General features: G+C 62.3%; 53 protein-coding genes, 1 tRNA gene and 1 pseudogene (2 of these 55 running past the window's edge). 26 read left to right on the forward strand and 29 right to left on the reverse strand.

Annotated features, from left to right (window positions below; all coding sequences use genetic code 11):
• The 5 genes from R6254_RS09605 to R6254_RS09625 form a co-directional block, all read left to right on the forward strand.
• Positions 1-702 carry the 3' portion of a universal stress protein gene (locus R6254_RS09605; protein WP_318406354.1) on the forward strand. It extends 144 nt beyond the left edge of the window, so only the last 702 of its 846 coding nucleotides appear in the window; the start codon falls outside the window, past its left edge; the stop codon is at positions 700-702.
• A gap of 271 nt (positions 703-973) precedes the next feature.
• A complete protein-coding gene (locus tag R6254_RS09610; RefSeq protein ID WP_318406355.1) occupies positions 974-1,342 on the forward strand; it encodes a response regulator in 369 nt (122 codons plus the stop codon).
• 27 nt (positions 1,343-1,369) lie between these two features.
• Entirely contained in the window at positions 1,370-2,158 is a 789-nt protein-coding gene (locus R6254_RS09615) for a helix-turn-helix domain-containing protein (protein WP_318406356.1), read from the forward strand.
• A gap of 92 nt (positions 2,159-2,250) precedes the next feature.
• On the forward strand, positions 2,251-3,633 hold the full coding sequence (hemN, locus tag R6254_RS09620; protein ID WP_318406358.1) for an oxygen-independent coproporphyrinogen III oxidase: 1,383 nt from the start codon (positions 2,251-2,253) through the stop codon (positions 3,631-3,633).
• 17 nt (positions 3,634-3,650) lie between these two features.
• Positions 3,651-4,340 (forward strand): sulfite exporter TauE/SafE family protein, encoded by a 690-nt coding sequence (locus R6254_RS09625; protein WP_318406359.1) that lies wholly within the window; start codon positions 3,651-3,653, stop codon positions 4,338-4,340.
• Between the two features lie 12 nt (positions 4,341-4,352).
• Here R6254_RS09625 and R6254_RS09630 read toward each other — a convergent pair whose 3' ends face one another.
• The 6 genes from R6254_RS09630 to R6254_RS09655 form a co-directional block, all read right to left on the reverse strand.
• Entirely contained in the window at positions 4,353-5,714 is a 1,362-nt protein-coding gene (locus R6254_RS09630) for an MBL fold metallo-hydrolase (protein WP_318406360.1), read from the reverse strand.
• Positions 5,715-5,896: 182 nt separating this feature from the next.
• Positions 5,897-6,937 (reverse strand): acyl-CoA dehydrogenase family protein, encoded by a 1,041-nt coding sequence (locus R6254_RS09635; protein WP_318406362.1) that lies wholly within the window; start codon positions 6,935-6,937, stop codon positions 5,897-5,899.
• A gap of 12 nt (positions 6,938-6,949) precedes the next feature.
• Positions 6,950-8,137, reverse strand: coding sequence for an acyl-CoA dehydrogenase family protein (locus tag R6254_RS09640; RefSeq protein WP_318406364.1), 1,188 nt, complete (start codon positions 8,135-8,137; stop codon positions 6,950-6,952).
• Between the two features lie 38 nt (positions 8,138-8,175).
• On the reverse strand, positions 8,176-9,141 hold the full coding sequence (locus tag R6254_RS09645; protein WP_318406366.1) for a tripartite tricarboxylate transporter substrate binding protein: 966 nt from the start codon (positions 9,139-9,141) through the stop codon (positions 8,176-8,178).
• 25 nt (positions 9,142-9,166) lie between these two features.
• The gene (locus tag R6254_RS09650) at positions 9,167-11,257 is read right to left on the reverse strand and encodes an acetate--CoA ligase family protein (RefSeq protein WP_318406368.1); all 2,091 of its coding nucleotides are present in this window, start codon (positions 11,255-11,257) and stop codon (positions 9,167-9,169) included.
• Positions 11,258-11,265: 8 nt separating this feature from the next.
• Complete coding sequence (locus R6254_RS09655) at positions 11,266-12,054, reverse strand: enoyl-CoA hydratase (protein ID WP_318406370.1); 789 nt, start codon at positions 12,052-12,054, stop codon at positions 11,266-11,268.
• Between the two features lie 90 nt (positions 12,055-12,144).
• Between R6254_RS09655 and R6254_RS09660 the strand changes: the two genes are divergently transcribed.
• Positions 12,145-12,891: an IclR family transcriptional regulator gene (locus R6254_RS09660; protein ID WP_318406372.1), complete on the forward strand. Its 747-nt coding sequence runs from the start codon at positions 12,145-12,147 to the stop codon at positions 12,889-12,891.
• 48 nt (positions 12,892-12,939) lie between these two features.
• On the opposite strand, the gene R6254_RS09665 is transcribed toward R6254_RS09660, so the two are convergent.
• Positions 12,940-13,860, reverse strand: coding sequence for a delta(1)-pyrroline-2-carboxylate reductase family protein (locus R6254_RS09665; protein ID WP_318406374.1), 921 nt, complete (start codon positions 13,858-13,860; stop codon positions 12,940-12,942).
• 142 nt (positions 13,861-14,002) lie between these two features.
• Here R6254_RS09665 and R6254_RS09670 point away from each other — a divergent pair, with 142 nt between their 5' ends.
• Entirely contained in the window at positions 14,003-14,365 is a 363-nt protein-coding gene (locus R6254_RS09670; RefSeq protein ID WP_318406376.1) for a hypothetical protein, read from the forward strand.
• A 67-nt stretch (positions 14,366-14,432) separates the two neighbouring features.
• Here the strand turns inward: R6254_RS09670 and R6254_RS09675 are convergent, their stop codons facing one another.
• Positions 14,433-15,110 (reverse strand): DUF4136 domain-containing protein, encoded by a 678-nt coding sequence (locus tag R6254_RS09675; protein ID WP_318406378.1) that lies wholly within the window; start codon positions 15,108-15,110, stop codon positions 14,433-14,435.
• Positions 15,111-15,241: 131 nt separating this feature from the next.
• Here R6254_RS09675 and ypfJ point away from each other — a divergent pair, with 131 nt between their 5' ends.
• From ypfJ to R6254_RS09690, 3 genes are all read left to right on the forward strand, one after another.
• Entirely contained in the window at positions 15,242-16,135 is an 894-nt protein-coding gene (gene ypfJ, locus R6254_RS09680) for a KPN_02809 family neutral zinc metallopeptidase (RefSeq protein WP_318406379.1), read from the forward strand.
• Positions 16,136-16,297: 162 nt separating this feature from the next.
• Entirely contained in the window at positions 16,298-17,770 is a 1,473-nt protein-coding gene (locus tag R6254_RS09685) for a DEAD/DEAH box helicase (RefSeq protein ID WP_318406381.1), read from the forward strand.
• Positions 17,771-17,858: 88 nt separating this feature from the next.
• Entirely contained in the window at positions 17,859-18,770 is a 912-nt protein-coding gene (locus tag R6254_RS09690) for a YihY/virulence factor BrkB family protein (RefSeq protein WP_318406383.1), read from the forward strand.
• A 93-nt stretch (positions 18,771-18,863) separates the two neighbouring features.
• Here R6254_RS09690 and R6254_RS09695 read toward each other — a convergent pair whose 3' ends face one another.
• The gene (locus R6254_RS09695; protein ID WP_318406385.1) at positions 18,864-19,724 is read right to left on the reverse strand and encodes a symmetrical bis(5'-nucleosyl)-tetraphosphatase; all 861 of its coding nucleotides are present in this window, start codon (positions 19,722-19,724) and stop codon (positions 18,864-18,866) included.
• 23 nt (positions 19,725-19,747) lie between these two features.
• On the opposite strand from R6254_RS09695, the gene R6254_RS09700 reads away from it, so the two are divergent.
• Complete coding sequence (locus tag R6254_RS09700; RefSeq protein WP_318406386.1) at positions 19,748-21,091, forward strand: hemolysin family protein; 1,344 nt, start codon at positions 19,748-19,750, stop codon at positions 21,089-21,091.
• A 12-nt stretch (positions 21,092-21,103) separates the two neighbouring features.
• On the opposite strand, the gene R6254_RS09705 is transcribed toward R6254_RS09700, so the two are convergent.
• The 10 genes and pseudogenes from R6254_RS09705 to R6254_RS09750 form a co-directional block, all read right to left on the reverse strand.
• Complete coding sequence (locus R6254_RS09705) at positions 21,104-21,544, reverse strand: hypothetical protein (RefSeq protein WP_318406387.1); 441 nt, start codon at positions 21,542-21,544, stop codon at positions 21,104-21,106.
• A gap of 262 nt (positions 21,545-21,806) precedes the next feature.
• Positions 21,807-22,547: pseudogene (locus tag R6254_RS09710) on the reverse strand (DNA/RNA non-specific endonuclease).
• Between the two features lie 327 nt (positions 22,548-22,874).
• Positions 22,875-23,618 (reverse strand): N-acyl amino acid synthase FeeM domain-containing protein, encoded by a 744-nt coding sequence (locus R6254_RS09715; RefSeq protein ID WP_318406389.1) that lies wholly within the window; start codon positions 23,616-23,618, stop codon positions 22,875-22,877.
• A gap of 267 nt (positions 23,619-23,885) precedes the next feature.
• Entirely contained in the window at positions 23,886-24,092 is a 207-nt protein-coding gene (locus tag R6254_RS09720) for a hypothetical protein (RefSeq protein WP_318406390.1), read from the reverse strand.
• 16 nt (positions 24,093-24,108) lie between these two features.
• Positions 24,109-24,184: transfer RNA gene (locus R6254_RS09725), tRNA-Thr, on the reverse strand.
• Positions 24,185-24,207: 23 nt separating this feature from the next.
• Complete coding sequence (locus R6254_RS09730) at positions 24,208-25,236, reverse strand: class 1 fructose-bisphosphatase (RefSeq protein ID WP_318406391.1); 1,029 nt, start codon at positions 25,234-25,236, stop codon at positions 24,208-24,210.
• A 95-nt stretch (positions 25,237-25,331) separates the two neighbouring features.
• On the reverse strand, positions 25,332-28,016 hold the full coding sequence (gene pepN / locus R6254_RS09735; RefSeq protein ID WP_318406392.1) for an aminopeptidase N: 2,685 nt from the start codon (positions 28,014-28,016) through the stop codon (positions 25,332-25,334).
• A gap of 42 nt (positions 28,017-28,058) precedes the next feature.
• Positions 28,059-29,163, reverse strand: a protein-coding gene (prfB, locus tag R6254_RS09740; RefSeq protein ID WP_318406395.1) for a peptide chain release factor 2 whose coding sequence is annotated in 2 segments (ribosomal slippage) — positions 28,059-29,081 and positions 29,083-29,163 — 1,104 coding nt in all. Because the reading frame shifts where the segments join, the coding sequence is not laid out codon by codon here.
• 58 nt (positions 29,164-29,221) lie between these two features.
• Positions 29,222-30,199 carry a glycerophosphodiester phosphodiesterase gene (locus R6254_RS09745; protein WP_318406396.1) on the reverse strand — a complete coding sequence of 326 codons (978 nt, stop codon included), beginning with the start codon at positions 30,197-30,199 and terminating at the stop codon, positions 29,222-29,224.
• Positions 30,200-30,301: 102 nt separating this feature from the next.
• The gene (locus tag R6254_RS09750; RefSeq protein WP_318406397.1) at positions 30,302-31,300 is read right to left on the reverse strand and encodes an alpha/beta fold hydrolase; all 999 of its coding nucleotides are present in this window, start codon (positions 31,298-31,300) and stop codon (positions 30,302-30,304) included.
• Between the two features lie 25 nt (positions 31,301-31,325).
• Here R6254_RS09750 and R6254_RS09755 point away from each other — a divergent pair, with 25 nt between their 5' ends.
• Complete coding sequence (locus R6254_RS09755) at positions 31,326-33,197, forward strand: acetate--CoA ligase (RefSeq protein WP_412103143.1); 1,872 nt, start codon at positions 31,326-31,328, stop codon at positions 33,195-33,197.
• Positions 33,198-33,514: 317 nt separating this feature from the next.
• On the opposite strand, the gene R6254_RS09760 is transcribed toward R6254_RS09755, so the two are convergent.
• Positions 33,515-34,174 carry a YiaD family glycine zipper/OmpA-like lipoprotein gene (locus R6254_RS09760; RefSeq protein ID WP_318406399.1) on the reverse strand — a complete coding sequence of 220 codons (660 nt, stop codon included), beginning with the start codon at positions 34,172-34,174 and terminating at the stop codon, positions 33,515-33,517.
• A 214-nt stretch (positions 34,175-34,388) separates the two neighbouring features.
• Here R6254_RS09760 and R6254_RS09765 point away from each other — a divergent pair, with 214 nt between their 5' ends.
• The 3 genes from R6254_RS09765 to plsY are packed head-to-tail and all read left to right on the forward strand — an operon-like array spanning position 34,389 to position 36,622.
• Positions 34,389-35,450: an aldo/keto reductase gene (locus R6254_RS09765; RefSeq protein WP_318406401.1), complete on the forward strand. Its 1,062-nt coding sequence runs from the start codon at positions 34,389-34,391 to the stop codon at positions 35,448-35,450.
• A gap of 25 nt (positions 35,451-35,475) precedes the next feature.
• Positions 35,476-35,967 carry an aminoacyl-tRNA deacylase gene (locus R6254_RS09770; RefSeq protein ID WP_318406403.1) on the forward strand — a complete coding sequence of 164 codons (492 nt, stop codon included), beginning with the start codon at positions 35,476-35,478 and terminating at the stop codon, positions 35,965-35,967.
• Positions 35,968-35,989: 22 nt separating this feature from the next.
• Complete coding sequence (plsY, locus tag R6254_RS09775; RefSeq protein ID WP_318406405.1) at positions 35,990-36,622, forward strand: glycerol-3-phosphate 1-O-acyltransferase PlsY; 633 nt, start codon at positions 35,990-35,992, stop codon at positions 36,620-36,622.
• Positions 36,623-36,633: 11 nt separating this feature from the next.
• Here the strand turns inward: plsY and R6254_RS09780 are convergent, their stop codons facing one another.
• Positions 36,634-37,311: a retropepsin-like aspartic protease family protein gene (locus R6254_RS09780; protein ID WP_412103144.1), complete on the reverse strand. Its 678-nt coding sequence runs from the start codon at positions 37,309-37,311 to the stop codon at positions 36,634-36,636.
• Positions 37,312-37,315: 4 nt separating this feature from the next.
• Positions 37,316-37,801: a YajQ family cyclic di-GMP-binding protein gene (locus R6254_RS09785; RefSeq protein WP_318406406.1), complete on the reverse strand. Its 486-nt coding sequence runs from the start codon at positions 37,799-37,801 to the stop codon at positions 37,316-37,318.
• Positions 37,802-37,845: 44 nt separating this feature from the next.
• Between R6254_RS09785 and murB the strand changes: the two genes are divergently transcribed.
• Positions 37,846-38,898 (forward strand): UDP-N-acetylmuramate dehydrogenase, encoded by a 1,053-nt coding sequence (murB, locus tag R6254_RS09790; protein WP_318406407.1) that lies wholly within the window; start codon positions 37,846-37,848, stop codon positions 38,896-38,898.
• Positions 38,899-39,113: 215 nt separating this feature from the next.
• On the opposite strand, the gene R6254_RS09795 is transcribed toward murB, so the two are convergent.
• The 3 genes from R6254_RS09795 to ppnP are packed head-to-tail and all read right to left on the reverse strand — an operon-like array spanning position 39,114 to position 41,797.
• Entirely contained in the window at positions 39,114-40,121 is a 1,008-nt protein-coding gene (locus R6254_RS09795) for a Bug family tripartite tricarboxylate transporter substrate binding protein (RefSeq protein WP_318406408.1), read from the reverse strand.
• A gap of 4 nt (positions 40,122-40,125) precedes the next feature.
• Positions 40,126-41,463 carry an argininosuccinate synthase gene (gene argG / locus R6254_RS09800; RefSeq protein ID WP_318406410.1) on the reverse strand — a complete coding sequence of 446 codons (1,338 nt, stop codon included), beginning with the start codon at positions 41,461-41,463 and terminating at the stop codon, positions 40,126-40,128.
• Between the two features lie 16 nt (positions 41,464-41,479).
• The gene (ppnP, locus tag R6254_RS09805) at positions 41,480-41,797 is read right to left on the reverse strand and encodes a pyrimidine/purine nucleoside phosphorylase (RefSeq protein ID WP_318406412.1); all 318 of its coding nucleotides are present in this window, start codon (positions 41,795-41,797) and stop codon (positions 41,480-41,482) included.
• A gap of 184 nt (positions 41,798-41,981) precedes the next feature.
• Here ppnP and R6254_RS09810 point away from each other — a divergent pair, with 184 nt between their 5' ends.
• Both R6254_RS09810 and R6254_RS09815 read left to right on the forward strand, forming a co-directional pair.
• Complete coding sequence (locus R6254_RS09810; protein ID WP_318406414.1) at positions 41,982-42,557, forward strand: sigma-70 family RNA polymerase sigma factor; 576 nt, start codon at positions 41,982-41,984, stop codon at positions 42,555-42,557.
• A 66-nt stretch (positions 42,558-42,623) separates the two neighbouring features.
• Positions 42,624-43,403: an anti-sigma factor gene (locus R6254_RS09815; protein WP_318406415.1), complete on the forward strand. Its 780-nt coding sequence runs from the start codon at positions 42,624-42,626 to the stop codon at positions 43,401-43,403.
• A 99-nt stretch (positions 43,404-43,502) separates the two neighbouring features.
• Here R6254_RS09815 and R6254_RS09820 read toward each other — a convergent pair whose 3' ends face one another.
• The 4 genes from R6254_RS09820 to R6254_RS09835 all read right to left on the reverse strand — a co-directional run bounded on the left by R6254_RS09820 (position 43,503) and on the right by R6254_RS09835 (position 47,141).
• Positions 43,503-44,201 carry a glycine zipper 2TM domain-containing protein gene (locus R6254_RS09820; RefSeq protein WP_318406417.1) on the reverse strand — a complete coding sequence of 233 codons (699 nt, stop codon included), beginning with the start codon at positions 44,199-44,201 and terminating at the stop codon, positions 43,503-43,505.
• Positions 44,202-44,369: 168 nt separating this feature from the next.
• Entirely contained in the window at positions 44,370-44,714 is a 345-nt protein-coding gene (locus tag R6254_RS09825; protein ID WP_318406419.1) for an ArsC family reductase, read from the reverse strand.
• Positions 44,715-44,769: 55 nt separating this feature from the next.
• Positions 44,770-46,524 carry an ATP-binding response regulator gene (locus R6254_RS09830; protein ID WP_318406421.1) on the reverse strand — a complete coding sequence of 585 codons (1,755 nt, stop codon included), beginning with the start codon at positions 46,522-46,524 and terminating at the stop codon, positions 44,770-44,772.
• Positions 46,525-46,538: 14 nt separating this feature from the next.
• Positions 46,539-47,141, reverse strand: coding sequence for a response regulator transcription factor (locus R6254_RS09835; RefSeq protein WP_318406423.1), 603 nt, complete (start codon positions 47,139-47,141; stop codon positions 46,539-46,541).
• 116 nt (positions 47,142-47,257) lie between these two features.
• Here R6254_RS09835 and R6254_RS09840 point away from each other — a divergent pair, with 116 nt between their 5' ends.
• The 8 genes from R6254_RS09840 to gltX all read left to right on the forward strand — a co-directional run.
• Positions 47,258-47,572, forward strand: coding sequence for a DUF805 domain-containing protein (locus R6254_RS09840; protein WP_318406425.1), 315 nt, complete (start codon positions 47,258-47,260; stop codon positions 47,570-47,572).
• 52 nt (positions 47,573-47,624) lie between these two features.
• Positions 47,625-47,993, forward strand: a complete 369-nt coding sequence (locus R6254_RS09845) for a hypothetical protein (RefSeq protein ID WP_318406427.1) — start codon at positions 47,625-47,627, stop codon at positions 47,991-47,993.
• A 220-nt stretch (positions 47,994-48,213) separates the two neighbouring features.
• Positions 48,214-49,542, forward strand: a complete 1,329-nt coding sequence (folC, locus tag R6254_RS09850) for a bifunctional tetrahydrofolate synthase/dihydrofolate synthase (protein ID WP_318406429.1) — start codon at positions 48,214-48,216, stop codon at positions 49,540-49,542.
• Between the two features lie 17 nt (positions 49,543-49,559).
• Entirely contained in the window at positions 49,560-50,324 is a 765-nt protein-coding gene (locus tag R6254_RS09855; protein ID WP_318406430.1) for an SPOR domain-containing protein, read from the forward strand.
• 12 nt (positions 50,325-50,336) lie between these two features.
• A complete protein-coding gene (locus R6254_RS09860; RefSeq protein WP_318406431.1) occupies positions 50,337-50,822 on the forward strand; it encodes a CvpA family protein in 486 nt (161 codons plus the stop codon).
• Between the two features lie 109 nt (positions 50,823-50,931).
• Positions 50,932-52,449 (forward strand): amidophosphoribosyltransferase, encoded by a 1,518-nt coding sequence (purF, locus tag R6254_RS09865; protein WP_318406433.1) that lies wholly within the window; start codon positions 50,932-50,934, stop codon positions 52,447-52,449.
• Complete coding sequence (locus tag R6254_RS09870; protein ID WP_412103145.1) at positions 52,409-53,665, forward strand: O-succinylhomoserine sulfhydrylase; 1,257 nt, start codon at positions 52,409-52,411, stop codon at positions 53,663-53,665. Before purF ends, R6254_RS09870 begins: the two co-directional genes overlap by 41 nt.
• Positions 53,662-54,852, forward strand: partial view of a glutamate--tRNA ligase gene (gene gltX, locus R6254_RS09875; RefSeq protein WP_318406436.1) — the 5' portion only. It continues 213 nt past the right edge of the window; only the first 1,191 of its 1,404 coding nucleotides appear in the window; it begins with the start codon at positions 53,662-53,664; its stop codon lies beyond the right edge, outside the window. The genes R6254_RS09870 and gltX overlap by 4 nt, the downstream gene beginning before the upstream one ends.

Raw genomic sequence — 54,852 nt, forward strand, 5'->3', positions numbered from 1 at the left:
CTGCCGTTTACACCCGAGCTCGGTCCCGGCGTCGCCGCGACCTTGCGTGACCTGGATGACCAGCGGCGGGTCCGGGCGCGTGCCATGTTTGACAGTTCGCTGGCGTCGACCGGCCTACCGGTCTCGTGGGCCGAGGCTTGTGACTTTCCTGTGATGGGGGCCTTCGCTCAGCAGGCGCTGTATGCGGATCTGCTGGTGCTGGGCCAGTACGATCCCTCGGACGTCGAATGTGTAGACGTGCCCTTCGATTTTGCCGAGACGGTGATGGCGATCAGCGGCAAACCGGCCTTGATACTGCCTTACGCCGGGGTTCCTGCGACGCTGGGCGAAACGGTCGTCATTGCATGGAAGCCGACACGGGAAACGGCTCGCGCCGTTGCCGCGGCCATGCCTCTGCTTCAGGCGGCCAGACGCGTCCATGTGATCAGCTGGACGGAGGAAGACCAGGACGTGCTGATCACCGGCGATGGGCTGAGCCTGTCCGGCTACCTCAAGTTGCAGGGTATCGAGGCAAGCTGGCACCCTCAAGGCAAGAAGTCGGGGGAACTGGGCGAGCTGCTGCTGTCACGTGCGTTTGATCTTGATGCCGACCTGTTGGTCATGGGCTGCTACAGCCACAGCCGCGCACGCGAGTGGTTGCTGGGCGGCACCTCGCGGGTGGTTTTGCAGTCCATGACGCTGCCGGTGTTGATGGCGCATTGAAGGCTGTTCCCCCATCTCGGCCCTGACCTCGGTGAGCCGACCAGCCTGATCGGCGCGTTGGTGCCAACACCGGTCCGCTGCAGGGTGGCGCCACGCCTCATGCCGGCATCAAGCCACGCCATACCCGTCTTCACCTAGGAAAATTCCTAGGCGGCCTCGGCTTGGCGGAAGCCGAGAACCAGATGTTTCCTAGGACTGAATTCAGCCAGCGCCGATGTTGCCGGACTGCCATCGCGATCACAGTACAGGCATGCCTGATCGCCTTCTCCCTATGAGCGTTTTTCTCGCCGACGACTCGGCGCTGATCCGGCAGCGCGTTGCGGCGATGCTTGGCGCCCAGGCCATCAACATCGTTGGTCAGGCGGAGACACCGCAAGGCGCCATCGACGGCATCCTGGCGGCCCAGCCGGATGTGGTCGTGCTGGATGTCCAGCTCGATGGTGGTTCCGGCCTGCAGGTCTTGCGCGCCGTGCGACGGGCGGTGCCGGACATCGCGTTTGTTGTCTTCAGCAACAACTCGGGGCCGGCCTACCGCAAACGTTATCTGGCGGAAGGCGCCGACAGCTTCCTCGACAAAAATTCCGAATTCGCTCAACTCGCGCAGGCTGTGTTGAGCGCCGTGCGGCATCCCGTGTCCTGAAAATTACCAGCTCAACAAGGAAAAAACATGTCCACCGCCACACTCGAAATGCCTGTCCATTTAACCCGGATCGTGCCGGCGCGCCAGACCACCGACGGCACACCGGTGCCGCCGTTGACGACACAGTGTTCCGCTTGCCACCTGCGTGACTTGTGCCTGCCTTGCGGCATGACGGATGCGGATCTCGGTCGTCTGGATAGGCTGCGCTTCGGGCGCAGCAAGGTCAAGGCCGGCCAGGCGTTGTACCACGCGGGGGATCGCTTTGGCTTTATCTACGCGGTGCGCAGCGGCACCTTCAAGTCAAGCCTGACGCTGGCCGACGGCCGTGAGCAGGTCAGCGGTTTCCAGATGGCCGGTGAGTTGATGGGCCTGGATGGTGTCGCGCACGGCGCCCATGCCAGCGGCGCCATCGCCCTGGAAGACAGTGAAATCTGCGCGATTCCCTACGCTCATCTCACCGAGTTGACGGCTGAAAGCAGTGGCTTGCAAAACGTGGTCGGCCGCCTGATGAGCCGGGAGATCGTGCGCGAGCACAGCCTCATGTTGCTCTTGGGCAGCATGAACGCCGAGGAGCGGCTGGCGGCTTTTTTGCTGAACCTGTCGCAGCGCCTGAAGGCCAGGGGTTATTCGCCCAGTGAGTTTCACCTGCGTATGTCACGCGCTGAAATTGGCAGCTACCTGGGCATGAAGCTGGAAACCGTCAGCCGCACGTTTTCGGCCTTCCAGCAGCAAGGCCTGCTGGAGGTGGACAAGCGGCACATCCGCATCATCGATCTGGACGGTTTGACACGCACTTTCGAGATGCGTGTGCATTGAGCAGGGACGTGGTGTTGAGTTGGGGCTGCAAGGGCTGTCCTGGCTGATCCAGATCAAGTTGGCCGGGCCAGGTGCGCGGCACACTCTTTCTCATGACTACTGTTTCGCCCGACCTGCTGCGCAAATTCGATATCCCCGGCCCACGCTACACCTCTTACCCGACGGCCGATCGTTTTGTCGAAGCCTTCTCGGCCGCGGACTACGGGCAGGCGCTGGCCCAGCGGGCCACCGGGCCGGCCTCGCTGGCACAGCCGCTGTCGCTGTATGTGCACATTCCCTTTTGCGAGTCGCTGTGTTACTACTGCGCCTGCAACAAGATCATCACCAAACACCACGAGCGTGCGGCGACCTACCTGCGCTACCTGAGCCGCGAGGTGGAACTGAACATCGCCCAGCTCGGTCCGGGCCGGGTGGTCACCCAATTACATCTGGGCGGCGGGTCGCCGACCTTTTTGTCCGACGCCGAACTCGGCGAGTTGATGGCCATGCTGAGGCGCCACTTTGTGCTGGTGCCGGAGGGTGAATATTCGATCGAAATCGATCCGCGCACGGTGGACGGCGCACGCCTGGCCGTGCTGGCCGAACTGGGGTTTAACCGAATCAGCTTCGGGGTGCAGGACTTTGATGCCGACGTGCAAAAAGCCGTACACCGCGTGCAGCCCTTTGAACAAGTGCGCGAGCTGATGCAACAGGCGCGCAGCATAGGTTTTGACTCGGTCAACGTGGACCTGATTTACGGTCTGCCGAGGCAAACGCCGGCGTCCTTCACGCGTACTTTGACCCAGGTGCAGCAGCTGCGGCCAGACCGTATCGCGCTGTACGCCTACGCCCATCTGCCCGAACGTTTCAAGCCGCAGCGGCGCATCGTGCCGGCCGAACTGCCTGGCGGCGCGGCCAAGGTGGCGATGTTGTCGCAGTCGCTGTCGGCTTTTCTCGGTGCGGGTTATGTCTATGTGGGCATGGACCACTTTGCCTTGCCGGACGACGCGCTGGCTGTGGCCAAACGCCAGGGCCGATTACACCGCAACTTCCAGGGTTACAGCACGCAGCCCGACTGCGACCTGGTGGCCCTGGGGGTCTCGGCGATTGGCCGCATTGGTGCCACCTACAGCCAGAACGCCAAAACCCTGGAGGACTACTGCGATCACCTGGACCAGGGTCGCCTGCCCGTGGTGCGCGGGCTGGCCCTGAGCCGCGATGACCTGGCCCGCAGGGCGGTGATCATGGCGTTGATGTGCCAGGGGCAGGTCTTGTTCGAAACGATAGAGCAGGCCTGGCTGCTGGACTTTCGCCACTACTTCGCGGCCGAGCTGACACAGCTGCAGGAACTGGCGGAGGCCGGCCTGGTGGTGCTGGACGATACCGGACTCCAGGTCACGGCCAGCGGCTGGTTTTTTGTGCGCGCCGTGGCCATGGTGTTTGACCGCTATCTGCAGGCTGACCGCAACCGCGCGAAGTTTTCGCGCATCATTTAAGAAAGGCGCGCCGTCCCATGTCGAGCACACTTGCCGTCACGGCCTTGTTAATGGGCTTGGCCGGCGGCCCGCATTGTGCGGCCATGTGCGGTGCGGCCTGCGCCGGCATTTCCCGGCTGGGACCGCGCCAGGGTCCGGCTTCGTCGTCTTCTCTCTGGCGTTTTCAGGCCGGACGCCTGGTCGGTTATTCGCTGGCCGGTGCTGCGGCGGCGGTGGCCGTGCAGAGCCTGGCCTGGCTCAGCACGGCCACCGCGGCGCTGCGTCCGGTCTGGACACTGTTTCATCTGGCCGTGTTGCTGTGGGGCTTGATGCTGGTGGCACAGGCGCGGCAGCCGGCCTGGGTTAGCGATGCCGGCCGCGCGCTCTGGTCGCGCATACGGCCGCTGGCACAGGCGCGAGGCGGGGTGTTTATCACGGGGGCGTTGTGGGCCTTCATGCCTTGCGGCCTGCTGTACTCAGCGCTGCTGGTGGCCTCGCTCAGTGGCGGGCCGCTGCAGGGGGCGCTGTCGATGGCGCTTTTCGCTGCGGGCAGCAGCGTGTCCTTGATGCTGGTGCCGTGGCTGCTTGGCAAGCTGCAGGATCACGGCCATCCGCGCTGGCAGGACTGGGGCACCCGCGTGGCGGGTGCCTTGTTGATCCTCGCGGCCGCCTGGGCCTTGTGGGCCGACGCCTTTCACCGCTTTGCCGATTGGTGCGGCCTGAGCTGAATCTCGGGTTGTTCAATCGAGATCGAGCGATTCCAGGTAGAAGGGCATGTGGCAGGTCCAGTGCAACTCGCGCTCAATGCGCTGGCGCATGGCGTCGGCCGCGGCCGGTTCGCCGTGGGTGATGAAGGTCTGCTTGGGTGCGGACTTGAAGTTCCGCAGCCAGTCCACGATTTCAGCGGCGTCCGCATGCGCCGACAGGTCGTCGAGCTGGACCACCTCGGCACGCACAGGCACATCCTCGCCGTGAATGCGCACCGTGGCGGCACCACTGACAAGGGTGGCGCCGCGCGTGCCGCCGGCCTGGAAACCGGCGAACACCAGGGTGTTGCGCTTGTCAGGGGCGAAGGCCTTGAGGTGATGCACCACACGTCCGCCCGTGGCCATGCCGCTGGCAGCGATGATGACCATGGGGCCACGCCGGGTGTTGAGCTGGCGCGACTCTTCCGGTGACTGAACGATATGCGCCGTGTCTGCCATGGCCTCGCATTGCGCGGGGCTTAGTCGCAGTTCAGCCCGGTGTTTCAGGTAGGCCTGTGTGGCGCCGGCGGCCATCGGGCTGTTGAGATAGATCGGCAGGCTGTTCTGAATCACGCCGCTGTCCTTGAGGAGCCGGATGCAATGCAGCAGGGTTTGAGCGCGTCCCACGGCGAAAGCCGGGATCACCACCACACCGCCGCGTGCTGCCGTGCGCTTGATCACCTGGCCCAGTTCCAGCAGCGGGTCTGCATCCTGGTGCTGGCGGTCGCCATAGGTCGACTCCACCACCAGGTAGTCGGCACCGTCCATCGGTGAGGGTGCGTGAAGCAGAAGGTCGTTCGGTCGCCCGATGTCCCCGGAAAACAGGATGGAGCGCGAGCCGTTGTCCAACTGCACGAAGGATGCCCCCAGCATATGGCCCGACGGTGTCAGGCGGGCATTCAGGCCTGGCGCCGGTTGCCATGGCTTTCCGCAAGGGACCGGATGGAGCAGTTTGAGGCACCTTTCGGCATCTTCGCGTGTGTACAAGGGCTGCGCTGGCACGTGTTTCGACAAGCTGTGCCGGTTGGCGTATTCGGCGTCCTCTTCCTGCAGATGGCCCGCGTCGGGCAACAGGAGGCGGCACAGGTCGGCTGTGGCCGGGGTACAGAACACCTTGCCCCTGAAACCCTGGCGCATCAGCAGCGGCAGGTAACCGCTGTGGTCGATGTGGGCATGTGTCAGGATCACGGCGTCAATGGCGGCCGGGGCTAAGGGCAACGGTGACCAGTTACGCAAGCGCAGTTGCTTATAGCCCTGGAACAGGCCGCAATCGACCAGCACGGTGGACTCGCCATGCCGAATCAGGGTTTTGGAGCCGGTGACGGTATCCGTTGCGCCTAGGAATTGAAGCTTCATGGCTACAGTCTAGGAAGTGCTACCGCACCGCACTTGCGCTGGATCAAGTCCCGTCACCGCTGCCGACAACTTTCCGCTGGACCGGGTGCGCTGCTTGGCAAGCAGTCGGTGCTTTTATCGCGGGATGACTCTAAAAACTGCTTGAAATCGAGGAAAAAATTCTTCTCTGCGGGGGAAGATTTTTACGCGCAAACTGTTTCTTCGATCAGTCCATAGGCCGCCTCACAGCCGCCCAGGCGTGCCGAGACATGGTGCACCCGCTTCAGGTAGAGATGCGCGTCATGCTCCCAGGTGAAGCCCAGGCCGCCATGCACCTGCAGGCAGTTGCGTGTGATTTGCTGCGCCCCTTCGATGGCGGTGAGTTCGGCGGCGGCGCAAGCGAATGGCCAGTCCGATCGCCTGCCGTCCAGCGCCGCTGCGGCGTAAAGTGCAGCCAGGCGCGCGTTGTCAAGCGCCATCCAGGCGTTGGCCAACTGGTGTTTGATGGCCTGGTAACTGCCGATGGCCTTGCCGAACTGTTCCCGCTGCTTTGCATACTCGCACGACAAATCAAGTGAGGCGGCTGCGGCGCCCAGCAGTTCGGCAACGCGAGCGAGGCGGTAGCCGGCCAGCGCATAAGCCCGGCCCTGCGCCGAAATTTCCAGCACATGCCAGTCCAGACTGGAACTGTCGACGCTCAAGGAGGCGTCGCGCAGGGTGGGGTCGAACGCCGAGCCATTGATGGATGCAGGCGTGGCATCCACCGGCAACCAGGCCAGCCGAACTTCCGCCTCCGGCAGTTCCAGGCCCTGCACCAGCAGTTGGTGCGAACACTGCTGCGCATGGTCCAGATGGCGTGTGCCGTCAAACACGATATTGAAGGCGCTGCGGCCAGTGGCCATCTCCTCGACCCAGGTGGCGAGCTGGCCATTTTGCTGCGTCGATTCCTGCAACAGCAGTGGCAGCAACACCGTACTGGCCGCCAGCGGCAGGTTCAGCAGTTGCCGGCCTGCGGCTTCGGCGACCAGGTAGGCCTCGCACATGCCCAGGCCCAAGCCGCCCTGGTCTTCCGAGGCCAGCAGCCCCAGCCAGCCCATGTCGGCCATGTCCTGCCACAAGGCGCGTTGTGAATCGTCCGTCCACGGCAAGGCCTGCCGGGCTCTAGAGAGGGGGTGGCGCTCGGAGAAAAAGCGGCGCGCCGATTCCTGCAGCATCTGCTGCTCGTCATTCAAGGCAAAGTCCATGGGTCGCTCGGGTCAGTTTTTGGGCAAGCCAAGCACTTGCTCGGCGAGGATGTTTCGCTGCACCTCGGAGGTGCCGGCCAGAATGGTTTCGGCGCGCGACCAGAGGTAGTCGCGCACCCAGGCCGAAGCCTGTGGGTCGCGGCTGTCCGGCTCGGGGCCGACCATTGCGCGTTCTCCCAACACCTCCACGGCAAGGCTGAGCAACTTCTGGTGCGACTCGCTCCAGTGCAGCTTGGTGGACGAGCCTTCGGGGCCGGGCGGGCCACCGCGCAAGGCATGCGTGAGTGCGCGGTAGGATTTGAGCTTGAGCACATGGCTGTCCACCGCCAGGCGGGCCAGGTCGCGCCGCAGATGTGGGCAATCGAGGCGGGGGCGGCCTTGGCGCAATGTCTCGGCCGCGAGTTGTTTCAGCGCCGAAAGCTCTTGTGCGAAACGCACCTGCCGCGGAATGAAGTAGGTGCCGCGCTCGAAACTGGCCGCCGCCATGGCCAGCCGCCAGCCGCCGTTTTCTTCGCCAACCAGCGCGTCCAGCGGGACCTTCACATTCTCAAAAAACACCTCGTTGAAGTCGGCCTCGCCCGTGATCTGGCGGATGGGTTCCACGCGCACGCCGGGGCTTTTCATGTCGACCAGTAAAAAGCTGATGCCCTTGTGGCGCGCGGCCGTGGCATCGGTACGGGCCAAGACAAAACAGTAGTCGGCGATATGCGCGAACGAGGTCCAGATCTTGTGCCCGTTGAGCAGGTAGTGATCGTCCTGGCGGACGGCGCGGGTTTTCAGCGACGCCAGGTCCGAGCCGGCTGCCGGCTCGGAATAACCCTGGCACCAGACCTCGCGGTTGGAAAGAATGCCGGGCAGGTAACGTTTTTTCTGTGCGTCGCTGGCAAAGTGGATCAACGTGGGGGCCAGGATGCCGTGGCCAATGATGTTGACCCCCAGGGGAGCGCCAATACGCGCCTGTTCCTCGTGAAAGATGGCCTGGCGTGTCAACGGCCAGGCCTTGCCGCCGTATTCAAGCGGCCAGCCCAGGCCGGCCCAGCCGGCCTGGCACACATGGTCTTCCCAGGCGCGCCGCCACACCAGGTCATTGGCATCAGGGGCTGTGGGCCACTGGTCCCTGAAGCGCGGGAAATGCGCCTCAAACCAGGCGCGCAGGGTGACGCGAAACGCCTCGTCTTCCACGGAGTAACCAACTTGCATCAACGTTTTCCTCTTATTCGTGCTTCTGGTTCTGTTGTTCAGTCGGCCTTGGCGCCCGAGTCCTTGACGACTTTGGCCCACTTCACGATGTCCTTGCGCAAGAAGGCGCGGAACTCGTCGGGCTTGCTGCCGATGATGTCCAGGCCCAGCGAGCGGAATTTTTCTTGCACTTCAGGCTCTTTGAGCACCTCGTGCAGCTCGGCGTAGAGCTTGTTCACCACGGCGGGCGGCGTCTTGGCCGGGGCGACCAGGCCCAGCCAGGGCATGGCTTCATAGCCTGGCAGGCCGGATTCGGCGACCGTGGGCGTGTCCGGCAGCGACTTGGAGCGCTGCGCCGTGGTCACGGCCAGCAGGCGTGCGCGGCCATCCTTGATGAAGGGGCCCGACGAGGCGTAGGCATCAAACATCACCTGCAACTGGCCACCCACCAGGTCCATGAGCGCGGGAGCGCTGCCCTTGTAGGGGATGTGCTGCATCTTCACGCCCGCCACGCTGTTGAACAACTCGGCTTCGAGGTGGGTCGAGGTGCCCGCGCCCACGGAGCCGTAATTGGCCTTGGTCGGGTTGGCCTTGAGCCAGGTGACGAGCTCGCCGACGTTCTTGACAGGAATCGACGGGTGCACGACCAGCACATGCACCACCGAGGCGACTTGCGAGACCGGGGTGAAGTCCTTGATCGGGTCGTAGTTGACCTTGCTGTAGAGGCTGGGCGCGATGCCCAGCGACGAGGCGGCGAGCAGCAGCGTGTGGCCGTCGGGCGCGGCCTTGGCCACGTATTCCGAGGCGATCATGGTGCCCGCGCCGGGCTTGTTCTCCACGATCACGGGCTGGCCCAGGCGCTTGTTCAGGCGCTCTGCCAGCAGGCGCGACATGATGTCGGTTGCGCCACCGGGCGAGAACGGCACGACGATGGTGACCGGCTTGGTCGGGTAGGTTTGTGCCACGGCCGTACCGCACAGGGTGGCGGCGGCCAGGGCCACGCAGGCCATTGCTTTTTTGATCATGGTTTTGTCTCCTGAGATCGTTGGTTTACGTTGTTGACGAAAGGACCAGTGCGTCCAGCATGCGCACGCCCTGGCCCTGTTCCTTTACGAGCAGCGGGTTGACTTCCACCTCGTCTGCCTGTTCCTGCAGCGCCAGCACGGCGCTTGAAAATCCGGCGATGGCCTGGCAGGTCGCCTGTACATCGCCCAGAGGCTTGCCGCGGTAACCATCGAGCAGCGGGAAGGCCTTGAGCTCGCCCAGCATGGTCCGCGCCATGGCTTCGTCCACCGGCAGCACGCGGTGGCTCACGTCCTTGTACAGCTCGGTCAACACGCCGCCCAGGCCCACGGTCAGCGTCATACCAAACACCGGGTCGCGTGTGGCGCCCAGGATCAGCTCGGCGACACCGGACTCCATTTTCTGCAACAACACGCCGTCGATCTGCGCCGTCGGTGCGTAGCGCCGTGCCGAGGCCATGACCTCGTCAAAGGCCTGGCGCACCTCGTCAGCCGACAGCAGGCGCAGGCGCACGCCGCCGGCTTCGGTTTTGTGCGCGATGTCGGCGCTCAGAATTTTCAGCACCACCGGAAAGCCCAGTTGCTCCGCCACGCTGGCCGCTTCTGCGGCTGTGCTGGCGACGGCCTCGGCCACCGGCTGGACGCCGTAAGCGGCCAGGTATTTTTTCGTCGTGTATTCGTCGGCTCGCTCGGCCAGCATGGCGCGCGGTGGCGTGGGCTGCTGGCGCACGCTGAGCCAGGGGTTGTGTTTGCGTTGCTCCTGCCAGTTCAGGAAGGGCGACAGCGCCGACACGGCCACGCCGATGTCCTCGAACACCGGCACACCGCCGGCGCGCAATTGCTCGCGGCTCTTGGCGGCGCCGGTGTCGATGGCGACGATCAGGCGTGAATGTTTGGCGGCCACCGCGCACAAATCATCGGCCATGCGGTCCAGCAGGTAGCCGGGCGCATACACCACGATGGCGTCGATGGCGTCCGACACGGCCAGCGCTTCCATGGCGGTGCGCACAAAGCCCGGGTCGTTGACCACGTTGCCGGTCACATCCACCGGGTTGGACACCATGCCGTAGTCGGGAATGCCGGCGCGCAGCGTGTCCTGCAAGGCCTGCGGCAGGGTCGGCACCTCCAGGCCCTGGCCTATGAATTTGTCGGCCAGGATGGCGCCCAGGGCTCCCGAGATAGTGATGATGGCCACACGTTTGCCGGCGCTGCGCTGGCGGTAACCCGCCAGATGCGCGAGCTGCGCCATCTGCGCAAAGTCGTGGCTCTGGATGATGTTGAGCTGTCGGAAAGCAGCCTGGTAGATCTGCTGGTCGCCGGCCAGCGCCGAGGTGTGTGAACGCACGGCTTCCGAGCCTTTTTCGGTCTCGCCGGCCTTGTACAGGATCAGCAGCTTGTCCTGCCGCGCAAATTCGGCCGCCGCTTCGACAAAACGTGGGCCATTGCGCAACTCTTCGATGTAGCCAATCGCCACGTCGGTGGCAGCGTCCTGCGCCAGGTATTCCAGGTATTCGGCGAAATCCACACAGGCTTCGTTGCCGGTGTTGATAAAGTGGCTGAAGTCCACGCCCAGGCGCCGCGCAATCGCGTATACCGCTGCGCAGACATTGCCGCTTTGCGTCAGCAGGCTCACGCTGCCCTGGCCGGCCTGCATGGGCGCGGTGTTGAACACCGAAGCGAAGTTGGTGTGCGCCTGCGTGTTGAGGTTGGCAAAACCCATGGCATTGGGACCGGCCACCACCATGTCGGTGGTTGCTACAAAGGCTTCCAGCTCGGCCTGCAGCGCAGCGCCATCGGCACCGGCCTCGGCAAAACCAGCCGCATAAACGATGACGGCGCGCACGCCCAGCGCATGGCAGCGTTTGAGCATGGGTGTGACATCGGCGGCGCCGAGTGCCAGCACCACCAGGTCCAGCGGCGCCGGCACGGACTCAATGTCGGGCCAGCACTTCAGGCCAAAGACTTCTTCGTATTTCGGGTTGATCGGGTAGATGGCGCCCTGGTAGCCAAATTTCGTGAGATGCGCCAGCGGCATGCCGCCGATGCGGGCGGCGTTGTTGCTGGCACCAATGACGGCGATGGATTGTGGGTTGAGCAGCGGTTCGAGACGATGAGTCATGGGAAAAATCAGGTGTTTTTCTGGATGGCAGAGGCCAGGCCGCGGTCGCGCGCCTTGAGGAAACCTTCGCTCAGGTGTGAGAGCTGGTGGGTGTCGAAGTGCGCCGACAGGGCCGTGCGCAGGCCTTGCGCGTCCAGCGTGCGGTTGAGCGAACGTTTGATGAGCTTCAGGCCGAAGGGCGGCGCCTTGGCCACCTGCTGCGCCAGTGCCAGCGTCTGTTCGGAGAGTTCGGCGTCGCTGACGACGCGGTTCACCATGCCGATTTGCAGCGCTTCCTGCGCGCTGATCTTGCCGCCGGTGAACAACATTTCCTTGGCCTTGCGCAGGCCCATCACCCAGGGGTGGATCAGCACCTCGGTGGCCGCCGCGCCCAGCGTGTGGCCGACCGGATCGGAGAAATAAGCCGACTCCGAGGCCACCACCATGTCGCACATATTGGCGATCATGAAACCGCCGGCCACGCAAGCGCCTTGCACTTGGGCAATTGTCGGCTTGGGGAAGTCCCAGATACGCATCGAATAATCGAAGTAACGCAGTTCTTCGTAAGCCCAGCGCTCTTCCACGGTGAAGTTGGAGCGCTCGGATTGCGCCTGCTTGAGGTCATGGCCGGCCGAAAAGTGCGCGCCCTTGCCGCCCAACACCACCACATTGACGCTGTCGTCCTTGGCCGCCTCGGCAAAAGCGGCATCCAGCTCGTCCAGCATTTGCTGGCTTTGCGCATTGCGCTGTGCTTCGCGCGCCAGCAGGATGCGACGTACCGCACCGTGGTTCTCTATTTCCAGCGTCTCATATGCCATGTTGTTTCCTCGTTGATGGACCAGCAAGGAAGGCAGTTTAGACTCGACATTTCCTGCATTACAAACATTAATTAATATTTTTCCCACAATATGGATGAACAAGTTTCTACCGCCGGCGCGCAAAGCCTGCGCCGGGCCCTGCATCTTTTGCGGCTGCTGGCCCAGCATCAGGAGACGGGGCTCAAGCTGACCGAGGTGATCGCGGAGTCCGGCCTGGAGCGATCCACGGCGCACCGGTTGCTGTCCTGTTTGGTGGAAGAGCACTTTGCCGAGCGCGACCTGCAAACCAAGAGTTATCGCCTGGGCGTTGACGCCATGCAGCTGGGCTTCGCGTCCATGCGTCGTGTGCCTTTGGTGGATTCGTGCCGTGCCTTGATGCAAAAGCTCGCGCGTATGTCGGGCGACACGGTGTTTCTTGTGGTGCGCCAGGGCGATTACTGCGTTTGCCTGCACCGCGAGGAAGGGCACTTTCCGGTGAAGGTGTTCACCACGGACGTGGGTGGGCGTCGCCTGCTGGGTATTGGGGCTGGCGGCCTGGCCTTGATGGCCGCGCTGTCGGATGAGGAAATCAGCCGCACCATGGAGCGCCACGCGGCGGAGTATGCGCAGTCTGGCTTCACGCCTGCGCACATGGCACAAGCCGTGAAACACACGCGACAGGCGGGTTATGCGGAAATCACAGACACCATCACACCCGGGGTGTCGGGTGTCGGACGTAAATTTCTGGCATCCCCCACCACGCTGGCGGCCATCAGTTTTGGTGCGATCACCATGCGGCTGCCCGCAACACGCAAGAAAGAAATGGCACAACTGCTGCTTGAGCAGTTGCCGTGCTAGCGGGGATAGTTGGGGTGGGGGTCGCTTGATCGTCGCTGGCCAGGGTGCTTAAGCCGCGTTAGCCAGCGCCGTGCGCGCCGCCGCCAAGTCCCAACCCGCCCAGCCGCAGCTTTTGAACAGCACCGGCCCGGCGGGTTGTTTGATGCCTTGCCTGATCACCTCGGCCAAGGTGGTAAAACGGTTCACATCCAGTCCGGCCTGCAGCAAGTCGCCGGCTTCGTGCAGGGCATCGGCCGTGTCGACAAACACGCGGCCTTGCTCGGCGATATGCCGACACAAGTCGGCGCTCAATTCCACCATCTTGGGCGTGAAAGCGCCCACGGCGCTGATGAAGCCGTCGGGGCGCGGCAGGGCGCTCAAGACCACGCCGCTGGCCGGCGTGCAGGTTACGACCAGCGGACACTCGGCCAGTGCGGTGTTGGCGTCCGGCACCACCTGGGCGCGCAGGCCCATGGCCTGTGCGTGTTGCGCCAATACTTGTGCACTGGCCGGGCTGCGCGAGGTAATCATCACTTCCTGGATGGCCAGGCCGTGGGCGAAAGCCTCCAGGTGCGCCAGACCCTGAACACCGGCACCGACGATCAGCAGCGGCCCCCGGGTGTTGGGCGCCAGCCGTTGCGCCGCCAGCAGGGACACCGCAGCGGTGCGTCTGGCCGTGACGGTGGGGCCGTCCAGCACCAGCCGGCGCTCGCCGTTTTTTACATCAAACACCACCACATCGCCCTGGATTGTGGCCAGCCCTGTGCCCGCATTGGCCGGGGTGAAGGTGATCAGCTTGGTGATGGCGACCTGGCTGTCCATGGCCGGCATCACAAACAGGCTGCCGCCGCCGGCCAGCGGCTGGACCAGCCGTTCCGGCACATGCACCGAATCATCGGCCAGCAGACGGACGATTTCGTCCAGCAGGGCGGGGTAAGGCAGGCGAGCCGCCGTCTGGGCGGCGTTCAGCAAGGTGGATGAATCGTTCATGGAGGGAATGGTAAACGGAGCCGCGCAAGCTGCCAGCGCATGGGGCGAAGCGGTTTTTGCCTACAGCTGCACGGGCGCTGCACTGTGCCCTTGTCTCAGGCCGCCTGGCTAGCATTGCAACAGCCGTAACCAGGAGTCCGCCATGTTTTCCACTCACTTGCCCAAAGTCAACACCGTGCCCCATGAATACATTTATTCGGGGGCCGGATTGTTGCTGGTGGCGGGTTTGTTGGTCGCCATCGCGATGGTGGCTGGCGGTCAGGTCCACAAGGCCCAGAAGCGGGCGTCGCTGCTGGCTGAGCAACGCGCGGCGATGGTCTATTGTGCTGAAACCCAGGGTGGCACGGAGCGCAACAACTGCATGTTGCAGGCCAGGGCAGAGCCCTACGGCGGCGAGACACCGATCACGGTGGTCGACAACAGCGCAGCATTTGTCCGCAGCACGGCGGTGGCTCCGAGCGGCACCCAAAGCTTCATGCCTGTCGGCTTCAGCGTCCACCGCTAAGAACCTTCAGCGGGTTTCAAGCACTGGGCCTTGCGCAAAAGCAGCCCAGCCTCGCCGTTGCAAACCCTTACTTTTGAATCACTGCGCCGGTTTCGCGGTCAAACAGCACTTTGCGCACCTGGCCGTTCTGGCCCGGGAAATTGTCGAACACGGCGCGAGCCAAGTAGGGCGCCACCGTGGGCAACGCGGCATCCCCTTCATAGACGGCGTGCGACTCAAACACCGGCCGCGGCCGACCCGGTGGGCTGTTCTTGGTATCTAGCAGACGCACATTGAGCTGGTTGAATTGCACCACGTAGGGCACAACCCGGTCCCCGACATAACTGGGGCCGAAACGGCTAGGACCCCAGAAGCCCGGAATCCATTGGCCTGCGGCATTGCGGTAGGGCGGGTAAAAAGACGGGCGGTCGTCATACACCGGCTGCAGGTAGGTGCGCTGCTGGGCCTGCGTGATGGTGCTGAGCTCCACCAACAGGCGAGCCTGCTGGCCCGGTGCGGCGCGTTGAAGGCCTTGTTTTTCCAGTTCAATCTGCACGTATTTTTGATAGGTGGCCTGCTCCAACTCATTCGGCGGGCCATAGGGGCTGGCCGGCGGCGTGATGAAGGTGAACAGGCTGCCCCGGGTGTCCTGCGGCCACTGGTTGAAACTACTGACGCTGGTGACGATGTTGTTGGCGCAGGCGCTCAGCAGGACGCTGGCCAGCAAGACCAGGCCCAGACGGATATTCGGAAATAGACGGTTCATGGTTTATAGATGCGGATGGACACGAAATTGTTCCGGCGCAGGCCCACAAGCTCAAGTAAAGTAGCTTCAGGAAAAATGCCGGCTTGGCGTCCCCAGCCCAGCCGGCCCCCACAGTTCAAGGAAAGACAGTTATGAAATGGGAAGGCAATCGCGAGTCTGACAACGTTGAAGACCGCCGCAGCGACGACGGGGGCGGCGGCGGCTTGGGCGGTTTGTTCGGCGGCCGCAGCATCGGGATTGGCACCATTGTCGTGGCCTTGCTGGGCGGCTGGGTCTTGGGCATCAACCCGCTGACCATCTTGAGCCTGCTCAGCGGTGGTGCGCCGCCCGCGCAGGTGCAGCCCCACACGCCCAATGGGCAGCCCCAGCGACCGCCGGCCGACGACCGTATGGCCAGGTTTGTCTCCACCGTGCTGGCCGATACCGAAGACGTCTGGAAAGATGTTTTCACCCAGGCCGGCGGTCGTTACCAGGAGCCGCGGCTGGTGCTGTTTCGCGGCGCCACCGCCACGGCTTGCGGCCAGGGCCAGGCGGCCATGGGGCCGTTTTATTGCCCGGCCGACCAGAAGGTTTACATCGATCTCGGGTTTTACGAAACCCTGCAGAAAAAGCTGGGTGCGCCCGGTGACTTTGCCCAGGCTTATGTGATTGCCCACGAGGTCGGTCACCATGTGCAAAACCTGCTGGGCATCAGCGGCAAGATGGACCAGATGCGTGGTCGTGTGAGCAAGGTGGAATACAACGCCCTGAGCGTGCGGCTGGAGTTGCAGGCCGACTGTTTTGCCGGCGTCTGGGCCAACCGGGCGCAACGTGCGCGCAGCATCCTGGAGCAGGGCGACGTGGAAGAAGCCATGAACGCCGCTGCCAAAATTGGCGACGATGCCTTGCAGCGAGCCGGTGGCGGCGCCGTGGTGCCAGAGAGTTTTACCCACGGCACCAGTGCCCAACGGGCGCGCTGGTTCAACACCGGGCTGCAGCAGGGCAGCGTCAAGGCCTGCGACACCTTCAGCGCCAGAAATTTATAAGAAATGAGGCTGTAGACCAATCAGCGTGGGCGCAGGCAGCTATTGAATTCGTAGCGAATCGACGCTGTGCCCTGACGAAAAACCCGGTTTGGCCGGGGTGCTGACGCTGTTATTGGCCCAAAAAAGGACGATTTCGCCCAAAGTGCGACAATAGAGGGCTAAATGACATCCTCTTTTTCGAACCTTTCGCTGGCGGAACCGCTAGCCCGTGCCGTAGCCGAAATGGGCTACGAAACCATGACTCCCATCCAGGAGCAGGCCATTCCGGTGGTGCTGCAGGGCAGAGACGTCATGGGCGCCGCGCAAACCGGCACCGGCAAAACCGCCGCTTTTGCACTTCCGCTGCTGCAGCGCATGATGAAGCACGAGAACGCCTCGACCTCGCCCGCGCGGCATCCGGTGCGTGCGCTGGTGTTGCTGCCCACGCGTGAACTCGCCGTGCAGGTGGCCGAGCAGGTCAAGTTCTACGCCAAATACACCAACCTGAACAGCGCGGTGGTGTTTGGCGGCATGGACATGAAGCCGCAAACCGCCGAACTCAAAAAAGGCGTTGAAGTGCTGGTCGCCACGCCAGGTCGCTTGCTGGATCACATCGAAGCCAAAAACGCGGTGCTCAACCAGGTCGAATACGTGGTGCTCGACGAGGCCGACCGCATGCTGGACATCGGTTTCCTGCCGGATCTGCAGCGCATCCTGAGCTACCTGCCCAAGCAGCGCATCACCTTGCTGTTTTCGGCCACTTTCTCACCCGAGATCAAGCGCCTGGCGTCCAGCTTCCTGCAGGACCCGGTGACCATCGAAGTGGCGCGCTCCAATGCCACCGCCTCGACGGTCGAGCAACATTTCTACAGCGTCAGCGCCGACGACAAGCGTCGCGCGCTGCACCAGATTCTCAAGGCCCGTGGCATCAAGCAGGCCTTTGTATTTGTCAACAGCAAACTCGGTTGCGCGCGCCTGGCCCGTTCGCTGGAGCGTGAAGGTCTGAAAACCACGGCCCTGCACGGCGACAAAAGCCAGGACGAGCGTTTGAAAGCGCTGGAAGCTTTCAAAAGCGGCGAGGTGGATTTGCTGGTCTGTACCGACGTGGCAGCCCGCGGCCTGGACATCAAGGACGTGCCGGCGGTGTTCAACTTCGACGTGCCTTTTAACGCCGAAGATTATGTGCACCGCATTGGCCGCACCGGTCGCGCCGGTGCCTCCGGCCTGGCCGTGAGTTTTGCCGCCAGCAGCGACCAGCGCCTGGTCGCCGACATCGAAAAACTCATCAAGACCAAGATCGAACTCGAAGCCATGGAGTTCGAGGAAGACCAGCCGCGCAAAGAGCAGGGCCGCATCAACGACGGCCGCCGCATGTACCGCGACGGTGGCGGCGACGAAACACGTGGGGCTGAGGCACCACGCGAACGCCGTGAGCCACCGCAGCGTGAGCGCCGTGATTACGCACCGCGCCAGGCCGCGCCGCGGGATCCGTTTTTTGACAAGCCTTACGAATCCACGCTGGCGGCCGAAGCGCAGCCGGCCTGGGAAGCCGCCGTCAAGGGCGGCGCGACCCGCGTGTCGGCCAACATCAAGCCCAAGAAAAAAATCGCCGCACTGTTCAAGACCGCGGTCAGCAGCCAGACCAGCAGTCAGTAGCCCCCCCCAAAAAAAGCCGGCATCCGCCGGCTTTTTTTATGGCCGTTCTCTGATGGCCGCTGCCCGCAATCTGGCTTAAGCTGTGACCATGGCTGCTCCGCATGCCGGCATTCGCCCGGTCTCCCCACTTTCTTCGCTTCAGGCTCTTTTTCGCCCGATACGGCGCGCCGTGGTCTTGTGGCTGGACGCCGACGGCCTGCGCATGAGTGCGGCCATGTCCTTCTACGGCATTCTCAGCCTGGCGCCCTTGCTGGTGCTGCTGGTGGCGGTGCTGGGCTGGTGGCTGGACCCCCATTTCATCGAGGCCAGCCTGATCCACCAGATCGGCGACGTGATTGGCACGCAGGGTGCGCAACTGGTGCGCCAGGCCCTGGCCAGCGCGCGGCAACCGTCGGACGGGGTGGTCGCCTCGCTGATTGCCTTTGGCCTCTTGCTCTCGGGCGCCACTGGCGTGTTTGCCGAGTTGCAGGATGCGTTTGAGCGCCTCTGGCGGCAGGACACGGACGAGCCGGTGCGGCAGAAGTGGTGGCATGGCGCCTCGCTGCGTTTGCGCGGCGTCGCCTACATCCTGGCCTTTGGATTTTTGCTGCTGGTGTCGCTGGCCATCTCGGCCTTCCTCGGCTTTTTGACCACTTGGGCCGGCAGCTACCTGCCGCTGGAAAAAATCGCGATGCTGGTCAACGAGCTGGTGTCCCTGGCTTTTTGCGTGGCCCTGTTTGTGGCGCTGATGCGTATGAGCGCCGGGCCCAAACCCTCGTTGCGTTACCTGGTCATGGGCGGCGTGGCCGGCGGCATTCTGTTTGGGCTGGGAAAATACCTGATGGCGATTTACCTGTCGACGGCGGCCGTGGTGTCGGCCTACGGTGCAGCCGGCTCCCTGGTGGTGGTGCTGCTGTGGCTTTATTTTTCATCGGCCGTGTTGCTGCTCTCGGCCAGCGTGGCGCGCACCTTGTCGGACGAAGCCGCACGCAAGGCAGAAGCCCAGCGAGAGACTGCTTGAGTGGCGCAGCCTGCCGAAATGGGGTGCTATGCAATAGATAGCTGCTTGCGCCCATTCTGTCTGGGCTGGGGGCCTAAAAAGCTTGTAAAAAGCTCAAACCTTCTTGCCCGGCTGTTGTGAGGGCTCACACTGCACGGTGATCAGTTCAAACTGCTCCGGCCTCGCGCCCAGCCTGGCCGCGGTCAGGCAGCCGCCCCAGACGCATCCGGTGTCCAGCGGCAAGGTGTTGCACAAGAGGCCGGCCTGGGCCGCCACCCTGTCGGCGCCCAAGGTGGACCAGTGGCCAAACGCGACTGGCTGTCCGGCGGTTTGCCGGCCCGGCACCTCGAACCAGGGCAGGTAACCGGGCGGCGCTGTCTGTACGTTGCCGGTGGTGGCAAATTCCATCACACCGTCGGGCGTGCAAAACCGCATACGGGTCAAGGCGTTGACAATCACGCGCAGGCGTTCGGCGCCAGCCAGCGTGTCGTCCCAGCGGTCCGGCGTGTTGCCGTACATGCCGTTCAAAAAACCGGCCAAGTCAGCACCCCGCAACGCTTGTTCCACCTCGCCCGCCAGCGCCATGGTTTGCGCGGTACTCCATTGCGGCAAAACACCGGCATGCACCATCAGCCAGCCGTGTTCAAAAATAGCCATGCGGCGGTGCCTCAGCCAGTCGAGCAAAGCTTCGCCGTCAGGCGCGTCCAGCACCTCTTGCACGGTGTCGCCGCGGTGCGGTTTGCGCAGGCCCTGGCGAATACCGAGCAGGTTGAGGTCGTGGTTGCCCAGCAGGCATTGCGCGGCGTCGCCCAGCGCGTACAGGCTGCGCAACACGCCCAGTGAGTCCGGGCCGCGGTTGACCAGGTCGCCCAAGATGTACACGGTGTCGCGGCTCGCGGAGAAATCCAGCTTGTGCAGCAGGCGCTGCAGCGCGTCGTTGCAACCTTGCAGGTCGCCGATCAAGTAAAGTGCCATGGTGTTCATTTTGCCTGCCCCCCATGGATTTCCTCCTCATTGCGTTTTTGACCCTGCTTAACGGCGTTTTTGCCATGTCGGAACTGGCACTGGCTTCCAGCCGCAAAGCCAGGCTCAGCGCCATGGCCGAGTCGGGCGACAAGGGCGCGCATGCGGCGCTGACCTTGCTGGACAACCCCACGCAATTTTTGTCCTCGGTGCAGGTCGGCATCACCTCCATCGGCATGCTCAACGGCATCATCGGTGAAGCCGCTTTCAGCGACGATTTGTCACGCTGGATCCAGACCCTGGGCGTCGCGTCGCGTGCCTCTGAAATCACGGCCACCGCGCTGGTGGTGACCATCATCACCTTCATCACCATTGTGTTTGGCGAACTGGTGCCCAAACGCATAGGCCAGCTCTACCCCGAACCCGTGGCACGCCTGGTGTCGCGCCCCATGATGTGGGTTGCCAGCATCGCCAAACCTTTTGTGCGTTTGTTGTCCTTCAGCACGCATGCCGTGCTCAAGCTGCTGCGTGTGGACACCGCCGGTGACCGCGGCGTGACCGAGGAAGAAATCGCCGCCAGCCTGGAAGAGGGCGTGGACGCCGGCCTGATCGAGGAACACGAACATCAGATGGTGCAAAACGTGTTTTTGCTCGACGACCGCCGGCTCACGTCACTGATGTTGCCGCGTTCGGACATCGAGTGGATTGATGCCAGCGACACGGTGGCGCAGGCCATCACCAAGGCCGGCGCCACCGGTCACTCCTGGTACCCGGTGTGCCGCGGCAGCCTGGACGATGTGGTGGGTGTGGTCAACGTCGCCAAGTTGCTGGCGCTGCGCGGCCAGATTGAGCCCGCGAGCAGCAACAGCGGCGCCACGCCGACCCTGGCCGACCGCATTGACTCCTACACCGTGCCAGCCGTGTTTGTGCCCGAAACCCTGACCGGCATGGAGCTGCTGGAGCAGTTCCGCACCAAGTCCACGCGGATTGTGTTTGTGGTCGATGAATATGGCGTGGTGCAGGGCCTGATGACCCCCATGGACATGCTGGAAGCCATCACCGGCGAACTGCAGCCCGGCGCGCAAGTGGATGCCTGGGCCACACGCCGGGCCGACGGCAGCTGGTTGATCGACGGTGTGATGCCGGTGTCCGAACTCAAGGCCAGGCTGGACATCCGGCAGTTGCCCGACGAAGAGCGCGGGCGTTACAACACCGTGGCCGGCCTGCTGCAAAGTGTCTCAGGCAGGCTGATGGGTGTGGGTGGCCATGTGGATTGCGCCGGCTGGCGTTTTGAAGTGCTGGACCTGGACGGCAAACGTATCGACAAGGTGCTGGCCAGCCGGGCCGATACACCGCGTCACACCAAACACCCGGCCTGAAGCCGGGGGGCCTCAGGGCTTGCCGGCCGCCGCTTTGACGGCAGGCGTCACCGTGATCAAGACCTCGTTGCCGCCAAAACTGGCGCTTTGGATCTGCACGGCGGCCACACGATCGGCCTTGGTGAAGGTCAGCAGACTGAGCTTGGAAAACGAGCTCGAGGTCAAGGTCCAGCCGGCGCCCGTCAGGCTGTCGCGGAAGTAGGCAAACACCGACTGCGGCTCGGCCGACACCGACAGACTCAGCCGCCCCATCCAGGTGTTGCCCGCGCCCATGACCAGCGTGTCCTGCTGCTTGATGATGGAACCCGGCGGCAGCGGCACGTCACCCGTTAGCTGTTTGGCCGTGGCCTCGGTCACCGTGCTGTCACTGCCCATGGCCGTGGTGCCCACGGAGCTGCAAGCCAGCGTCATCAAGGTGGTGGACAACACGAGCAGGGTTTTGAGAGGGGTCATGGTGTGAACCTTTGAGGAAGTGGCGGCAAGTCCAGGCGGCAGGGCGGCGCCAGGCAGCGAGATTGTAGCTGCGGGTCATGTGTCCGAGAGGCGGGGCAGGGCGGGCCGTCCCCAGGTCTTCATTCTGCGAGCAACAGGGCGGGCATGGCATGCGCTTGTCCCCCAAGCTGGGGTGAGTTGTGCTTCATTCGCTACGCTTTTCATAGCTGCTTGCGCCCGTGGTGTAAGGGCTAGAGACCTATTTTCCTTAAGAACTTGGCCTTCATGACCTGGGCGTCACGCCCGGCAGCAAGCGCGTCCCGGTTCGCTTCACCAGTTCCTCGTAGCTGATGGGGGTCGAGGCGCGGGTGTTGTCATCGTTCTCCTGCCAGTGTGCCCAGGCGCGGTTGGTTTCCACGTCGTAGACCAGCTTGTAGAGGTAGGTCGGCACCTTCACGTGGTTGTGGCCGATGCTTTCGCTGCCCGGCGTGAACACAGGCCCGGTGATGACAAACACGTCGCCGCGCGCGCGATGCGCGTATTTGCGCGTGGCCTGTTCAATCTTCGCTCAGGCGCCCGAGTTGTGCTTCATGGCCTGCGGCACGATGTTGGCGAGCGAGAAGCTTTGCGCCATGGCGGTGGCGTTGGGCATGCCGCCGGCCGGCGCCATGTGGCCGCGCGAGTAACCTGAACGTTTGTAGTCATCGAGCGCCGCGCGTTCGCTCTGCGGCAAGCGTGCGTCTGCGAAAAACTTGTTGGTGCGTTTTTCGTCGGCATCGTCAATGCTCTGGCGGTTCAGCCGCTGGGCTACAAAGACCGGCGTCTTGGACTCACCGCTGTGCAGCAGGGCAAAAGCCTCGTAACACAAGGCCCGCTGCTGGGGGCGCTTGTGTACCTCGGGTGCTTGGCTCTTCGCAAAAAACTGGGGGCATTGTTCAAATCCTGTGGCGGCCTGGGCCACCAGGGCTGCAGCGGCGCAGGCCACGATGGCCCCCTGCTGCAGCCATCTCCTCACTGCGTGCATTCTTCTCTTTGCGTATCTCGTCCGGCGGACTCAGGGGCGAGATTAGGCCATCGAATCCCGGGGAAAAAGAGGCTGATGAAGGCTTCTTACAGATGGAGATGTTTTGCTGTCTCGCTCAGAGGATCGACGTGTTCACTGCGGGTCCAGTGGATGGGGGGAAATCACCAGCGGTGTGTGCACATAGTGTCCGCCAATATTTCGCAAGTGCACGGCGGTAGCCACGGATGCACACCAGAACAAGGTCATTGGAAAGCGCATTCCTTTGGCAAGCATGGTCTCGATTCAAACCTTTTCAGTCAGCGCATTCAGCACAGACGAGCAGGCGGCTCAATCGTCAAAGCGACACAAGCGCAAATCGGTCACTCCTTCCTGACGACGGTGTGCCAGCATGCGGTGAACAATGCTCTCCTCCTCCGCAAGCGGGAAAAAGAAAGGGTAGTACGACCGCCGGGGAATGTCAGACATATCGCCCAACAGCGCGCGCTTCAGCATTTCGCGCACCCGGGAGAACTCGAGAACCATCAGAACCGAAGGTGCGTTGACCTTTTGGTTGAGTTTTGCTTTGCCAACCGTTACAAATGAAAGAACGCTTCGATAAAAGCCAACATGCCGCGGGTTCACTTCAATGATGACTTGGCTTGCGCCATTGACACGATTGGCGTAAATGTAGGCCGTATGAAAAAGGGATGCCAGAACCTCCCGCGAGCACAGAGGTTCTTTGACCGCCAGACTCGTGAATTCGCACAATCTACCCCCCTTGCGGCGCAATTCGGAGATTTCATCGGCAAAAATATCCGTCGCCGCAAAAGGCTCCACGTCATCGAATCCCACCGTGAGCGTGCCGATGGTCTTTTCATGGGAAATCGCCAGCAGTGTGGCCTTGCCCCCGTCGCTGACGTCCTCTTCCAATTCTGGAAGGTGCTTGTCTCCTGACGATGAAGGGAGGTAACCGCGCCAGGCATACATTCGGTGCAACAAAATCCTGGCACGACTGCGCATTTCTTGGCTGTTTGCGCTCCGGATGGTGAACATCAAGGGGTGCTGTGCCCAATCATCTCCGTGATCGTGCATGCGATGTTTTTACTGTCGAAAAGACAGTGTTATGTTGGAGATAGGACATCCCTCAATTTTAAAAGCGACAACCCCCTTTTTCCTTGGCAGCGGCCCTTTGAATAGGTTTCAGACGTTAGCTAATGTACGGACGTCCACCCCAGTATCCTGGACACATTCAATAACATATTGGTTCAGGAGATATCAATGGGCGGAAGCGGGAAGCGATGAGGTCTGGCGAGCTTCTTCTCGTCTTTGAAGAAAAAAACCAGCCCTAAATCTATCGAACTAGAAAAGAGGCACGCTTTGATGTAACTTGGCTGCATCGAGAGGTTCTATAACCCGGTGCGTAAACGCTTCAAGCGAGACTTCTTTCGCCCGGTACAGTTTGAAGAAGGCTTGAAAGGCTAGTCCGCCGTCCGGGAAGCTGGGGTAGGCCCAGATGGCCTGCAATCCCACCAAAGAAAAAAGGTCCACCACTATTTTCATAGTCATGAACCTTTATCTGGATTGGTGCCGGAGAGATGAATCGAACACCCGACCTTCTCATTACGAATGAGCTGCTCTACCGACTGAGCTACACCGGCTTTTTCTGAAATTCAGCCTGCGATTATAGCCCGGCCGTTTTTCCGGCGTGGTAGGCGGTTACGCGTTCCACTTCGTTTTTAGAACCCAGCATCACGCTCACACGTTCGTGCAGCTTGCCGGGTTGCAGGTCGAGGATGCGCTGTTTGCCGTTGGTGGCGGCACCGCCGGCCTGCTCAATGAGCCAGCTCATGGGGTTGGCTTCGTACATCAGGCGCAGCTTGCCGGCCTTCTCTGGCTCGCGCTTGTCCCAGGGGTACATGAAGATGCCGCCGCGGCACAGGATGCGGTGCACGTCGGCCACCATGGAGGCGATCCAGCGCATGTTGAAGTCTTTGCCGCGAGGACCTTCCTTGCCTTGCAGGCACTCGTCGATGTAACGCTTGACCGGCTCGTCCCAGTGCCGCATGTTGCTCATGTTGATGGCGAACTCTTTGGTGTCCGCCGGGATCTGCACGTTTTCTTCGATCAGCACAAACGAACCCTGCTCGCGGTCCAGCGTGAACATGGCGACGCCGTCACCCACGGTCAGCACCAGCGTGGTCTGCGGGCCGTAGATGCAGTAGCCTGCGGCGACCTGTTTGTTGCCGGGCTGCAGGAAGTCGGCTTCGTCCACGCTGCGGTCGTCCTCGGGCATCTTCAACACGCTGAAGATGGTGCCGATGCTGACGTTGACGTCGATGTTGCTGGAGCCGTCCAGGGGATCAAACAGCAGCAGGTATTCGCCTTGCGGGTAGCGGTTGGGCACGGCATAAATGCTGTCCATTTCTTCGGACGCCATGCCGGCCAGGTGGCCGCCCCATTCGTTGGCCTCGATCAGCACCTCGTTGGCGATGATGTCGAGTTTTTTCTGGACTTCGCCCTGCACGTTTTCACTGCCGGCGCTGCCCATGATGCTGTTCTCACCATCGATGGCGCCTTTGTTGACGGCCTGGCTGATGCTTTTGCAGGCACGGGCGACCACTTCCAGCAGCAGGCGCAGCTGGCCGGGGATGTGGCCGTCGATGCGCTGCTGTTCGACCAGGTAGCGGGTCAGGGATATTTTTTGAGACATCGCGGTTTCCTTTGGTTGTCATCCCGGACTTGATCCGGGATCCAGGTTGGTGTGCCGGCATGGATTGCGGGACTGGCCCACAATGACATGCCATATTAGTCAGATAAGGCGCGCGTCACCACCTCGTGGGTGTCTTTGCTCAAATCGGCTTTGGCGGCGACACGGGCAATCGCCTCGCGCGCCGCGCTGCGGTAGGGTTCGGCCAGCTTGCTCCAGCGGTCCAGCGCGCGTGCCAGGCGCGCCGCCACTTGCGGGTTGATGGCGTCGAGTTCGATCACGCGGTCGCTCCAGAAGACATAACCGGCCGCGTCGGCACGGTGGAGGGCCGCCGGGTTGCCCTGGCAAAACGTGCTGACAACGCTGCGCGCGCGGTTCGGGTTGCGCAGGCTGAAGTCGGCATGTTTCATCAGTTGTTTGACCGCCGGCAGGATGTTGCCGCCGCGGTCCGGAGCGCTGGCCTGCAAACCGAACCATTTGTCGATCACCAGCGCCTCGTCCTTGAACATGGCGTGGAAGCGGGGCAGGGCATCGGCCGCGAGGGCGTGGCCGCTGGAGACCAACGCCACCAGCGCGTTGAAACGGTCGGTCATGTTGCCGGCGTCCTTGAAACACTGGTAGGTCTTGCCGGGCCAGACCGCATCACCGCTGGCGACGGCGGCCAGGCAGAGCTGGCTCAAGGCCATGCCGGCCAGGGCACGTCGGCCGGAGGAGCGCGGGTCAGGCGTGTAAGCGCCGTTGTCGTGGCTGGCTTCCCAGACTGCGGCCCAGTCGCTGCAAAGTGATGTGGCCAACTGCTGGCGCATGGCTTCGCGCACCGCATGAATGCGCTGCGGGTCCACCACGTCGAGCTGCTCGGCGATATAGGTTTCCGAGGGCAGGGTCAGCACCAGTTCCTTAAAAGCGGCATCCAGCGTGGGATGGCGCAAGACGCTGCGCATGGCTTCAATATAAGCATCATTTAGCGGCTCAGCCCCCACTGGATAAGCGGAAGCAGCTATTGATTTAATAGCGCTTCGCACGGCCAGGCGTTGCCCGGCTTCCCAGCGGTTGAAAGGGTCGCTGTCGTGGGCCAGCAGGTGCAGCAGCTGCGTGTCGCTGTAGTCAAACTCCAGCACCACCGGTGCGCTGAAACCGCGCAGTATGGACGGCACGGGCTCGGCATCGACATTGATGAAGTGCAGCGTTTCGCTGGCCTCGGTCAACACAAAGGTGCGTGGCGCGGCCACGGCGGCGGTTTCGCCAGCCAGTTGCAGCGGCAGGTCAGCGCCGTCGGCACCCAGCAGGCCCAGGCCGACCGGAATCACAAAGGGCTCCTTGGCGGTCTGGCCGGTGGTGGGTGCGCAGCTTTGTGTCAGCGTCAGCGTGTAGCTGCGTGCGGCAGCGTCGTAGACACCCTGGGCATGGACACGCGGTGTGCCGGCCTGGCTGTACCAACGTTTGAACTGCGGCAGCAGGCGTGCCAGATCGGACGCCGGGTTGGCGTCGGCAATGGCTTGTGCAAAGTCGTCGCAGGTCACGGCCTGGCCGTCGTGGCGCTCGAAGTAAAGCGTCATGCCTTTGGCAAAACCTTCGCGGCCGACGAGTGTTTGCATCATGCGCACAACTTCCGCACCTTTTTCGTAAATCGTGACGGTGTAGAAGTTGCTGATCTCGATGTAGCTGTCGGGCCGCACCGGGTGGGCCATCGGGCCGGCGTCTTCGGGGAATTGCGCGGTGCGCAGGACACGCACGTCTTCAATCCGTTTGACGGCGCGGGCCGAGGCTTCGCCGCACAAGTCTTGTGAAAATTCCTGGTCGCGGAAGACGGTCAGGCCTTCTTTGAGTGAAAGTTGAAACCAGTCGCGGCAGGTGACGCGGTTGCCGGTCCAGTTGTGGAAGTACTCGTGGCCGACGACGCTTTCGATGTTGGAATAATCGGTGTCGGTCGCGGTCGCCTGGTTCGCCAGCACATACTTGGTGTTGAATATGTTCAGGCCCTTGTTTTCCATGGCGCCCATGTTGAAGTCGCTGGTGGCAACAATCATGAAACGTTCCAGGTCCAGGGAGAGGCCAAAGCGGGCTTCGTCCCAGGCGACCGAATGCATCAGCGAGTTCATCGCGTGTTCGGTTTTGTCCAGATCGCCGGGGCGCACATAAACCTGCAGCAAATGGTCTTTGCCGGCGCGCGAGGTGATGCGTTGCTCGCGGCTGACCAGCTGGCCGGCCACCAGCGCAAACAGGTAGGCCGGTTTTTTGTGCGGATCCACCCACTTGGCGAAATGGCGGCCTTCGGGGAGCGCGCCCTGCTCGACCAGGTTGCCGTTGGACAGCAGCACCGGGTACTTGGCCTTGTCGGCACGCAAGGTCACCGTGTAGCTGGCCATTACGTCGGGACGGTCCAGGAAGTAGGTGATGCGGCGAAACCCTTCGGCCTCGCACTGCGTGAAGAAGGAGTCGTTGCTGACGTACAAGCCCATCAGCTTGGTGTTTTTGGCCGGCGCGCAGGTGGTGAAAATCTCCAGCTCAAAGGCATCGGGCAGGTTGTCCAGCACCAGCTTGTCGCCTTCCATGCGGAAGGACGTGCCCTGGCCGTTGACCAGCACACGCGCGAGGTTGAGTTCCTCGCCGTCCAGCTTCAAAGGTTGCACCGGTACCTCGGCATTGCGGCGCAGTGTCATTTTGTTGAGCACGCGCGTTTTTGCCGGGTCCAGGTCCACACACAGATCGACGGTGTCAATCCAGTAGGCGGGTGCGATGTAGTCGGCGCGGTTGATCACGGCGGCTTGGCCTTCACGCATCATGGCGGTTTCCTAAAAAATGAATGGTCATGGTGCGCAGGGACATCACACGCCCTGCTTCAGGGACGCTTCGATGAACTGATCGAGGTCGCCGTCCAGCACTTTTTGCGTGGCCGAGGTTTCGTAGTTGGTGCGCAAATCCTTGATGCGGCTGTTGTCCAGCACATAACTGCGAATCTGGTGGCCCCAGCCCACGTCGGTTTTGGTGTCCTCCAGCTTTTGCTGGGCTTCCTGCTGTTTGCGCAACTCGAAGTCGTACAGGCGCGAGCGCAGGCGTTTCCAGGCCACGTCGCGGTTGCCGTGCTGCGAGCGGCCGTCCTGGCACTGCACCACGATACCGGTCGGGATGTGCGTCAGGCGCACGGCCGAATCGGTCTTGTTGATGTGCTGGCCGCCGGCGCCGCTGGCGCGGAAGGTGTCGGTGCGCACGTCCGAGGGGTTGATGTCGATCTCGATCGAATCATCCACCTCGGGGTAAACAAACACCGAGGCAAACGAGGTGTGGCGCCCGCCCGAGGAGTCAAACGGCGACTTGCGCACCAGGCGGTGCACGCCGGTTTCGGTGCGTAACAGGCCAAAGGCGTATTCACCCTCGACCTTGATGGTCGCGCCCTTGATGCCGGCCGTGTCGCCTGCGGTTTCGTCTTCAATCGTGGTCTTGAAACCCTTGCGCTCGGCGTATTTGAGGTACTGGCGCAGCAACATGCTGGCCCAGTCGCAGGCTTCGGTGCCCCCGGCGCCGGCCTGGATGTCCAGGAAACAGTTGAGCGGGTCGGCCGGGTTGTTGAACATCCGGCGGAATTCCATTTTTTCGACTTCGACGGCGACCTGGGCGGCCTCGTCCTCGATGGCGGCCATGCCGGCTTCGTCGCCGTCGGCCTTGGACATCTCGAACAGCTCGGTGTTGTCGGCCAGCTCGGACGTCAGGCGGTCAATGACGTGAACCACGTCTTCCAGCGATTTTTTCTCTTTGCCGAGTTCCTGCGCGCGTTTGGGGTTGTCCCAGACCTTCGGGTCTTCCAGCGCGGCGTTGACTTCGCTTAATTTACGTTCTTTGGCAGGGTAGTCAAAGATACCCCCGGAGCTCGTTGACACGATTGCTCAGGTCAGCGAGTTGGTTGCCGATGATGTTGATGTGTTCTGCGTCCATGAGAAAGTCCTGTCCTGATCTTGAGTTCAATCCGCTATTTTCTCATGCTCCAGGGCTCTCAGTCCTTGAGCGGCGCGGGCCGCGGCATCTGGCGTTGCCGCATCACTTCCCGCAGGCGGTCCGGGTAGTCGGTAATCAGTCCGTCCACGCCCCAGCCGATCAGGCGGACCATGTCCTCAGGCGGGTTGATGGTCCAGGGGATGACCTTCAGGCCCAGGGCCTGCGCCTGCTTGACCAGCGCCTCGGTCAGCGCGCCGCCATTGGGCGACCAGACCGCGCCGCCGGCGGCCTTGACCATGGCCGGCACGCTGGCATGGTCGGCGATTTTCAGGCCCGCCGTCCAGGCGCCGTTGCGCAGGGTGTCGTTGTTTTGCGTCTGCACGCTCAGGTAGACGGTGGGAATGGACGGCTCCCGCTGCTGCACCAGCCGCAGCGTGCGCCAGTCGAAGCTCTGGATGCTGACCCGCTGCTGCAGGCCGGCCGCGCGCACGACCTGGAGCAAGGCCTCGGTCAGCACCTCGGGGCTGGCGGTGTCGTCGGGGCGTTCGGGGTTGATCTTGGTTTCGATGTTGAAGCGCACCTGGTCCGCGCCCAGTTGTTTCACGCGTTCGAACAGCGCGGCCAGCGTCGGGATGTAGGTGCCGTCCACTGGCTGCTGGCTGGCGAAGGTGCGGGCATACGCCGTGCCGGGCTGGATGCGGCCGACGTCATGGGCCTGCAACTGCGCCAGCGTCAGCGAGCGGATCAGCGGCCCCTTGTCGCCCGTCAGCCACTGGCCAGCGGCGTCGCGCGTGATCAGCGGGTTGAGGTAAGGGTCGTGCGCCACCACCACGATGCCGTCCGCCGTCAGGCCCACATCGAGTTCCAGCGTGCTGACGCCGAGGGCCAAGGCGCGCTCGAAGGCGGGCAGGGTGTTTTCCGGTGCCAGGCCGCGTGCGCCGCGGTGGCCCTGCAGGTCGAAGGCGTGCGCGACTGGCGCCGCTGCCATCAGGGTTGCAAGCAAAATCAGGCTCCAGCCCTTGCGCAGAGGGCGCAAGAAGCTATCAAAAAAGGAGCGTCTCGCGGAGAGTTTTCCGGGCATGGCGGGTCCTGATCAGCGTGTGGGATGCCGGCATTTTGCACCTGGCCTGGATGCGGGTCAGCCCAGGAAACCTTCCAGCAACCGGGCCAGTTGCGCCGGCTGGTCGTGGTGCAGCATGTGGCCGGCGTCCTGGATCACGGCGATGCTGACCTGCGGCACGGACTGCAGGCGTTCGTGGTACTGCGCCAGCGTGTATTTGCCCTGCCACCACTTGCCCAGGGAGTCGTCCGAGGCCTCCACCGCCAGGGTGGGGGCGCTGATGCGCTGGTAAATCTCTAGCACTTCGTCCAGGCGGTAGATGTTGGCATTGATGATTTTGTGCGCCGGGTCGCCCTGGATGTGCCACTGGCCCTGCGCATCCGGCCTGGCCCAATGGCGGGCCAGCCAGTCGGCCTTGTCCTGGGACAGCCGGGTGTTGGTGCGCATCAGTCGCCGGGCGACGCCGTCCGCGTCGGCATAGGGTTTGAGCGCGAGTTCGCCCTTGTGCAGGGTTTTCAGCTCGTCCATCCACTTGGCGTAACGCGTGGGCGCCAGACTGGGTTGCACCTCCTGCATGCCAAAACCCTCGAGGTTGACCAGTTTGCGTATGCGTTCTGGCCGCACACCGCTGTACAACATGGCCACATTGCCGCCCATGCTGTGGCCGACCAGGTCGATTTGCTGACCGGGCGCGTAATGATCAAGCAGGAAGTCCAGGTCGGCCAGGTAGTCGGGAAACCAAAAGTTGTCAGGAGCCCCCACGCTGTTCACTTCGTGTAATGCGCTGCCCCCCGAGGGGGCTGTCTGCCCTTGGGGCGGCCCGGCGGGCAGACGGGCGCCACCACTGCCAGTCTGGCCGTAACCGCGCCAGTCGGGCGCGATGATGCTGCGGCCTTGGATAAAGGCGTCAAGCAAGGCATCGACCACAAACTGGTAAGACGCGGCCACGTCCATCCAGCCGTGGACCAGCACCAACGGCGGCAGGCTGCTTTGGGCTTCACCCCAATGGCGGACGTGGTAATTGATGCCGCGAATAGGGACAAACTCGCTACGGGAGGGGCGCTTTTCTTTGTACATTGTGCAAATCATAAGGAGAGCCGGATTGAAGCGCAGTCAAAACAGGGACAAGCACCCGAATCAAGCCGGCAGCCAGGGCCTGCCCGATACCTACGCCGCACTGCACCAGGGTTTTCGCTGGCAAGTGGACGACCACTTCAACATCGCCGAAGTCTGCTGCAGCCGCTGGGCCAGGCAAGGCGCGCCAGGCGCTCCCAAAAGAATAGCTATCCGCGGCCATCAGTCGGGGGCTAGAGGCACTTTTTATACATATTTTGAGCTGCAACGAGAGGCTGACGCGCTGAGTCACGTGTTGGCCGGCCTGGGCGTGAAACGCGGGGATCGCGTGGCCATCGTGATGCCGCAGCGTTTTGAAACCGCCGTCGCCTACATGGCCGTGTTCCAGATGGGCGCGGTCGCCATGCCGCTGTCCATGCTGTTTGGGCCCGAGGCGCTGGCCTACCGGTTGCAGGACAGCGAGGCGGTGGTCGCGATTGGCGACGAAAGTTCCATTGCCAGTCTGAACGCCATACGGGCCGACTGCCCGGCCTTGCGCACCGTCATTGCCGCCGGTACGGCGACGGGGCAGGGCGACGTGGACTACGACGTCGCCCCCACGCTTGTCGCTTCGCGTACTGCGCTGCCCCCCGAGGGGGCGGCTTCACCTCGGGGCGGCCCAGCGGTGAAAGCCGCCCTGGCCGCGCAGCAGAGAACTTTCACGGCCGTCAAAACCAAAGCCGACGAGGCGGCCATCCTGATCTACACCAGCGGCACCACCGGCCCGCCCAAAGGCGCGCTGTTGCCGCACCGCGCGCTGGTTGGCAATCTGCCGGGTTTTGTCTGCAGCCAGAACTGGTTCGGTTTCGATGGCAAGACCAACAACACATCCGAGGCCGTGTTCTGGTCGCCAGCGGACTGGGCCTGGACCGGCGGGCTGATGGATGCGCTGCTGCCCACACTTTATTTTGGCCGGCCCATCGTGGCTTTCAATGGCCGCTTCAGCCCCGAACTGGCCTTTGAGCTGATGGCGCAGCACGGCGTGACACATACCTTTCTGTTCCCGACGGCGCTCAAGGCCATGATGAAAGCCTGCCCGCAGCCGAAAAAACAGTTCAGGCTCAAGCTGCAGGCCATCATGAGCGCCGGTGAAGCGGTGGGGGATGCGGTGTTTGCCTACTGCCGCGACCAGTTGGGCGTGGTGGTCAACGAAATGTTCGGCCAGACCGAGGTCAACTACATCGTCGGCAATTGTTCCGCGCGCTGGCCTGCGCGCGCGGGCAGCATGGGCAAGGGCTACCCCGGCCACCGCGTGGCGGTGATTGATGACGAAGGCCGTGAATGCGCGGTGGGTGTGCCCGGTGACGTGGCGGTGAACCGCTTCGATGTCCATGGCGACCCCGACCCCATCTTTTTCCTCGGCTACTGGAAAAAGGACGAGGCCACACGCGCCAAATTCACCGGCGACTGGTGCCGCACCGGCGATCTGGCCACACGTGATGCCGACGGCTACCTTTGGTACGAAGGGCGGGCCGACGATATTTTCAAGGCCGCCGGTTACCGCATCGGGCCCGGCGAAATCGAGAACTGCCTGGTCAAACACCCGGCGGTGGCGAATGCGGCCGTGGTGCCCAAACCCGACCGCGAACGCGGTGCCGTGGTCAAGGCCTATGTCGTGCTTACTCCTGATTTGATAGCTTCTCGCGCACAATTGGCGGGGGCTGGAGGTCAATTCGACATCAAGCTTATCGCGGAGCTGCAAGCCCATGTAAAAACCCTGCTCGCGCCTTACGAATACCCCAAGGAGATCGAATTTATTGACGCGCTGCCCATGACCACCACCGGCAAGGTGCAGCGGCGCGTGCTCAGGCTGCAGGAAGAGGAGCGGTATAGAAACACCCCCGTGGCCCTCACTTCGTGAGTGCCTCCCCCCAAGGGGGCGGGCGCCTATGGACCGGCAAAGCCGGATCCATGGCCCCCATTGGCAGATTCAACGCGCACCAAAGACAAAAAAGCACTCGAAAGAGTGCTTTTGATCTTTACCAGCAGGGGCCGCAGGTCCGGCTTCGCCGGACTGCTGGCGCCTGCCCCCTGGAAGGGGAGAGGGCGCTACACGCAGTGAGTGCCAACAGGGGTGAGCTCAATTTATGCCGCAGATCTGGCTCAGCCAGTCTGCAGGCGCCGTCCCCGGAGGGGAAAGGGCGCTACACGCAGTGAGCGCCAATAGGGGTGAGCCAATTACCTTGCAGCCGCCTGCACGGGTTCTGCCACATAAATTTCCACACGGCGGTTTTTACTGCGGCCCTGGGTGGTGCTGTTGTCGGCCACCGGCTCGCGCGCACCGCGGCCCTCGGTCGCGATGCGGTTGCTGGCGACACCCCGGGAGATCAGGTAGTTGCGGGTGCTGTTGGCGCGGTCGACCGACAGCGGGTTGTTGACGGCGTCACTGCCGGTGCTGTCGGTGTGGCCGATGATGGTCACGGTGGTTACCGGGTTCTGGTTCAGGCTGGTGGCGAAATGCGTCAGGATGGGCGCGAAGCTGCCGCTGATGTCGGAGCGCCCGGTGGCAAACGAGATGTCGGAGGGGATGTCGAGCTTGAGGCGGTTGTCGGCGGTCTGGCTCACGGCCACGCCGGTGCCGGCGGTGGCTTGTTCCATCGCGGCCTTCTGGTCCTGCATTTTCTTGGACCAGAGGTAGCCGCCGCCCGCACCCGCCGCACCACCCAGCACCGCGCCTGCGGCCGCGCCTTTGGAGCCGCCTGTGGCCGCGCCGATCACGGCGCCCGCAATGGCACCAATGCCGGCGCCTTTGGCCGTGCCTTGCTGGGTTTCACTCATGTTGGCGCAGCCGCTCAGGAAGAGGGCGGCGCAAGTCAGGGTGGTGAGGGCTAATTTCATGAAAGGGCTCCTGGGATTTTTTGAATTGAACGGGTTGGATTAGAGCGTGTCTGTGTGAATGGTAGGCGGCTGAAAGGTATTTATTTGTAAGCCAAATGCCCGATCTGCTGCCCGTTGGCGCCGAGGTCCGGGCCCCAGTCACCCTTAAACTAAGACCCTCGATGGGGGCCCGCTCCCCGCTTCACCCTTTTCCCATGTTTGGCATTGAATTTTCATGAACAAAGTACAACTCGGTAGCAGCGACCTGCAGGTCACCCCTATTTGCCTGGGCACCATGACCTTTGGTGAACAGGTCAACGAAACCACGGCGCATGCGATTCTGGACCGCTCGCTGGCGCGGGGTGTCAATTTCCTGGACACGGCCGAGATGTATTCGGTGCCGGCGCGTGCTGAAACCTTTGGCGCGACGGAAACCATCATCGGTAACTGGCTCGCGAAGAACCCCGGCGCGCGCCAGCAACTGGTGCTGGCCACCAAGGTGGCCGGTCCCTCGCGCGGCATGCCCTGGGTGCGCGCAGGCAGCGGCATGACGGCCCAGGACATCGTCAGCTCCTGCGAGGCCAGCCTGAAACGCCTGCAGACCGAGACGATTGACCTCTACCAGATCCATTGGCCCGAACGCCATGTGCCGGCTTTCGGCGCCTTGTATTACGACCCGTCCAAGGAAAAGTCGGAGACTTCCATCCACGCGCAAATCGAAGCCCTGGGCGGCCTGGTCAAGGCCGGCAAGGTGCGGGCGATTGGCTTGTCCAACGAAACGCCTTATGGCGTGCACGAGTTTGTACGCCTGGCCGAGCAACATGGCTTGCCGCGTGTGGCCACGGTGCAAAACCCTTATTGCCTGATCAACCGCACGGTGGAAAACGGCCTGGATGAAACCATGCACCGCCTGGGTGTTTCGTTGCTGGCTTATTCCCCGCTGGGTTTTGGCTTGCTGACCGGCAAATACGACGCCTCCGGCACCGAAGGCCCGGATGCGCCCAAAGAAGGACGTATCGCCAAGTTTGCCTCGATGCGCCAGCAGCGCTGGGGCCGGGCCGAAGCGCTGGTCGCTGCGCGCCGCTACAACGCCCTGGCACGTGCCCACGGCCTGACGCCCACACAACTGGCGCTGGCCTTTTGCTACACCAAGTGGCAGGTCGCCAGCACCATCATTGGGGTGACCTCGGTGGCGCAGCTCGACGAAAACCTCGACGCCTGGGGCACCACGCTGTCGCCCGAGTTGCTGGCCGCGGTGGACGCAATTCGTTGGGAACTGCGCGACCCAGCGCTCTGAGCGCCTGGCCGACACCGGTGTTGTCATGGCAAAAAAAGACCACATCTCCGAAACCCCCGCCACCGCCTTTCTCAAAGTCCACCAAGTGGCCTTCACAGAACATCCTTACGAGTACCTGGAACACGGCGGGGCGCAACACAGCGCCCAGGTGCTGGGGTTTGATCCTTTCACCGTGGTCAAGACCCTGGTGATGCAGGACCAGGACGCCAAACCGCTGCTGGTGTTGATGCACGGCAACCGCAAGGTCTCGACCAAAAACCTGGCGCGGCAGATCGGTGCGAAGTCGGTGGAGCCGTGTAAACCCGAGGTGGCCAACCGGCACAGCGGTTACCTGGTGGGTGGCACCTCGCCCTTCGGCACCCGCAAAACCATGCCGGTGTATATCGAGGAAAGCATTCTGGCCCTGCCTAAAATCGCCATCAATGGTGGCCGGCGTGGTTACCTCGTGGGACTGGACCCGCAGGTGTGTGTCCGCCTGCTGGGTGCAAAATCCGTCAACTGCGCCCTGATCGACTAAAACTAAAAAGACTGGAGAACCCATGAATTACGTCTACCCCCTGCTCGCCGTGCTGGCCGCCTACCTGATCGGTTCGCTGTCGTTTGCCGTGATTGTCAGCAAACTCATGGGGCTGAACGATCCGCGCAGCTACGGCAGCAAAAACCCCGGCGCGACCAATGTGCTGCGCTCCGGCAACAAGGCAGCGGCGGTCCTCACCTTGGTGCTCGATGCCCTCAAGGGCTGGGTGCCGATGGCGCTGGTCACCTGGTTCGGCAGGGACTATGGGCTGGGGGACGGCACGCTGGCCGCCGTGGGCCTGGCGGCCTTCATCGGGCATTTGTACCCGGTGTTTTTCAGGTTCCAGGGCGGCAAGGGCGTGGCGACTGCCGCCGGTGTGTTGTTCGGCGTGCATTGGGTGTTGGGGCTGGCGACCCTGGCCACCTGGGTCATCGTGGCTTATTTTTCGCGTTACTCGTCGCTGGCGGCCCTGGCCAGCGCGATTTTTGCGCCGTTTTATTACCTGATCGGCGACCGGGCCTTCTGGTACGTGGACAAAACCATGGCGCTGGCCCTGGTGGTGATGAGTGCGTTTTTGATCTACCGGCACCGCGAAAACATCAACAAGCTGCTCAAGGGCAAGGAATCCAGGTTGGGCGGCGGCCCCAAAAGCTGATCGGGTGCGACCTAAAAACGCTTGATCAGCGTCATCTGGTCGTTTTCTCTGAGCATCTGAAAACGTGTCAAAAAGCTGTTGCCCAGCAACATAAAAGGCATGTCGCGCGCGGCCACCACGGCGTCCACGTTGAAAACTTCGACGTCCCCGACACGCACCGACGCCAGCGAGGTGCGCCAACCGATGATCACGCCATTGGCCGTGTGCAACTGAATACGCTGGCCTGACTGGTAGTTCACACCCATGCGTTCGGCATCGGCCACCGTCATTGAGATGGCCGTGGCGCCGGTGTCGACCAGAAACTGTGCGGCCTTGCCGTTGATCTGGCCTGCTGTCATGAAATGCCCGCCGCTGCCGGCCATGAGCACGATTTTGTTGCCTTGTCCGGCCTGGCTGCCCGTGCCGCCGCCTGCGCCCACACTCACGGGGGCGTCGCCGACACGCAAGGTGTGGCGTTTGCCTGAGAGTTCGAGAACTGCCTGGTCGCCGGCGGTGGACACCACCTTGACGCCTTGATGGGTTTCACCGGCCGCCACCGACTTGGGCGCGCCACCGTTGACCACCAGCAGCGCCCTGCTGCCCAACATGCCGGCCAGAGCCACACTTTGCGCGTGGGCCAGCGGCAGTGTTGCCGCGCCTGCCAAGCCCAACAGTGATGCGAACATCCAGCGGGCGGGCAGACGGGTCATGGTGTCAGTCTCTGAAGTTGTCGAAACTCAGCGGCAGATCGCTGATTTCTGCGCGGATCAAGGCCATGGCGGCTTGCAGGTCGTCGCGCTTGGCGCCGCTGATACGGACCTTGCCTTCCTGGATGGCGGCCTGCACCTTCATCTTGTTGCCCTTGATGAGTTGCTGGATCTTTTTGGCTTGTTCGGTTTCGATGCCGTCGCGCACCTTGGTGATCTGTTTGACCTTGTCGCCGCCTATCTTTTCGACCTTGCCGATGTCGAGAAAACGCACATCCACGCCGGCCTTGGTCAGCTTATTGCGCAGGATGTCGTGGATCTGGTCGATCTGGAAGTCACCGTCGCCGATCAGGGTGATGTCCTTGTCCTTGAGCTCGATAGAGGCAGAAGTGCCCTTGAAGTCAAAACGGGTGCCGATTTCCTTGGCGGAATTTTCGACGGCGTTTTTGACCTTGACCATGTCGGTCTCGAGGACGGTATCAAAAGAAGGCATGAGCTTAAATCTTTGCTAGAAAAGAGGAGTGAGACAATCCCCGGATGTTAGTCGAGAAAAACGTTCCCCTCCAGCTTTCCAACACCTTTGGCATCATGGCCAAGGCCCTGACCCTGGTACGCATCACCAGCGAACAGGACGTGACCGACGTGCTGGCCGACCCGGCCCTGCAGGCCGCCCCCAAGTTTGTTCTGGGCGGCGGCAGCAACATTGTGATCACCGGCGACGTCAAATCCGTGGTGCTCAAGGTCGAACTCAAGGGCAAAAAGCTGGTTGGTGAAACCGCCAAGGCCTGGATTGTCGAGGCCGGCGCTGGCGAAACCTGGCACGACATCGTGAGCTGGACCCTGCAAATGGGTTACCCGGGGCTGGAAAACCTGGCCCTGATCCCCGGCACCGTGGGCGGCGCGCCTGTGCAAAACATAGGCGCTTACGGGGTCGAGCTGCAAGACCGTTTTGAGTCGCTGGACGCCGTGGATTTGACGACCGGGCAGAGCTTCACCTTGGATGCCGCGCAATGTGCGTTCGGTTACCGCGATTCGGTGTTCAAACACAGCAGCACCGGCGCCAACGGTTTTGGTCTGGCCGGCAAGGCCTTGATCACACGTGTGCGTTTTGCCCTGCCGAAAGCCTGGAAAGCCGTGCTGGGATATGCCGATCTGGAGAAAAAGATGACCCAGACCGCATGCACCGAGCCTGACGCGCTACAAATTTATGAGTGGATTTGCGAAATTCGCAAAGCCAAGCTGCCTGACCCGCAAGTCATTGGCAATGCCGGCAGCTTTTTCAAGAACCCGACTGTTTCGCCCGAGCAATGCGCCGACATCATCCAACGCGAGCCCAAAATTGTGCATTACCAGTTGGCTGACGGCTCGGTCAAACTCGCCGCCGGCTGGCTCATTGACGCCTGCGGATGGAAGGGCAAAAGCATAGGCAACGCCGGTGTGTACGAGCGGCAGGCGCTGGTGCTGGTCAACCGCGGCGGCAGCGCCAACCCGGTGACGGGCGGTGAGGTGATGACCCTGGCCAAGGCGATCCAGACCAGTGTGTATGAACGTTTCGGTATCCGGCTGGAGCCTGAGCCGGTGGTGGTCTAGCCCGCATCTGGCCAGCAATCCCGATATTATTCATAGCTGCTTGCGCCCGTGAGTATTGGGCTGCAGCCACTTTTTCCTTAAGAAATCGGCCTTTTGGGCCTATTTGGCCTCTCCAGGCTGTTTTGTCGCAGCACCTCGCTTCCCATGCCCCCGGCCCCTGCAGACGGACATAAAAAAAGCCACCTGAAGGTGGCTTGGACGTGGGTGACCTGCGTTTAGTCAGCTTTGATGTTGCCCGCGCGGATGATGTCTTTCCACTTGGCAGTTTCCTGCTTGGCGAGTTGATCGAGTTGTTTGGCGTCCTTGAAAGTGGCAATGGCGCCCTGGTTTTCAAAACGCTTGCGCACCTCGTCCTGGCCCACAGATTTGCGCACAGCGTCTGAAATCTGCTGAACCGTGGCATCCGACATGCCGACCGGACCGTAGAGGCCGATCCAGGCCGAAGCGTCCAGATCCATGCCGGCCTGTTTGCCCGTAGGCGTCTCAGGCAGAACCGACAGGCGGTTCGAACCCGTGACCAGCAAGGCTTTGAGTTTGCCGCTGCGGATATGACCGAGCAGCGGCGGCGGGGTGGTGAGGAAAACATCCACATTGCCGGAGAGCAGGTCGGGAATGGCCTGGCCCGCACCGCGGTAGGGGATGTGCAGCATCGAGATGCCGGCGCGTTGCTTGAGCAGCTCGGTCGCCACATGTTGCACCGACCCGTTGCCGCTGGAGGCGTAGTTCAGCTTGCCGGGATGGGCCTTGGCGTACTTGATCAGCTCGGCCAGGCTGTTGATGCCCAGTGCCGAACGGACCACCAGTACCTGGGGCGCCTCGGCAAACATGGCGATAGGTTTCAGGTTGCGTGCGGGATCAAACCCCGACACCGGCTGCAGCAGCGGGGAGATGCTTTGGAAGCCCGAATACTGGGCGAGCAGCACCAGGCCGTCCGGCGCGATACGCGCCACATATTGACCCGCAATGCTGCCATTGCCGCCGGCGCGGTTTTCCACAATCACCGAGGTGTCCAGTTCCTTGCCCAGCGCATCGCTGAGCGAGCGTGCGGCCACGTCACCAATGCCGCCGGGCGCCGCCGCCGCGACCAGGGTCAGCGGGCGATTCTCCGGGATTTGCGCCAGGGTGGGCACGGCCAGCGTGCAAACGGCGGCCATGCAGGCCAGCCGGCGTGTCAAGGAAAAGGCGGGCGAGGTGGGAGAGGTTTTTGTTGTTGTCGACGGCATGCGTTTACTTGTGGTCCTGGCTGCTCAGTTTGGGCAGGGAGGTGCTGCCGTCCTGCGAGAGCAGACCCACGGCGGTGTAAATGCCCAGTTTGTCGCGGGTGTCGATGATGTCCAGGTTGCGCATGGTCAGCTGGCCGATACGGTCCAGCGGCGTGAACGCACCCTCCACTTTTTCCATGCTCAGGCGCTCGGGCTTGTAGGTCAGGTTGCTGGAGACGGTGTTGAGGATAGAGTAGTCGTTGCCGCGGCGCAGTTCCACGGTCACTTCGCCGGTGATGGCGCGTGCGACCCAGCGCTGGGCGGTTTCGCGCAGCATGATGGCCTGGGAGTCAAACCAGCGGCCCTGGTACAACAAACGGCCCAGCTTGCGGCCGTTGTCGCGGTATTGCTCGATGGTGTCTTCGTTGTGGATGCCGGTGAGCAGGCGCTCGTAGGCGATGAACAGCAGGGCCAGGCCGGGGGCTTCGTAAATGCCGCGGCTTTTGGCCTCGATGATGCGGTTCTCGATCTGGTCGCTCATGCCCAGGCCGTGGCGGCCACCGATGCGGTTGGCTTCCAGAATCAGTTCAACCAGGTTGTCGAAACGTTTGCCGTTCAGCGCGACAGGCATACCTTCTTCAAAACGCACCGTGACTTCCTCGCGTTTGACCTCGACTTCGTCCTTCCAGAAGGCCACACCCATGATGGGGTTCACGATCTTCATGCCGCTGTTCAGGTGTTCCAGGTCTTTGGCCTCGTGGGTGGCGCCCAGCATGTTGGAATCGGTCGAATAGGCTTTTTCGGCCGACATCTTGTAGCCAAAACCTGCTGCGGTCATGAAGGCCGACATTTCGGCGCGGCCGCCCAGTTCGTCGATAAACAACTGGTCCAACCAGGGTTTGTAAATCTTCAGGTCCGGGTTGGTCAGCAGGCCGTAGCGGTAAAAACGCTCGATGTCATTGCCCTTGTAGGTGCTGCCATCGCCCCAGATGTTGACGTTGTCTTCCTTCATGGCGGCCACCAGCATGGTGCCGGTCACAGCGCGGCCCAGCGGCGTGGTGTTGAAGTAGGTCACGCCAGCGGTGGTGATGTGGAAGGCGCCGCTTTGCAGCGCGGCAATACCTTCGGTCGCCAACTGGCTGCGGCAGTCGATCAGGCGTGCTTTTTCGGCGCCGTACTCCATCGCCTTGCGCGGAATCTCGTCGTAGTCAGGCTCGTCGGGCTGGCCCAGGTTGGCGGTGTAGGCATAAGGCGTGGCGCCCTTGAGTTTCATCCAGTGCAGGGCTGCGCTGGTATCAAGGCCGCCGGAGAAGGCGATGCCGACTTTTTGGCCGATGGGAAGGTTCTGGAGAATGGTGCTCATGGCGGGTGTCCTGGAATCAACCGAAGTGGCAGATGTAGTGGTAGGCCTGTTCGACCCGGATGTCAAAGCTGGAGTTGCCCGGCACGCTGAATTTTTCACCGGGGGTCGATTTGATCCAGGCATCGCTGCCGGCGAGTTTGTACTCGCAGGCGCCGGCCACACATTCCATGATCTCGGGCGCACCGGTGTTGAAGGTCAGCGTCGCGGGCAAGACCACACCGACGGACTTCTTGGTGCCATCGGCCAGGGTGATGCCGTGGCTCACACACTTGCCGTCGAAATACACACTGGCTTGGGTTGTGACGCTGATGTTGGCGATTTGTTCGGTAATCATGGATGGTTTGAAAAAAATCAGAAAAGCGCCGGGCTGATGGCGGGTGGGTGCGAAACCCCTGATTTTAGGGCACCCCGGCCCTGGGTGGGCGACGTCCGGGCGCGGGCAGGGCGCTTGCCGCAGCCCGTGACCTGAATCCAACGGTCTGTTTTCGGCGTATCACTAATACAGCACAATGGGCGCCATGAATGAAGAAAGCCCCGATTTCGAACTGATCGCACTGCTTGACCGCGTGGCCCGGGCCGACGAAGCGGCGCTCAAAGAGCTGTACGGCCTGACCTCGTCCAAGTTGTATGGCGTGGCGGTGCGTGTGGTGAGCAACCGGAACTGGGCCGAGGACGTGTTGCAGGAGGCGTTTCTCAACATCTGGCGTGTGGCGGGTGACTATAAGGCGTCCTTGTCGCCGCCCATGGCCTGGATGTGTTTGATTGTGCGCAGCCGGGGACTGGATTTTCTGCGGCGTCGGACCACGGGGCGGGCCGATGCGGCGCTGGAGCTGGATGATGTGATGTCCGACACAGTGGAGGGTGATTCGCCGAACCCGATGGACACGGCGCTGGCCGGTGAGCAGGCCTGGGCCTTGCACCAGTGCCTGAACCAGTTGGAGAACAAGCAGCGCGAAGTGGTGAGTTTGGCGTATCTGCGGGACCTGAGCCATGGGGAGTTGGCCGAGCAGCTCAAGCTGCCGCTGGGAACCGTGAAGACCTGGATACGGCGCGGCCTGGAGCAGTTGCGCGCCTGTATGGCCCGATTTGCTTGAACGGGATGTATGTATTTTTGGTTTTTTCCGCCCCCTGGGCAGGAAAAGGCCTGAAAAAGGTAGTGTATGAATTTGACCGGAAACCCTTCGCTGATCGAGCAACTGGCCGCCAGTTATGCGCTGGGCACCTTGCGCGGCGGTGCACGCCGCCGTTTTGAAGCCCTGGCGCGTAGCCACGCCCCGGTGCGTGCCGCGGCGCTGATCTGGCAAGGCCGGATGGCGTCGGTGGGCGAGTTGCAGCCGCAGATCGCGCCCAGCCCGGCGGTCTGGAAGCGGATTGAAAACCTCATCCATGCCGATCAGGAAGCCAAGGCCATGCTGGCCGCGCGCCAGGTGCCTGCGGCAGTTTCCGGTGGCGGCTGGTGGGCCAGCCTGGGCCTGTGGCGCGGCGCCAGTGCCGCCGGGGCCATGGCGGCGGTGTTGGCGGTGGTGGTTGGTCTGAACCTGAACACCACGCTCAACGGCCAGGTCCGTGAGCTCAGCGCCAAACTGGCCGCAACGCCGGATATCCAGTACGTGGCCGTGCTGGCCGACGACAAGTCGGCACCGACCATGTTGGTGACCTTTGACCCCAAACACAACCAGCTGCAACTCAAACGTGTAGGCGCTTTCCAGGTTGGGCCGGACAAGTCGCTGGAGTTGTGGGCCTTGCCGCAGACCGGCGGTCCGAAGTCCTTGGGGGTGTTGGGTGAGGGCGCGGTGATCCGCCTGCCGGCGGGCAGCGATGCCGTGAACAATGTGCCCGCGCTGGCCATCACCCTGGAGCCCAAAGGCGGCTCTCCGGCAGGCGGCGGTCCGACCGGACCGGTGCTGTTCAAGGGTGCGCTGATTCCAATGAACTTGTAAACGTATCAAGGCTGGGTCGCCAGCAGCAAGTCAAAAGGGCTGAAGGGCAGCTTTCGCAGCCCTTCAGCCCTTTTTTAGGTTCCGGCGGAATCCGGAGGCTTAACGCCAGTGACCGTGACCGCCGTGGCCATAACCATAACCGCGGCTGTAGCCAAAATTCAGCGACACGCCGAGAGGCGAGTAATACGGCCCCGGGTAGTAGCCCGGGTAAACCGCGACCGGCGCGGCGTAAGTGGGTTGCACATACACCGGCTGGGCATAAACGGGCTGGGGCGGTTGCACATAAGCCGGTTGCGCGGCCACCTGCTGCTGGGGTTGCATCGCGCCTACCGGGCTCACCTGTAGCCGCACATAAGGGCCGGGGTCGTTGGCCATCTGGATGGTGTAGGACTTGTCGGCGTATTCGTAGACCACGTTGTAATGTGTGGTGCGGTTTTCATAGGTGGTCTGGGTGCCGCATTGCTGCACGTTTTGCACCTGGTTGCGCGGGCCTTCGATGTTGTTACCCACCATGGCGCCACCGACCAGGCCGATCATGGTGGCCACAGCGCGGCCACCGCCGTTACCCACGGCATTGCCCATGGCGCCACCGGCCAGGGCGCCCATCACGGCGCCGGCGCCGGAATTGGGCGCCTGGGTGACCATGGGTTGTGTGGTGCACACCTGTTGCGGCACGCTGATCTGCTGTACCACCGGCGTGCTGGAAATGACACGCGCGAGGATGTCCATCGCGGAGGCGTTCAGGGCCAACAGGCCGGTCGCAGCGGCGACGGTTGACAAAACAAGTGACTTTTTCATGATTCAAACTCCAATTCAGCCTGCTGGGAGAACCCCCGTTCTGGGGGATAACCAAAAGACAGCTTCTGTTCAGTTTAATGATTCAGAGCGGATTTGGTGGACACAAGTTCAGGTAAACCACTGTAAAGCTGGGGTGGCAGCGGCTTTACAAAACCCCGAAAGCCCCTGTTAAAGGTGTTCTGCCCAGCTTTTGGCGTCAAACCCGAGCGTGGTGTGGGTGCCCCATTCCACCACTGGGCGTTTGATGACGCTAACGTGGTCCTGCATCACGGCCAGGGCGCTGGCGGCGTCCGTGGTGGCCGCCTGCACGGTTGCGTCCAGCTTGCGCCAGGTCGTGCCCTTGCGGTTCAACAGTTTCTCCCAGCCGAGGGCGTGTTCCCAGGCGGCGAGCTTGTGTGCGGGCACGCCCTGTTTTTTGAAATCGTGGAATTCGTAAGCCAGGCCGTGTTCCGTCAGCCAGGCACGGGCTTTTTTGACGGTGTCGCAGTTGGGGATGCCGTAGAGGATGATCATGGTCCAAATTTTGCCATGGCGACTTCGCTCAAGCTTGCGCGGGCATCGTTCATTGTCAGGACGGCAATATCGTGACCAGGGCCCGGTACAGATGGCTAGGGGTGATGGGTTTGTGCAGCAGCGGGATACCGCTGGCCATCGCCTCGCGCAAACGATCCGGTGCTGTGTCGCCGGTGATCAGCAGCGCGGGCAACTCATGGCCCAACAAGGCACGCAAGGCGGCAATGGCCTCGATGCCGGTGCGTTTCTCGCGCAGCCGATAGTCGCTGATCACGAGATCTGGCGCCCACTGCGCCGCCAGCACGAGTGCTTCTTCAATGGATTCCGCCAGCGCGCATTCACAACCCCAATCACGCAACAGATGGCGCATGGCGGTGCGCACGGTTTCGTCGTCATCAATAACCAGGACTCGAGCACTCAGAACCCGTGGTTTGCCGTGTTCGATGCTGATCTTCTCTATGGGCAAAACGTCGGTGATAGGCAAAACCAGCCGGAATACACTCCCGCGTTGCAAGGTGGATGCCAGCGAAAGTTCATGCCCCAAGGTGCGGGCCAGGCCGTCGGCGATGGCCAGACCCAGGCCCAGTCCCTTGTGGCGATCCCGCTCCGGATTACCCAGCTGGTGGAATTCACGAAACACCTCGCCTTGCTGCGTGGGTTCTATGCCAATGCCTGTGTCCCAGACTTCCAGCACGGCGTCGCCACCACGCTTGCGGCAAGCCACCAGCAAGCCGCCTTGCCCGGTGTAGTTGATCGCATTCGAGACCAGGTTGCGCAAAATCAACTCAACCAGGGTCGGATCAGACCACACCACCGATGTGTTTTCCCGGGAGCGGTAAGTCAGGCCTTTGGCATCGGCTTGCGGCTCGAATTCCCGTTCTATCTTGTTGAGCAGCGGTTGCAGCCGGAAGGCCTGCCATTGCGGCTCAATCACGCCGGCTTCAATGCGTGAGAAGTCGAGCAAGGTGTTGAGCATCTCGGCCGACGCATGGCTGGCGCTGCCGACGCAGGCCACCAGTTCGCGCTGGTGCGGGCTCAGTTCCGTGCGAGAGAGCACCTCCAGGAACAATCCCTGGGCGTGAATCGGCTGGCGCAGGTCATGGCTGGCCGCCGCGAGGAACTTTGACTTGGCGATATTCCCCTGTTCGGCTTCGCGCCTGGCGCCTTCGGCCACCAGGGTCTCCTGGTGCAATTTCTCCATCAGTCCGGTGTTTTCGAAGCGCAATTCGATCGTCGTGCGCGTGGCCCGGGCGCTGCTGCGCGCCTGGTCAAACAGAGACATGAGGTACAGCAGGCAGACCAGGCCCAGGGCGTGGTAAGCCGGATCGTCCATCAGCCACAGCTTCAAGGCCACGAGGGATACCGCCGGAACCACGAAGGCATAAAACACAGGCAGTACGGCCGATTGTGTGGACACCGCGCCGCCCGCCATGCCGGCAATCACGGCAATGGCCAGGATACGTCCGGCCAGCGAGGCGGTATCGAAGGTGATCCAGATCAAGGCGCCCCAGATCAGACCTGAAACGGCGCGTTGCGCGATGAGTGCCCAGACGATAGGGCGCGTTTGCCTGACCAGGACGGTGTCGGAGAGGTGCTTGCGCGCATAGGCAAAGGTGAGCAGGTTCGCCAGTATGGCGCCCGCGCACCATGTTCTTAGCGCCCAGGCGTTGCTGTCGTCGGACAAGAAGAAGAGCACCAGCACGGCCAGCAGACAAATAGGGACGACGGTGCTCCCTACGTTGCCGAGCACCAATCGCAGTTGCTCCACCAGAATGCGGGTTTCCGCAAGTCGCAGCGGGTTAGCCCTCATGCGGCATACACATTTCAGCCAATCAGTCCTTGCTGACGCGCAGCAACCACCGCCTCGGCGCGGCTGACCACCTGAAAAAACTCCAGGATGTCCTGCACATGCCTGCGAACGGTGTTGTTCGAGAGCGTAAGCTGGCGCGCAATCAGTTTGTTCGAGAGCCCCTGGTGCAGCAGGTCAAGCACATCACATTGGCGCGGCGTCAGACGCCGTTCGGCAAGGCTGTTGTCGGCCGGGGAGCGTTCGGCAAAGTGGCCGCCCAAGCTCAAAAGGATGGCCTCAATGATTTTTTCGGCCGTTTCCGCCTTCGAGACAAAACCGGCTGCGCCGCGCTCCAGCGCCTGGCGTGCGGTTTGTGGTTCATCCAGCGATGACAACATCAAGACAGGTGTCAGCGGCCATTTGCGTTGGAGCAGCGCAATGCCTTCCATGCCGCTCAAACCGTTGAGCTTGATGTCCAGCAAGATCAGGTCCACCTGATCCGGTGGGCGGCTGGTCGCTTCGTGGATGGAGGCGGCTTCCAGGATGTGTGTGTCCGGTATGGCCGCGCTGATCACCATGCTGAGTCCCGAACGGAACATGGCGTGGTCGTCAATTAACAAAATGCAGGGCGCAGGCATGGGCGTCATTGGAACACGGCGATTCGGGTTTCATATGGTCCTTGAGGACCATATGAAACTTCTCTCAAGATCCATAGACTGCGTACCAGTTTGTGAACCAACCCCCTGGAAAAATAATGACCTTTGTCGATTCTGTGTCTACCTGCCTGAAAAAATTCACCGATTTCAATGGCCGCGCCAGCCGCTCGGAATACTGGTGGTTTGCGCTGTTCTTTACGCTGGTGCTGACGGCCAGCGCGTTTGTGCACGAATGGGGCGTGCTCATCGCCCTGGCTGCGCTTATTTTGCCGCTCACGGCCGCCGCAGCCCGCCGCCTGCATGACACCAACCGTAGCGGCTGGTTTCAGTTGCTCAACCTGGTCCCGCTGGGTAATTTGTACGTGCTCTACCTCATGGTCCAGGAAGGCACGTCCGTCAACAACCGTTACTGATGGCCGTCTTTTCACGCGGTTGATGATTGGTACGACTCTTTGAGTGCCCCTCATGAAAATTGTTAAACACGTTTTGTTCGCCTCTACGCTGGCATCGCTGATGGTGAGTGCTTCCGCACTGGCTGGCGATGCGGACTTCACCCTGCTCAATCGCACCGGCATCACCTTGCGCGAAATCTACATCTCGCCGGCGAACAAAAACTCCTGGGGCAATGACCGCATGGGGGACAGTGTTCTGGACAACGGGAAGTCGCGTCTCTTCAGGTTTTCTGACAAGAGTGCCTGCAAGCAGGACCTGAAAGTTGTTTTTGACGATGACTCCGGTGACGTGGTCTGGCGTAACTTTGACCTGTGCGAAATCGACAAGGTCACGCTCAAATTCAACAAAAACACCCGCGCGGCCACGGCCGATATCGAATAGGTCAAATCCGGCAGGCTTGAAAGCACGCTCGCGAGGCGGTGGCATGGAGTGCCTGCAAGGCTAAAAGCGGTAGCCATCTCAGGATGGACTGGCCGGCACCGACCGAAAAGGCGCCCAAAGGGAGATCACTGAATTCAGGCAAGGATGGTGAGCCATGTGAGGCCTGAAGATACCGGACGCGCTGTCAGGTTGTCAGGCTAGGGCGACAATACCGGCCTGTATGAACAATCCTCAAACCCTTGACGACTGGCTCGCCTACTGCGAGCACCTGCACCCGACCGCCATCGATCTCGGGCTGGCCCGGGTTCAAGGCGTGGCCCGCGAGATGGGGCTGCGCTTTGACTGCCCGGTCATCACCGTGGCCGGCACCAATGGCAAAGGTTCGAGCTGCGCCATGCTGGAGGCGATTTTGCTGCAGGCTGGTTACCGCACCGGGGTGTACACCTCGCCGCACCTGGTTCATTTTGAAGAACGTTGCCGCGTCCGCGGCGAGATCGTGCAGGCCGATGCCTTGCTGCCGCACTTTGTCCGGGTCGAAGCCTTGCGTGGCCAGACCTCGCTGACTTATTTCGAGTTCACCATGCTGGCCATCTTCAGTCTGCTGGCCGAGGCCAAGCTGGATGTGGTGATTCTGGAAGTTGGTGTTGGCGGGCGGCTGGACTCGGTCAACATCATCGATACCGACTGCGCGCTGATCACCAGCATAGATATTGATCACACCGAGCTGCTGGGCCGCGACCGCGAGGCCATTGGGCGCGAAAAAGCCGGCATCATGCGCGCCGGTAAGCCGGTGGTGGTCGGCGATCCGGTGCCGCCACAAAGCGTGCTGGACCACGCCGCCGAAGTGGGCGCTGACCTGTGGCGCTTTGGCCAGGACTTCAATTTTTCCGGCGACAAGCTGCAATGGGCCTGGGCCGGTCGCGGCCGGCGTTATGCCGGCCTGGCTTACCCGGCCTTGCGTGGCGCCAACCAGCTGCTCAATGCCTCGGGTGTGCTGGCGGCACTGACCGCCTTGCGGGATCGCCTGCCGGTGACGGCGCAGGCGGTGCGCAACGGACTGGGCATGGTCGAGTTGCCGGGGCGTTTCCAGATCATTTCCGGCCAGCCGACCCTGGTGCTGGACGTGGCGCACAACCCGCACTCGGTGGCGGCGCTGGCCGAAAACCTTGACGCCATGGCTTATTACCCCTGTACCCATGCGGTGTTCGGCGCCATGGCCGACAAGGATCTGGCCGCCATGCTGGGACGTATCGGCCCGTTGGTGGACCGCTGGTATTTCACCGATCTGCCCACCCCGCGCGCGGCCAGTGGGGCGGATCTGATGGCGCGCTGGCAGGCCCTGAACACCCGTTCGGATGTACGCGCCAGCGTGTTTCCCGACCCGGTGTTGGCCCTGCAGGCCGCCGTCGCTGCCGCCGACCCCGCTGATAGAATTGTCGTGTTCGGATCGTTCTACACGGTGGGAAGTATTTTGAAAGAGGGTTTGCCCCGTCTTTTTGCTCCGCACGCCGCGCCTGAGCGTCACGCTTCATCATCAACCGATACCTAACGGACACCGTCACCACCATGCCGTTTTTCAACTTTCGTCGGGGCCAAGCATCTCCCGCTGCGGCCAAATCGGCTGCCCAAAGCGAAAGCGTGGACGTGGTACGCAAACGCGCCAAACACCGCCTGATCGGTGCGGTGGTGTTGGTGCTGGCGGGTGTGGTGGGTTTTCCGCTGCTGTTCGACACGCAGCCCCGGCCGGTGGCGGTCGATATTTCGATTGAAATACCCGGCAAAAACACCGTCAAACCGCTGGTGATGCCGGCCCCGACCCCGGCCACCGCGCCAGCAGCGACGACGGCGGCTGCCAGTCCCCCTGTCGCCAGCAGTACCCAGGTGGCGGCACCGTCCAGTCTCACGCCGCGTGAAGAAATAATTACAGAAAAAAAGGCTGAAGCCCCCGTCGAGACTGCGCAGGCAGCTATCAAAAACGAAGCAAAACCTGAGTCCAAGCCTGAACCCAAACCGGAGCCCAAGGTCGTGGCCAAGGCGCCGGTGTCCAGCGAGGACGGCGCGCGTGCCAAGGCCCTGCTGGAAGGCAAGGCGGTCGAGGTCGAAGGGCGGCTGGTGGTGCAGGTGGGCGCTTTTGCCGATGCCGGCAAGGCGAGCGAAGTTCGCCAGAAACTGGAACGCGCCGGCCTGAAAACCTATACCCAGGTGGCCGACACCAAAGACGGCAAACGCATCCGGGTCCGGGTTGGGCCGTTTTCCAGCAAGGCTGATGCGGACAAAGCTGCCGGCAAGATCAAGGGCCTTGATTTGCCAGCCGCCATCCTGACTTTATAGGGCTGGTCAGGCGTGGCAGTTGCTGATCTGGCTTTTCTGGGGGTGTTGGCGGTTTCCCTGCTGATAGGCGCGTGGCGGGGCCTGGTGTTCGAGATTTTGTCCGTCGTCGGTTGGGCGCTGTCGTTTTACGTGGCGCAGTGGTTTGCGCCCGACCTGGCCGCCGTGTTGCCGCTGCAAAGTGCGTCAGAGCCGGTGCGTCACGCCGCGGCCTTTGTGCTGATTTTTATCGTGGCCGTGTTCGTGGCGGGCCTGCTGGCCGTGTTGCTGAAAAAGCTGGTGGAAGCCATCGGCTTGCGGCCGGCGGACCGTACCCTGGGGGCGGCTTTTGGCCTGTTGCGCGGACTGATTTTGTTGCTGGCGGTGACCGTGGTGATCAACATGACTGCTTTCAAAACCAGTGACTGGTGGCTGGCGTCCCGGGGCGCCGAGTTGTTGACCTCGGCGCTCACAGGCTTGAAGCCGGTCTTGCCCGAACAGTTTGCAAAGTATTTGAGCTAATGATGTGGCCCCACGCTTGTACGCATCGCGTACTGCGTTGCCTCCCAAGGGGGCTGTTTGTCTTGGGGGCGGCCCGGCGGCAGGTGAAAATTTTTATGAATGGAAATATATGTGCGGAATAGTTGGTGTTGTCAGCAACGCCCCGGTGAACCAGCTGATTTATGACGGACTGCTCCTGCTGCAGCACCGCGGTCAGGATGCTGCCGGCATCGTCACCCAGCAGGGCCGCAAGTTTTACATGCACAAGGCCAAAGGCATGGTGCGCGATGTGTTTCGCACCCGCAACATGCGCGCCTTGCCGGGCAACGTGGGGCTGGGCCAGGTGCGTTACCCGACGGCCGGCAACGCTTTCAGCGAAGACGAAGCCCAGCCTTTTTACGTCAACGCGCCGTTTGGCCTGGTGCTCTCGCACAACGGCAACCTGACCAACGCGGCCGAACTCAAGGCCGAGCTGTTCAACACCGACCATCGCCACATCAACACCGACAGCGACTCCGAAGTGTTGCTCAACGTGCTGGCGCATGAGCTGGAAAAAACCACGCGCGGCCTGCCGCTCAATCCGGTGGATGTGTTTGCCGCCGTGCGCGGTGTGCATAAACGGGTCAAGGGTTCTTACGCCGTGGTGGCGCTGATTGCCGGTCACGGCCTGCTGGCGTTTCGCGACCCCTTCGGTATTCGTCCGCTGTGCCTGGGTCGTGGCCAGAACGACAGCGGCAGCACCGTGATGGTGGCCAGCGAATCGGTGGCGCTGGAAGGCACCGCGCACCAGTTCGAGCGCGACATCGCGCCGGGCGAGGCCGTGTTTGTCGATCTGCAAGGCACGGTCCACGCCGAGCAGTGCGCCGAAAATCCGCAACTCAAGCCCTGTATTTTTGAATTTGTGTACCTGGCGCGCCCCGACTCCGTGCTGGACGGCATCTCGGTCTACCAGGCCCGCCTGAACCTCGGTGAAACGCTGGCCAAACGTGTGGTGTCCACGGTGCCGCCGAATGAAATCGACGTGATCATCCCGATTCCCGAGTCGAGCCGCCCGAGTGCCACGCAGCTGGCGCATTTGCTGGGCATTCCCTACCGCGAAGGTTTTGTGAAGAACCGTTATGTGGGGCGCACCTTCATCATGCCGGGCCAGGGCGTGCGTAAAAAATCGGTACGCCAGAAACTCAATGTGATCGCCAGCGAGTTCAAGGGCCGCAATGTGATGTTGGTGGACGACTCCATCGTGCGCGGCACGACCTCGCGCGAAATTGTGCAGATGGCGCGTGACGCTGGGGCCAAAAAGGTTTACCTCGCCAGCGCCGCGCCGCCCGTGCGTTATCCCAACGTTTACGGCATCGACATGCCGACCGCGGCCGAGCTGGTGGCACACGACCGTACCGTGGAAGAAATCCGGATTGCGATTGGTTGCGACGCGTTGATTTACCAGGATGTGGAAGGCATGAAACGCGCGATTGGCTCGCTCAACACCAAACTCGACGGCTTCGATGCTTCGTGTTTCGACGGCGTTTACATCACCGGCGACATCACGCCGGAAAGCATTGCCAAGATGAACGAACAACGGGTCGACAGCAGCGAAGAAGGCGGGGTGGATGTCTCGCGCCTGGCGCTGCCCAACCCCCAAGAGGTTTAACGTGAGCGTCCAAAAATTACCTGACAACCTGCACCGCGATACGCTGGCGGTGCGTGTGGGGCTGGAGCGCAGCCAGTACGGCGAAAACTCGGAAGCGCTGTACCTGACCAGTGGTTTTGTGCAACCCGATGCTGAAACCTCGGCACTCCGTTTTGCCGGGACCGAAGAAGGTTTTACCTACGCCCGCACCTCGAACCCGACCGTGAGCAGTTTCGAGCAGCGGCTGGCCGCGCTGGAAGGCACGGAAGCCGCCATTGCCGCGTCCAGCGGCATGGGCGCCATTTTGATGATGGGCATGGGCCTGCTCAAGGCGGGTGACCATGTGGTGTGTTCGCAGTCGGTGTTCGGCTCGACGCTGAACTTGTTCGGCAAGGAGTTCGCCAAGTTCGGCGTCGAGACCAGTTTTGTGTCGCAGACCGATCTGGCGCAGTGGCGCGCGGCCATGCGGCCCAACACCAAGCTCTTGTTTGCCGAAACCCCGACCAATCCGCTGACCGAGGTCTGCGACATACGCGCGCTGGCCGACATTGCCCATGCGGGCGGCGCCTTGCTGGCCGTCGACAACTGTTTTTGCTCACCGGCCCTGCAGCGGCCGACCGAACTGGGCGCCGATCTGGTGATCCATTCGGGCACCAAGTATCTGGACGGGCAGGGTCGTGTCATGGCCGGCGCGATTTGCGGGCCGTCCAAATTGATCGTGGATGTGTTCGGCCCCATTGTGCGCACCGCCGGCATGGTACTGGCGCCGTTTAATGCCTGGGTCGTGCTCAAGGGCATGGAAACCTTGCGTATCCGTATGCAGGCCCAAAGCGCTAGCGCCCTGGCGATTGCGCAATGGCTGGAAGCACACCCCGCGGTGGCCCGTGTGTATTACCCGGGTTTGGCCTCGCACCCCCAGCACGAACTGGCCATGCGCCAGCAGTCGGGTCTGGGCGGCGCCGTGGTGTCTTTCGATGTGCGCGGCAGCGACCCCGAAACCTTGCGCGCCAACGCCTTTCACGTGATCAACAGCACGCAGGTGGTGAGTATTGCCACCAACCTGGGCGATACCAAGTCCATCATCACCCATCCGGGCACCACCTCCCATGGCCGGCTCACCGAAGCGCAGCGCCAGGCGGCCGGTATCGGCCAGGGCCTGATCCGCTTTGCGGTCGGGCTCGAACATATTGACGATTTGAAAGCCGACCTCGCACGGGGTCTTGAAACGCTGGCATGACACAAAAAACACGTACCCGGTTTGCCCCTTCCCCCACGGGCTTTATCCACCTCGGCAACATCCGCTCCGCCCTGTATCCCTGGGCGTTCGCGCGGGCCACGGGCGGCGACTTCATTTTGCGGATTGAAGACACCGATGTGGATCGGTCCAGCCAGGAAGCCGTCGATGTGATCATCGAAGGCATGCGCTGGCTGGGCCTGAACTACGACGAGGGCCCGAGCTACCAGATGCAGCGCATGGACCGCTACAAGGCCGTGCTGGCCGAGTTGCAGGCCGCTGGCCATGTCTACCCTTGCTACATGAGCATGGCGGAACTTGATGCACTGCGTGAGCAGCAGATGGCTAATAAAGAGAAGCCGCGCTACGACGGCACCTGGCGGCCAACACCCGACAAAACCTTGCCGCCGATTCCCGAGGGTGTGTTGCCCGTGCTGCGTTTCAAGAATCCGCAGGGCGGGGCCGTGGTCTGGGAAGACAAGGTCAAGGGCCGCATCGAAATCAGCAACGACGAACTCGACGATCTTGTGATTGCACGGCCCGATGGCACGCCGACCTACAACTTCTGCGTGGTGGTGGACGACATGGACATGGCCATCACCCATGTGATCCGTGGCGACGACCATGTGAACAACACGCCGCGTCAGATCAATATCTTCCGCGCCCTCGGCAAAGAAGTGCCGGTCTATGCCCACCTGCCCACGGTGCTGAATGAGCTGGGCGAGAAGATGAGCAAGCGCAATGGTGCCAAGGCCGTCACGCAGTACGCCGTGGAAGGTTATTTGCCTGACGCGATGGTCAACTACCTGGCGCGTCTCGGGTGGAGCCACGGTGACGACGAAATTTTCACGCGTGAACAGTTTGTGCAGTGGTTCAACCTCGACCATCTCGGTAAAAGCGCCGCGCAGTTTGACGAGGCCAAGCTGCGCTGGGTCAATGCCCAGCATCTCAAAGCCATGCCTGATGACAAGCTGGCCGAAGTGGTACAGCCTTTCCTCAGCGCGCCAACCCTGGCCGGCCTGGACGCTGCGCGCCGCGTATCGGCTTGTGCTTTGCTGAAAGACCGCTGCAGCACGCTGGTGGAGTTGGCTGAATGGATGGCGGTATTGGTCAACGACGTCCCGGTCAGCGCAGCAGACATTCAGGCGCATGTGCCGGCCGAAGCCGCACCCGCCGTGAACAAGCTCGCC

It is taken from the genome of Polaromonas potterensis (assembly GCF_033446725.1).
Lineage (GTDB): Bacteria > Pseudomonadota > Gammaproteobacteria > Burkholderiales > Burkholderiaceae_C > Polaromonas.

Excerpts from the sequence above, each read along its gene's own strand:
- ppnP (WP_318406412.1), bottom strand. The coding sequence starts at position 41,797 with ATGATTACCGAACAAATCGCCAACATCAGCGTCACAACCCAAGCCAGT.
- R6254_RS09630 (WP_318406360.1), bottom strand. The coding sequence starts at position 5,714 with ATGAAGCTTCAATTCCTAGGCGCAACGGATACCGTCACCGGCTCCAAA.
- R6254_RS09815 (WP_318406415.1), top strand. The coding sequence starts at position 42,624 with ATGAATTTGACCGGAAACCCTTCGCTGATCGAGCAACTGGCCGCCAGT.
- R6254_RS09705 (WP_318406387.1), bottom strand. The coding sequence starts at position 21,544 with ATGACCCCTCTCAAAACCCTGCTCGTGTTGTCCACCACCTTGATGACG.
- R6254_RS09780 (WP_412103144.1), bottom strand. The coding sequence starts at position 37,311 with ATGACCCGTCTGCCCGCCCGCTGGATGTTCGCATCACTGTTGGGCTTG.
- R6254_RS09855 (WP_318406430.1), top strand. The coding sequence starts at position 49,560 with ATGCCGTTTTTCAACTTTCGTCGGGGCCAAGCATCTCCCGCTGCGGCC.
- R6254_RS09835 (WP_318406423.1), bottom strand. The coding sequence starts at position 47,141 with ATGCCTGCGCCCTGCATTTTGTTAATTGACGACCACGCCATGTTCCGT.
- R6254_RS09825 (WP_318406419.1), bottom strand. The coding sequence starts at position 44,714 with ATGATCATCCTCTACGGCATCCCCAACTGCGACACCGTCAAAAAAGCC.
- hemN (WP_318406358.1), top strand. The coding sequence starts at position 2,251 with ATGACTACTGTTTCGCCCGACCTGCTGCGCAAATTCGATATCCCCGGC.
- R6254_RS09810 (WP_318406414.1), top strand. The coding sequence starts at position 41,982 with ATGAATGAAGAAAGCCCCGATTTCGAACTGATCGCACTGCTTGACCGC.
- R6254_RS09610 (WP_318406355.1), top strand. The coding sequence starts at position 974 with ATGAGCGTTTTTCTCGCCGACGACTCGGCGCTGATCCGGCAGCGCGTT.
- R6254_RS09645 (WP_318406366.1), bottom strand. The coding sequence starts at position 9,141 with ATGATCAAAAAAGCAATGGCCTGCGTGGCCCTGGCCGCCGCCACCCTG.
- R6254_RS09760 (WP_318406399.1), bottom strand. The coding sequence starts at position 34,174 with ATGAAATTAGCCCTCACCACCCTGACTTGCGCCGCCCTCTTCCTGAGC.
- murB (WP_318406407.1), top strand. The coding sequence starts at position 37,846 with ATGTTAGTCGAGAAAAACGTTCCCCTCCAGCTTTCCAACACCTTTGGC.
- R6254_RS09640 (WP_318406364.1), bottom strand. The coding sequence starts at position 8,137 with ATGCAAGTTGGTTACTCCGTGGAAGACGAGGCGTTTCGCGTCACCCTG.
- R6254_RS09845 (WP_318406427.1), top strand. The coding sequence starts at position 47,625 with ATGAAAATTGTTAAACACGTTTTGTTCGCCTCTACGCTGGCATCGCTG.
- purF (WP_318406433.1), top strand. The coding sequence starts at position 50,932 with ATGTGCGGAATAGTTGGTGTTGTCAGCAACGCCCCGGTGAACCAGCTG.
- R6254_RS09785 (WP_318406406.1), bottom strand. The coding sequence starts at position 37,801 with ATGCCTTCTTTTGATACCGTCCTCGAGACCGACATGGTCAAGGTCAAA.
- pepN (WP_318406392.1), bottom strand. The coding sequence starts at position 28,016 with ATGATGCGTGAAGGCCAAGCCGCCGTGATCAACCGCGCCGACTACATC.
- R6254_RS09670 (WP_318406376.1), top strand. The coding sequence starts at position 14,003 with ATGTTTTCCACTCACTTGCCCAAAGTCAACACCGTGCCCCATGAATAC.
- R6254_RS09700 (WP_318406386.1), top strand. The coding sequence starts at position 19,748 with ATGGATTTCCTCCTCATTGCGTTTTTGACCCTGCTTAACGGCGTTTTT.
- R6254_RS09750 (WP_318406397.1), bottom strand. The coding sequence starts at position 31,300 with ATGTACAAAGAAAAGCGCCCCTCCCGTAGCGAGTTTGTCCCTATTCGC.
- R6254_RS09655 (WP_318406370.1), bottom strand. The coding sequence starts at position 12,054 with ATGGCATATGAGACGCTGGAAATAGAGAACCACGGTGCGGTACGTCGC.
- R6254_RS09840 (WP_318406425.1), top strand. The coding sequence starts at position 47,258 with ATGACCTTTGTCGATTCTGTGTCTACCTGCCTGAAAAAATTCACCGAT.
- R6254_RS09715 (WP_318406389.1), bottom strand. The coding sequence starts at position 23,618 with ATGCACGATCACGGAGATGATTGGGCACAGCACCCCTTGATGTTCACC.
- R6254_RS09685 (WP_318406381.1), top strand. The coding sequence starts at position 16,298 with ATGACATCCTCTTTTTCGAACCTTTCGCTGGCGGAACCGCTAGCCCGT.
- R6254_RS09625 (WP_318406359.1), top strand. The coding sequence starts at position 3,651 with ATGTCGAGCACACTTGCCGTCACGGCCTTGTTAATGGGCTTGGCCGGC.
- R6254_RS09615 (WP_318406356.1), top strand. The coding sequence starts at position 1,370 with ATGTCCACCGCCACACTCGAAATGCCTGTCCATTTAACCCGGATCGTG.
- R6254_RS09675 (WP_318406378.1), bottom strand. The coding sequence starts at position 15,110 with ATGAACCGTCTATTTCCGAATATCCGTCTGGGCCTGGTCTTGCTGGCC.
- R6254_RS09765 (WP_318406401.1), top strand. The coding sequence starts at position 34,389 with ATGAACAAAGTACAACTCGGTAGCAGCGACCTGCAGGTCACCCCTATT.
- R6254_RS09650 (WP_318406368.1), bottom strand. The coding sequence starts at position 11,257 with ATGACTCATCGTCTCGAACCGCTGCTCAACCCACAATCCATCGCCGTC.
- R6254_RS09830 (WP_318406421.1), bottom strand. The coding sequence starts at position 46,524 with ATGAGGGCTAACCCGCTGCGACTTGCGGAAACCCGCATTCTGGTGGAG.
- R6254_RS09635 (WP_318406362.1), bottom strand. The coding sequence starts at position 6,937 with ATGGACTTTGCCTTGAATGACGAGCAGCAGATGCTGCAGGAATCGGCG.
- R6254_RS09695 (WP_318406385.1), bottom strand. The coding sequence starts at position 19,724 with ATGGCACTTTACTTGATCGGCGACCTGCAAGGTTGCAACGACGCGCTG.
- R6254_RS09870 (WP_412103145.1), top strand. The coding sequence starts at position 52,409 with ATGTCTCGCGCCTGGCGCTGCCCAACCCCCAAGAGGTTTAACGTGAGC.
- R6254_RS09730 (WP_318406391.1), bottom strand. The coding sequence starts at position 25,236 with ATGTCTCAAAAAATATCCCTGACCCGCTACCTGGTCGAACAGCAGCGC.
- ypfJ (WP_318406379.1), top strand. The coding sequence starts at position 15,242 with ATGAAATGGGAAGGCAATCGCGAGTCTGACAACGTTGAAGACCGCCGC.
- R6254_RS09795 (WP_318406408.1), bottom strand. The coding sequence starts at position 40,121 with ATGCCGTCGACAACAACAAAAACCTCTCCCACCTCGCCCGCCTTTTCC.
- R6254_RS09720 (WP_318406390.1), bottom strand. The coding sequence starts at position 24,092 with ATGACTATGAAAATAGTGGTGGACCTTTTTTCTTTGGTGGGATTGCAG.
- R6254_RS09690 (WP_318406383.1), top strand. The coding sequence starts at position 17,859 with ATGGCTGCTCCGCATGCCGGCATTCGCCCGGTCTCCCCACTTTCTTCG.
- argG (WP_318406410.1), bottom strand. The coding sequence starts at position 41,463 with ATGAGCACCATTCTCCAGAACCTTCCCATCGGCCAAAAAGTCGGCATC.
- R6254_RS09770 (WP_318406403.1), top strand. The coding sequence starts at position 35,476 with ATGGCAAAAAAAGACCACATCTCCGAAACCCCCGCCACCGCCTTTCTC.
- R6254_RS09665 (WP_318406374.1), bottom strand. The coding sequence starts at position 13,860 with ATGAACGATTCATCCACCTTGCTGAACGCCGCCCAGACGGCGGCTCGC.
- folC (WP_318406429.1), top strand. The coding sequence starts at position 48,214 with ATGAACAATCCTCAAACCCTTGACGACTGGCTCGCCTACTGCGAGCAC.
- R6254_RS09820 (WP_318406417.1), bottom strand. The coding sequence starts at position 44,201 with ATGAAAAAGTCACTTGTTTTGTCAACCGTCGCCGCTGCGACCGGCCTG.
- R6254_RS09660 (WP_318406372.1), top strand. The coding sequence starts at position 12,145 with ATGGATGAACAAGTTTCTACCGCCGGCGCGCAAAGCCTGCGCCGGGCC.
- plsY (WP_318406405.1), top strand. The coding sequence starts at position 35,990 with ATGAATTACGTCTACCCCCTGCTCGCCGTGCTGGCCGCCTACCTGATC.